Genomic DNA, 57671 nt, shown 5'->3' on the forward strand with positions numbered 1-57671 from the left:
TCTCTATGGGAGAAGTACATTTTTTAATATTTCAACAGGGATTTTAGAAATTATTGGAGGAATATTACTGATTTTCAATAGAACTGTTTTAATCGGAACTCTACTTGTATTATCTATATTGGCTCAAATTTTAATTATAGACATCGCTTTTACAACAGGTGTTCACGGATTTGCACTTCCAATTAGAATTAGCGGAATGATTATGGCTGATTTAGTAATTCTCTATTACTATAAAGAAAAAATAATAATTGCCTGGAAAAATCTAACGAATGGAATATCAACAAAATTCAAATACAAATGGTGGGTCTATTTAATTTTACCTATAGTTGGATTTTTAATGGATTTTGTAATTGCCATTTTTACAATGCCAATTAAAATGCTATTAAACTGGCTTGGGAATTAAAGACTAATGACAACAGCGTATATAATTTATAGCAAATTAGTTGCTTCATCGAAGTTAAAGCATATTGGCAAGGCCGATTAAGTATTGACCCTCAAAAATAAAATAGCGACTCTATATAGGGTCGCTATTTTTATATACTATCTATTCATATGTATTTCGCAGTACTACAAAGATGATGAATTGTTAAAAAAATCGTTTTAACCATAAAGCGTTGTTAATCTTAGGTTAAGTACAATTTTTAAAAGCAACCAATACCTAATTCTTCTATCTAGAAGATATTAACTAACGAGATAGTATAAGACCAGAAATTGGCTTCTGTCTTTATAAAATAATATCAATCTTATGAAAAACGTAATCACAGTCTTATTCTTACTTATCTCTATTATAGCATCTGCTCAAGAAGATACCGATGATCAACCTGTAAACCTCAATCAAATAAATAACAAGAAACATGAGTTCAGAATAGACGTATTAGAAAGTCTACTTGTTCCCGCCATAGATATTAGTTATGAATATGTTTTAAGTAAATACTCAGGGATTGGAGCTAGTGTCAATTTTGATTTTGATGATGATGATTTTGATTTTGACCAAAAATTTGCATTTACTGCCTATTATAGACAGTACTTCTTTAATAAAAAAGACTATGGCGCCAGAGGCTTCTTTGCAGAAGGTTTACTGCAATATGCAAATGGTAACAATAATGATATCAGTTTTATTACCGATGACCAAGGTTTTATAACAGAGACAATACAAAGTAATGGTACTTGGAATAAATTTGGTGTTGGCGCTGCTATAGGTCAGAAATGGGTAAGTAAAAACGGATTTGTTTTAGAATTATCTCTAGGCGGTGGTCGCTATCTAGGTGATGATGATAATGACTCTCCAGAAGGCTTTTTCAGAGGGGGTGTTTCTTTTGGATATCGTTTCTAATCTAGAAAATTATATATAGTATAAAAAGAGGCATTTTCTATAAATGCCTCTTTTTATACTCAAATTAAAAATCTTTTACATTGGTTCGCAACCTGAAGGAGTACACGTCCAACCTCTAGGGCAATCACGATCAGAATAACAACTTGGAGGACATCCTCCTGTAATTGTTTTTTTCTCTGATATATTCAATTCAGAGCCTAATTTTGAAATTGTTTTTAACATAATTTAAATTTTTATGATGACTATAAATTTACTTATTTTTTTCAAAAAAACTGATAATCAGTTACATATATTTACTCAAACAATTAATTTAGCATAGTACTCTCTCTCTTTTTGGTAATAAAATGGTAAACAAATATGTCCACAAATTTTGATTATAATGATAAAAATCCTGAAGACAAACGTAATTTACATTATTAAGATATTTTATCTCAAAAACATAGATGAATAGAAACGGATTTGTTTTAAAACTGTCTGTAGGTGGTGGCCGTTATCTTGGAGAAGATGATGGTGATAGATCATCAGAAGGATTCTTATAAAGGAGGTATTTCTTTTGGATATCGCTTCTAAGTCTCGTCTTTGTTTATCGTACACACAAGAGTTAAAATAATAAACACAAAAAAAGGTGATCATACGTATGATCACCTTTTTTTGTGTTTATTATGGTCTATCCTACACTCTTTGCTCCTGCATCTGCTACTGTATGATCATTCTCTACAGAACTCCCACTTACACCTACTGCACCAATGATAGTACCATCTGCATCTTTTATAGGTACTCCTCCTGGAAATGTGATTAATCCATTATTAGAATGTTCTATATTATATAGAGGCTGTCCTGGTTGAGATAGTTCTCCAATAATTCCTGTATTCATATCAAAATAACGTGCTGTCTTTGCTTTCTTAATAGAAATATCTAACGAGCCTAACCATGCTCCGTCCATACGTGCAAATGCAACTAGGTTTGCACCTGCATCTACAACAGCTATATTCATTTTAGTATCTAATGTAATAGATGCTGCTTTTGCTGCTTCTATAACTTTTTCGGCTTGTTTTAGTGTAATATTCATATTGTGTTTTTATGTTTTATGTTCAGTTATAATTTGAATTGCAAGTATACTGTCGTATTAAAGTAAGATGCTTACGAGAAAAGGTCAAGTTATGTAAAAGTATGACCTAATGTTCCATTAATATGCTCTTACTTCTTAAATGAATCTATTTTTCTAATTAAGAAATAGCAAATGTATGAAGTGCTCTTTTGAGAATATATTCTTTCAATCAAAAGTAAAAATCCTTCGCGTTTTAACCCAAAAAAAAGCGCTCAATATTTCTTATGGTAAACCCGTATTGCATGTACAGGTATTCGTCAGATGGTATCTTAATAAAAAAAGGGCCATTTTGTGTATATCAGCTATAGTACTATGCACTTTATCGATGAAATACACTATTTTTTATCTCGATGAACCGACGAAATACACAAAATAGAGCTGTAAATGTTAAAATTCGATGTATTTCATCGAAAAAAACAATCACTTAGTCGTGCGCCAAAAGAAACTATGTACATTAGTATCACCCAAATCAAACATACCCTATGAAAATCATTACAACACTTGCGTTAGCATTATTTGTTTCTTTCAGCTCATTTGCTCAAATATCTCCTTTAGAAAAACAAGCTTTAGTCGATTTGTATACACAAACAAATGGTTCGTCTTGGACAAATTCTTGGGATATAGAACAATCACCAAAATCTTGGAAAGGAGTTGTTATAATTAACAATAAGGTAATCGCACTAACGCTTAATGACAACAACCTAACCGGTGAACTTCCTGAAAGTATCGGAAACCTAGCAAACCTAAAAGTACTTAACCTACACAAAAATAGTATAGAAGGAACAATTCCTCAGACGGTTACTAATATTAAAGGATTGAAAGTATTAAACATCTCTTTTAATAAATTAGAAGGAACACTTCCTACACATCTTACTGATTTAGCAAGTTTAGAATATTTAGATTTATTCTTTAATAATTTAACTGGTGAATTACCACAAGATATAGGGAACTTAAAAAACCTTAAAAGAATAAGTTTATATAGCAATAACTTTAAAGGACAATTACCAACATCTATAGAGAAGCTACAACACTTACGTGATATCCAAATAAGCAGTAACAACTTTAACGGTGAGTTACCTGTAGGTATTGCTTCTTTAAACTCTCTTAAGAGGTTAAGTATTTTTGATAATAATTTTTCTGGAAATTTTCCTGAAATGATTAATACACTTGATTTACAAGAGCTAGCATATCAAAACAATAAATTCAACGCAACTACTTTAGTAGCTGTAAGTGATAAATAATATATTCACATACTAGTTTAGGCTAGTATTTTTTACCCCAAATCTTTTAGATTTAGTTAAGAGCCTCCATTAGGGGGCTTTTTACATGTAGTGTAATAAGACTATTTTTAAAATAAATACGATTACGTTTTCCTTCTCTTTATATCTCCAAGCTTCCTTTCCCTTCTCTAATCAAAACAGGCTCTCCATTTGTAAGATCTATAACTGTAGATGGCACATTGTCTCCATACCCTCCATCGACTATAACATCGACTAAATCGTTCCATTTTTCATATATGAGTTCTGGATCTGTCATATACTCTATCACCTCATCTTCATCATATATAGATGTAGATACAATAGGGTTTCCTAATTCGGAGATAATTGCATTGGTTATAGAATTATCCGGCACTCTAATGCCTACCTCTTTTTTCTTTTTAAAGACCGTAGGTAAGTTATTATTTCCCGGTAGTATGAATGTATATGGGCCAGGTAATGCTCTTTTAAGTAACTTAAATGTAGCAGTATCAATTTGTTTTACATAATCAGATAGATTACTTAAATCTTTACACACAAAAGAAAAATTTGCTTTAGCTAGTTTTACCCCTTTAATCTTGGCAACTCGCTCTAAAGCCCTATTATTTGTGATATCACATCCTAAAGCATATACTGTATCACTAGGATAGATAATCAAACCACCGTTTCGTATGATAGATACGATACGTTGCACATCCTTAGGATTTGGATTATCATTATATAATTTAATAAGCGTTGCCATATAGTGTTAAGGTCGTTATAATCTATTAGTAACAAAATTACAAAAAGCAGTACGCTTTCGCGAAAGCGTATACAACATCTTTACAAATTCAAGAGTAAAATTAGACTATTAAGAGAAAAAAGCTTGATTTGAAAAAATTATATGCAGTAGCTTCACAAAAGGCATAATAATTGATGCGTTAAAAAAATCGTAATGTCATGATATACGCAATACATCATAACGAGCGTTATACTAAAAAAACAACCCATGAGATATCTACAGCTATTTATACTTATTCTTGGATTTTCTATTACATTTTCTAGCTGTACATCATCTGATGAGGAGATCACAACAGACGACACTACAATAGTCGAAGAGCCTGCCTCAGAAGCACTTGTACTAAACAATGTATCCTACGGCACCAATGCCCAACAAGTATATGATCTCTATTTACCAGCAGGAAGAACAAGTGTTACCACAAAGGTAGTGATGCTCATTCATGGAGGTGGCTGGACCTCTGGAGACAAGAGTGATATGGCAGCTTCGGTGGCATTTTTACAAGCTTTTCATCCAGATCATGCCATTGTAAATATAAATTATGTCCTAGCCGATTTTCCTGATACACCAGCTTTTCCTAATCAATATCTAGATATACAAGCCGTTATAAATCAACTTGTAGAACAACACGAAGAATTACAAATTACTCCAGAGTTTGGAATGATAGGCGTAAGTGCTGGAGCGCATCTTGCCATGATGTATGATTATGTATATGATACTTCTGACCAAGTAAAATTTGTGATAAATATTGTAGGCCCTAGTAATTTTACAGATCCATTTTATGCAGACGACCCTATCTTTAATATTGCACTAAGTTTATTTGTAGATGAAGATCAGTTTCCTGCAAATGCAGATTATGCCGTAGCAAATAGCCCTGCATTACAGATTACAGAAAGCAGCAGTCCTACCCTACTCTTTTATGGAAATCAAGATCCTTTGGTACCACTTACAAACGGTATGCAACTAGATAGTAGTTTAAACACATCTAATATCCCACACTTATTTACCGTTTATCAAGGAGGACATGGCAATGATTGGAGTGAAGCCAGTACTATTGATTTATCACAAAAGTCAAGTGAGTATATCAATACCTATCTTCCTATAGTTATCCAATAATTTTAAGCTTTGCAAAACGTAGCAAAAGCTTTTTGATCCCTCCATTCTGGAAGTTAATTTCGGCTTTTTGATCTTGCCCTTTCCCTTCGATTCGAGCTACAATTCCTTTTCCAAAACGAATATGCTCTACAATCGTTCCAGCAACTAACTCACCTACAACGTTAGACACAGGTGCATCAGGACTTGCAGGTTTTATTTTTCGTAATTTTCGTAATTGGTCTTGAGTAGGCGTTCCTACACTAGGTGGAGCACTACTTACTGGTTTCTTTAAACGAAGCTTGCTTTTATCTACATCACCAAAAATATCGGTATCCATTAATGGTTTATATCGATACGTTTGCATTGGAGTCTGATAGTCCAAGAACTTATCATCTATCTCCTCTATAAATCGGCTAGGTTCTGCATCTACTAGTTTTCCCCATCGATACCTAGACTCTGTATAGGTAAGATATGCTTGTTTCTCTGCTCGGGTCAATGCCACATAAAAAAGACGTCGTTCCTCTTCTAGTTCACTACGTGTATTCATACTCATTGCACTCGGAAAAAGATCTTCTTCCATCCCTACGATGTACACAAATGGAAACTCAAGTCCTTTTGCTAAGTGAATCGTCATTAATGCCACACGATCCTCGTCTCCCTTATCATTATCCATATCGGTAGCCAAAGCTACATCCTCTAGAAACTCGGCAAGTGACCCTGTAGTATCTGCTAGTTGTTTTTGCTCCTCTACAAAATCGCGCATTCCATTAAGAAGCTCTTCTATATTCTCAATACGAGCAATTCCTTCTGGAGTTCCATCCTTCTTAAGTTCCTGTAAAAGTCCTGTTTTCTTTGCAACAGTCTCTGCCAATTCAAAAGCATTCCCATCCTCATTAAGGACTTGAAAACTCTTGATCATTATCACAAAATTAGACAACTTGGTTTGCGTCCCGCGATTGATATTCATAGAACCGCCGAGTTGGTCTATTTTCTCCATCACCTCAAAAATAGAACGCCCGTAATGCTTTGCAGCAACAATCAATTTATCTATCGTTGTACCGCCTATACCACGAGCGGGATAATTCACTACACGTTTAAGCGCCTCTTCATCCTTAGGATTGATAATCAATCGTAAATAGCCTAATACATCTTTAATCTCTTTACGTTGATAGAAAGAAAGACCTCCATAAATACGATACGGGATATCACGTTTACGTAACGCATCCTCCATCGCACGAGATTGTGCATTGGTACGATATAAAATAGCAAAATCCCCATTCAATAACTGATGGTTCATTCGGTTTTCAAAAATATTGGAAGCCACATAACGCCCTTCTTCCCCGTCAGTAGGTGATCTATGTACAACAATCTTTCCTCCATCATCATTAGACGTCCAAACCGTCTTATCAAGACGTGTTTTATTTTTCTCTATTACAGAGTTTGCCGCTTCTACAATATTCTTTGTAGAACGATAATTTTGCTCTAGGCGATACATCGCTACATTCTCATAATCCTTCTGGAAATTTAGAATGTTATTAATATTTGCCCCTCTAAAGGCATAAATACTCTGAGAGTCATCCCCTACCACACAAATATTCTGAAAACGATCAGAAAGTGCTTTTACGATTAAGTATTGACTATGGTTGGTATCTTGGTACTCATCCACTAGAATGTACTGGAAACGATTTTGATATTTTGCAAGTACTTCTGGAAAACGGTTTAGGAGTTCATTGGTACGTAACAACAGATCATCAAAATCCATAGCACCTGCCTTAAAACAACGATCTACATACTCTTTATAGATCTCTCCCATACGAGGACGTTTTGCCATGGCATCTGCCTCAACAAGATCTGGATCATTAAAATAAGCTCTTACCGTGATAAGGCTATTTTTAAAAGAAGATATTCTATTTTGTACCTGCTTGTACTTATAAATGTCCTTGTCTAATTGCATTTCCTTGATAATCCCACTGATTAATCGTTGAGAATCTTGGGTATCATAAATCGTGAAGTTAGAAGGGAATCCGAGTTTATCTGCTTCAAAACGAAGGATTTTTGCAAAAATCGAATGAAAAGTTCCCATCCATAGATTTTTAGCCTCACTACTTCCTACAATTCCAGCGATACGTTTTTTCATCTCACGAGCTGCTTTATTGGTAAACGTAAGAGACAGAATATTAAATGCATCTACCCCTTGGCTCATCAAATAAGCAATACGCATCGTAAGCACACGTGTCTTCCCTGATCCTGCTCCTGCAATCACAATAAGTGCTCCATCTTTATGCAAGGTGGGTGCACGTTGGGCCTCATTTAAGCCCTCAATATATACTTCTAGTTTAGAATCCATAGCTATATGCCAAAGTACGATATGAAGTTTGATTTCAAAACCTATATCACTCGTTTTTATAGAGATTTTTCAACAACTTTCAAAAAGAATATAGAATATAGAAATGTATCGAGGTTTCGATTTTCAAAATAGAGTACTACTCTAAATTAGAGCAATACTCTATTTTTTTAATTTTGATTACAAGTGTATAAAATTGAAGTCTATGCGCTATACTCCATATTCTTTTTTACATCTCTCTTTTCTTTTCTTTTTTGAAGCAAACAAATTATAAAGTATCTTCACGGAGAAGAAATATCCTATGAAGAAACTAATATATATTGTGTGTGTATTCGCTTTCGCGAAAGCGTACGCCCAACAACCCACCTCTCAATCAGGAAACGTCATTCCTGAGTTTGGAAAAACCTATGAAATCACAAATCCAGATTTTAAAACCAATACTGATATGGTCTTTAAGGCTGTTTTTGATGTTTCAAAAGCACCTGAAGATAAAAGTAAACGCAATCCATATATAGAAACCATTGCACGTTTTCTAAACATGCACGAAAACGCAGGTGTTCCTGTAAAAAACCTCAGCGTACGTATGGCCATGCACGGACAAGCATCCTACGGATTACTGACCAATGAAGCCTATAAAGAAAAATTTGGTGTTGATAACCCTAATATAGAATTACTCGAAGCGATAGACAAAGCGGGTGTCGATATTATCTTATGTGGGCAAACAGCAGGTGCTCGTAACATTACCGAAGAACGACGTTTACCACTCACACAAACGGCACTTTCTGCTATGACGATTCTCATACAGTCACAAGGAGAAGGGTATCGTATGATTGCTTTTTAACATGAATTTTTTGAAGTTTTTTATAGTATATATAGCACTGATTCTCTTTAGTATTGATTCATATGGTCAATATACAGATGGTACAGTAGATTCTATACGAGAAACGTCTTATGCAATTCTTAAAAAGAAAATGAGATTTAAGGAGAAGACAATATGGTCACACTCATACTCGTCTATATCTGAAGTAAAAAAATCAAGAAAATTTATACAGGCAATAACCACTTTAAAAGAGGGGAATCGTATCGATATAAAATATTATAAACTAAAACGTAATAAATATATGGTACATATAAGTGATCCTGACGAACCGAAAGGAGTCACTAATTATGAATTTGCAATACATAATAAAGAAATTCTATATGAAAGCAGGGTAGATATTATGGAAACTTGCAGAGGGTATAGTGAAGAAGATTTTAATGAACAATGGATCAAGCAGTATCATTATACTACGGATGAATTACAACAGTTTAGCCTTGTATTATTACATAAAATAAATACCACTATTAAATAAGATTCCTACCTTAGTTGGAATAAAATCAATTACTATGAAGAAACTCCTATTACCATTACTCCTACTTCTTGTAGGAACCACATTTGCTCAAACGAGCTTTGATAAAGACGTCGAAGCTGTAAAAGATAAAGTCATTGAGTGGCGTCGTGATTTTCATGCGAATCCAGAACTTGGAAATCGCGAATTCAAAACCGCCGATAAAATTGCTAAACACTTAAAATCACTTGGCATCGAGGTACAAACTGGCGTAGCCAAAACGGGTGTTGTGGGTATCCTTAAAGGAGATAATCCTGGAAAAGTGATTGCCCTTCGTGCAGATATCGATGCACTTCCAGTGACAGAGCGTAATGATCTTGCATTCAAGTCTGAAGTAAAGACCACTTTCTTAGGTGCAGAAACGGGTGTGATGCATGCATGTGGTCACGATACACACACAGCTATCCTTATGGGTGTTGCCGAAGTACTTGCAAAAAACAAAGACAAAATCAACGGAACTGTAAAGTTCATTTTTCAACCATCAGAAGAGGGACCACCTCCTGGTGAAGAAGGGGGCGCAAAACTAATGGTAAAAGAAGGGGTTCTTGAAAACCCAAAAGTAGATGCTATCTTCGGATTGCATATCAATAGTGGTACGCCTGTCAATACCATACGCTATAAGCCGGGAGGAACCATGGCAGCAACAGAACGTTTTGTAGTAAACGTAAAAGGAAAGCAAACACACGGGAGTCAGCCGTGGTCTGGGGTTGATCCTATTTATATTTCGGCTAAGATTATAGATGGCTTTCAAAGTATTATCTCAAGAGAGAGTAAATTAACCGATGAAGCTGCCGTGATTACGATTGGAAAAATCTCTTCTGGGTTACGTTTTAACATCATTCCTGAAAGTGCAGAGATGATTGGTACGGTACGTACTCTTGATCCTGATATGCGTACTAAAATTATACGTCGTATGGACGAAATGGCACGTGATATTGCCAAAGCGTATGGTGGAGAAGCAACTATCGATTGGCAAAATATGACCGTAGTTACTTATAATGATCTTGATCTTACTGCACAAATGCTTCCTACACTTCAAAAAGTAGGTGGTACCGAAAATATCCAGTTACAGAAAGCGGTCACAGGTGGTGAAGATTTTTCTTTCTTTCAAGAGAAAGTCCCAGGTTTTTATTTCTTCTTAGGAGGAATGACTCCTGGTAATGCAGAAGCATTCCCACATCATACTCCCGACTTCTTCATAGACGAATCCGGCTTCCAATTAGGCGTCAAAGCGCTTAGCCAAATGTCTATTGATTATCTGAATGGGAAGTAAACTAACATAGCTTCCTCTTTCCAAATCTTCTCTTTTTTAATACATTTATAGCTCTTCAAAATAATTTCTTATGGACAAAGCATTACAAACAATGATCAATAATATGCCTGAGAAAACAGGAAAGTCATTAGATCAATGGAAAGTAGTACTCAAAACAATGTCGTTTAGTAAACATTCGGAAGCTGTGAACTTTCTAAAGAAAGAGCATCAAGTAACACATGGTTTTGCAAATACGATAGTGACCCTATCAAAAGAAGAAAATAATACCCCTACAGATCTTGTAGAAGCGCAATACAAGGGGAAAGAAAGTTTACTTCCTATCTATGAACAATTACTTACTGTCGTAAAAGGTTTTGGAGAAGATGTCGTTATCACACCTAAAAAAACAAGCGTAAGCATCATTAGGAAAAAGCAATTTGCGCTCATTAAACCTGCTACTAAAACGCGTATAGATCTTGGTTTAAAATTAAAAGATACGCCTATCACTGAGCGTCTTGAAAACTCAGGGCCTTTTGGTACGATGTGTACACACCGCGTGAAATTATCAAATAGTAGTGAGGTAGATGATGAACTTATATCTTGGTTGCAGGAAGCCTACCAGAAAGCGCAGTAAATCTCAATTAATTAAGTAGCTCTCCATCAACTCCTCTAATTAATTCGTATTTTTCAGACAAATCAAATTTGTTATTCAATTCAAACCTTTTATATGAAATACACTAAAGCACTCCTTTTAAGCGGGATCGTTCTGGTATCCGCTTTCGCGAAAGCGCAATCACTAGAGAAAGAAATTAATGCTGTCGAATCTAAAGTAATCGAATGGCGTAGAGATTTTCATCAAAATCCTGAATTAGGAAATAGAGAATTCCGCACTGCCGAAAAAATTGCTGCACATTTAAGATCATTAGGCATCGAGGTACAAACTGAAGTTGCAAAAACGGGCGTTGTAGGAATTCTTAAAGGAAAACGTGATGGAAAAGTAGTAGCATTACGTGCAGATATAGATGCATTGCCTGTAGAAGAGCGTGTAGATTTACCATTTAAATCTACTGCAAAAGGAACGTACAGAGGTAATGAAGTACCTGTGATGCATGCTTGTGGTCACGATACTCATATTGCTATCCTTATGGGAGTGGCAGAAGTCCTAGCTAAGAACAATGACTTTGCAGGAACCGTAAAATTTATCTTTCAACCAGCAGAAGAGGGAGCGCCTCCAGGTGAAGAAGGTGGTGCAGAACTTATGGTAAAGGAAGGGGTTCTTAAAAATCCAGATGTCGATGCTATTTTTGGATTGCATATCGGAGCTGGTCAAGATATAGGTACTATTTCTTATAAAGCAGGCGGTATTATGGCGGCTTCGCAAAGTTTTGAAATAAACGTAAAAGGAAAACAAAGCCACGGGTCTACGCCTTGGACAAGTGTTGATCCTATTATGGCTTCTGTAAAAATTATAGATGGGTTACAAACTATTATTTCGCGAGAAGCACCACTTACACAAGAAGCAGCAGTACTTTCTATAGGAAAAATCAATGCTGGTGTACGCAGTAATATCATTCCTGAAAGTGCACAAATTATAGGAACGCTTCGTACACTAGATTATGGAATGCAAGCACAAATCAATAAGCGTATGCAAGAAATGGTTCCTGCCATTGCTGCTGCATATCGTGCCGAGGCTACGATTACCATTGCAAAAGGGTATCCTATTACCTATAATCATCTTGATCTTACAGCACAAATGCTTCCTTCTATGGAAAAAGCAGCGGGGAAGGACAATGTAAAACTCATCAAAGCCATTACAGGTGCCGAGGATTTCTCATTCTTTCAAAAAGAAGTGCCTGGTGTTTATTTCTTTTTAGGAGGTAAAACACCTGGTGATAAAACAGCAGCACCTCATCATACGCCAGATTTCCATATAGACGAAAACGGCCTATTATTAGGTGTTAAGACATTCGTTCAAATGACTACTGATTATCTAGGTAACTAGATGTGGTGAAAGGGTGGTTGTTTAAGAAATTGTGTAACTTTTTCTGTGCATAATTTCTTAAACTTTCCGTACCTACTCATATTCAAAAAGTAGTACAGATTATCTAGGTAACTAGCTGTGGTGAAAGGGTGGTTGTTTAAGAAATTGTGTAACTTTTCTGTGCATAATCTCTTAAACTTTCCGTGCCTACTCATATTCAAAAAGTAGTACTGATTATCTAGGTAACTAGATGTGGTGAAAGGGTGGTTGTTTAAGAAGTTGTGCAACTTTTTCTGTGCATAATCTCTTAAACTTTCCGTGCCTACTCATATTCAAAAAGTAGTACAGATTATCTAGGTAACTAGGTGTGGTGAAAGGGTGGTTGTTTAAAAAATTGTGTAACTTTTTCTGTGCATAATTTCTTAAACTTTCCGTGCCTACTCATATTCAAAAAGTAGTACTGAAAGATCCATATAACGAAACAATCATTCAAAAGGCAATAGAAGAAAGGAAAAGAATGAGAGGAATTAGAGAATAACATTCTTGTATAGATATAAGTACATAAAAGGACGACCATCTTCGTAAGAATCCATCTTTCTCAACTATAATTTGACCATTTCCTCAGACCATTGTATTTTTAAGAAAAAATTAATCTTTATATGGATACGATTTTAAATTTTCTAGGAAATATAGCTTGGTGGGGTTGGATACTTATTGTGATTGCTGTGATAGCATTACGAGATATTTTTCAGCGTAAGCATACGATAAGTCATAACTTCCCTATTGTAGGGCATATACGCTATATGTTAGAAAGTATTGGTCCAGAAATGCGTCAGTATTTTGTTGCAAATAATCGAGAAGAACTTCCTTTTAATCGTATTGAGCGTGGTTGGATTTACGCTTCCGCGAAAAAAGAAAACAACTACGAAGGCTTCGGAACCGATAGAGATATCTATGCACATCAGCATATATTTATTAATAATGCGATGATGCCTTATCAAGTTAAAGAAAATCATCCCAATACAAAAGATAAATCTTTTTTACCATGTGCAAAGGTTATTGGTACATATCACAACCGTAAAAAACCATATCGTCCAGCATCTATTATTAATGTAAGTGCGATGAGTTTTGGTTCCCTTAGCGCAAAAGCAATTGAATCTTTAAATAAAGGAGTAAAGATTGCTGGAGCTTATCACAATACTGGAGAAGGAGGACTCTCTCCATATCATAGCCACGGAGGTGATGTGGTCTTCCATTTTGGTACAGGTTATTTTGGAGTTAGAGCCGAAGATGGAGGTTTTTCTATGGAGAAAATGATCAAACTCGTTGAAAAAAACCCTTTCATACGTGCTATAGAAGTAAAACTATCACAAGGTGCAAAACCAGGAAAAGGAGGAGTATTGCCTGGTGCAAAAATTACTCCTGAAATAGCAGAAATACGTGGCGTTGAAGTTGGAAAAGATGTACTCTCCCCTCCTAATCATAAAGCCTTTTCAAACGTACCCGAAATGGTCGATTTTATAGAAGAAATTGCTGCGGCCACAGGATTACCAGTAGGCATTAAAGCTGCTATTGGAAAATTAGAACAATGGGAAGAACTTGCTGATATTATGGTAAAAACTGGAAAAGGCCCTGATTTTATTACTGTAGATGGTGGTGAAGGTGGTACAGGAGCGGCCCCTCCGAGCTTTGCAGATCACGTGTCTTTACCGTGGGTTTATGGGTTTAGTGATTTATATCGTATGTTTCAAGAAAAAGGACTCTCAGAACATATTGTCTTTATAGGAAGTGGCAAACTAGGATTCCCAGCCAAAGCCGCTATGGCATTTTCTATGGGGGTAGATTGTATTAATGTCGCTCGCGAAGCTATGATGAGTATCGGATGTATACAAGCACAAATATGCCATACCAATCGTTGTCCTGCAGGTGTTGCCACTCAAAGTAAATGGTTGCAAAACGGAATCAATATTCCTCTAAAATCAGATCGCCTAGCACAATATTTTAAAACCTTTAGAAAAGAATTTATTGAGATTACACACGCTGCTGGATATGAACATCCGTGCCAGTTTAAAATGAGTGATATAGAAATCAACTTAAATGATAATAAAATCTCTACGGAGCTAGATAAAACCTATTGTTACGAGAAAAGCCCAGTTCCATTTAACGGTATGCAAGAATTATATGATTGCCAGCATTTAGGAGGTAAAAACAAAATGGAAATGGAAAACGCATAAGCGCAATAGATAGTTTCTGTGTACGCTTTCGCGAAAGCAAAAAAACCCACTCAGCACGAGTGGGTTTTTTCTATTTTAATAATACGTATTAATCTCTAATGACATGTAATGAACCACTTACTGGTTGTACCACTGCTGAGTTATCTGAATAAGTACCTGTAAAAGTAATGTCTATATAATCCCCTACTGCACCAAAAGCATTTAGTTGAAATGTAATGTTAATTGGAGCATTATAATCTATATCTGCTTGAGACAACACTTCATACATTTCCATTTCAAAAGAACCTGGAGGTGCTTGGATACCATTACCCCAAGTATATGTCCCTACAGTAGTATCTGAACTACTCATATAGAAAAAGTCATTCCCATTACTAGCATTAACACTAAAGTTATTTCCGTTATCAAAAGTGTTTATCGGTGATGTTAAGAAATGTTGTACTCCTTCTATCTCCCATTCTATATACTCAGACACAGCATTACAAGAAGTAATGGTTCCTAAGGAAGTTGTAGGAGGTGTAAATGCGTAGTTAATAACTCCACTAGATTGTTGGTTTGTAATATCTATTGCCTCAAGTGTAAATACATTACTAGCTGGACAGCTAATTAAGTTAATATCAAAAAACCCTGCTGTAACTGGCTCATAAAATATATTTCCACCATAATCTAAAACTACATACCCATCTGTAATTGGACTATTAGAACAATCATTAAAGTTACCTATTACTTGTTGTGATGTTGACGAACCTGGGTTTACAGAAATAGGTCCGTATGTAGTCGCACCTGCAAATGGTCCAATAACATCTGAAAAAATAGGGTTGCCACATAAATCTACTACCTCTATAGTCATAGTCAGTCCAGAAGGAACCTTCCCACATACTTGTCCGTTTTGATCTGTTACACCAGATCTTGGGTAAGGCGTATTTGGACTCGTTATAGTTACAGTAGTATTTGCTAAAGGATTTCCATTATCATCTAGTACGGTTGTACAAAAATCTACTACAGGAAACGGTGCATCACAATTCCAGAAAGAGAAGTGAGATACCATACCTACATATTCATTTCCTTGCAAAGTTGCCTCTCCATCTTCTATCCAATATCCTAATTCATCATCAAAACTCCATAATGGAATTGTCGCTGGCGCGACACCTTGTAGTGCTGGATCTAAAGGAAAACGTAATTCAGCTGGGCTATTAGGGTCTATATTAAGTTCGTTTCCGCTTGCGTCACGTAGCTCTACAGAAATCATTCCGAATGTTTCAAGATACACCTCATCACCCGCTACATCTTCTGCATATAACATCCCTGGCATTACAGCATCTAAGTCTTCTGATGCTGGATCTAAAAAATCAAGAATTACATCTACTGACCCTGTATACGGATTCCCATTTTCATCTATATAATCACCTGGTAAAGCGACACTGGTTCCATTTCCTAATTGTACAGTTTCTGGAACTCCACTAGTTACGGTAGCAGTTACGTCTGCACTCAAAAGCATAACCTTTACACGGTTTACTCCATCTGTAGGACGTAAAGCCCTACCACTTGTCACATAACCAAATGCAGTAACTCGCAAGTAAGCAAACTGCTCATTCACTGAAACATTTTGTACAGAAAAAATTCCGTTAGTATCTGTAGCTACCATTTGTGTTCCTACATGTACAAGAGCTCCTGAAATACCATTATTATTCTCATCGACTACTTGACCGAAAAAGCTTCTTGTCGCAGCTGCTCCAAAAAACTGATCCAAGTTTCCTGTATCATCAGAATCGTCTACAATTACAGTATCATCAGGAATATCTGGATTATCTTGTGTAAAATCATCATCGCGCTCACAAGAAGTAAATACTAAAGTGAAAGCTATCATTATCGTTGTTAAAATTCTAAGCGTTTTCATAATTAAAAATTTTGTTGTTACATCCCTATATCAACCAGTGTTCTATTTTGTTACCCTTCTATTTGAAAAACTTTTAAAAAAGCAAAATAATCTTGCTGTCAAAGCGTTGTAAAAAAGGAATAAAACGTTTACATTAGTCATCCCAAATTTTATATTCATGGAAATAAATTTAGTCAACTTGGCTTTTAATTTACTCCCAGCACTTATTGTTGCTGGAATATCGTATTCTTTTTTTAGCCAATATACCAAGAGTGAAGAAGGAAGAAGACGTTTCCTTTTACATAAGGCAAACCAAACATCTGCTTTACCTCAAAAATTACAAGCCTACGAGCGTTTAACACTTTTCTTAGAACGTATCTCGCCTGGAAGTCTCCTCATTCGTGTTAAGCCATACAGTGATGATAAAAACGAATACGAATCTCTTTTACTACGTAGTATAGAACAAGAGTTTGAACACAATCTAGCGCAACAAATTTATGTAACAGAAGAATGCTGGAATGTTGTACGTACCGCAAAAAATGCTACAATCTCTATCATCCGTAAGACAAATATGAGTGGTAAAATAGAAAATAGTGATCGTTTACGAGAAACTATTCTTCAAGACTTAATGGATAACCAAGCTCCTAGTGAAGCTGGTATCACCTATATCAAAAGAGAAGTAGGCGAACTTATTTAAAAAAAGAAAAAGAGTATAGAATATAGATCACTACGCCTCTTCAGTTATTTTTATTGACTACGCTTTGATACGTGCTAGGTATGCTAACTCTTTCTCATTCAATAATGGTTTTACACTTTGCATAATCTCCTTGATCCGTTCTTCTTTAAGAAGTTCGTTTAATAAATTACGTGAGTTTTCTCTAAAACGCCAGGTATGGTGAGTACATCCTTCTACTAAATTTTTAAGACTGATACGATCAAAAGATTGAATTTGTAATAAGTATTGAAAGGCATTTTCTCGTAACTGAAAAGGGTATTCTGGCCCAGTATACGACACTAACTCGTCATAACGCGCTCCTGCTTGATTTCCTTTATACTCTTGCGTTGCAAGACTAAGAGTTAACCATAGTGCACGCATATTACCATCTGCAAAGCCAAATTGAGTATCCATTTTATCTAGTAATGTTTTTTGTTTTTTCAAATCATTCTTGGCTCTATAATACAGCCATAGTTTTAAAAATGCTTGCTCTCTAGTGACGTAACTCGGATCATTTAAAAAACTCTCAAATTGATATACTAAAGGCTCAGGAATTTGTTCTACCGAAGTTGCAATGGCTTGTCGTACCAACACGTTTTTACTTGCAAATGCTTGTTTGTAAAACCCAATACTCAATTGTAATTTACTTCCTGCAAGTTGGTATACTGCTTCTTGTCCCAAATAATCATTAGGCAGTTTTAATATATCTCCTATTTCTTTATACTTATCTTTAAAAGCAATAGGTCGCAAGGCTTGCAACTCAAAATACGAACGCATAAAAGAAGATTTCTTAAGTAGTTCTAACGCTTCTGAGGCTTGAAATGCACTTTGGTACAACCACTTTTTTTGATAATTAACTAGGTCTTGTCCATAGGCTGTTTCTACCTCAGCCATAAAATCATCAGTAGTTACATTCTTATATTGATATTTTTCTAAATAGGTTTTTACTGCTTTCGCGAAAGCGGACTCCCCTACTTTCTCACGCAATGCATGTAATGCCCACGCTCCTTTCTGGTAATATGTTAGGCTACTCCCGCCAGCAGCTACCAGTTTCTGCCCTTTTCCTTTATCACTTAATTCCCTAAGCTGTTCTGCAGATTCATATAATTTATAATAAAAATAATCATCTCCAAAAATCTCCCGTTCTGCCAGTAATGCATAATAGGTTGCAAACCCTTCATGCAACCAGTGATGATCACTCATGGTCTCAGTCACTAGATCTCCAAACCATTGGTGTGCAAGTTCATGTGCATTTACATTTACATAATTGCGATCTGTAAATCCTATGCTATCTACTACAAAACTATCAGAAAAAATAGTCGTTCCTGTGTTTTCCATTCCCGCATATAAGAAATCTTTTACGGGTACTTGTTTGTAGTTTTGCCAAGGATATGGCACTCCTATTTCTTTCTCATAGAAGTCAAAAATCTGTTTAGAATACCGATAGGTTGGTTCGGCTTTTAAAGAATCCTTAGGGTAATAATAAAATGCTAATGGAACACCAGAAGTAGCTTTAAAGGTTGTTTTCTTATACTCCCCTATAGATAATGCAACTAAGTAACTAGACATAGGTTGCTCCATATTATAACTCCAAACAGTAGATTGCCCTAATGGCTCCTTTTCTATCATCTTACCATTGGCAATAACTTCATATTGTGATGGAGCAATCACAGAAAGATCAAATTCAATCTTATCATTCATATCATCAATACTCGGCAACCAGTGCGACGTATACTTGCCTTGTCCTTGTGTCCAAATTTGATCTTTATTATTGGCATTTACAAAATACAAGGTCTGCTTTGGTGTTGCTTTATAAGTAAATTGTACGGTATATTTTTTAGTTGCGTTAAAATCTCCTTTAAAGACAATATGATCTTTCTCTGCAATAACCGTAGCAATACCTGAACTATCAACTACAGACATATTTTTAGCATCTAGACGTACTTCTGTAACGTTCTCAGAAGGTTCAAAACTCACCCATATTTGACCATCTATCGATTTTGTATCAAACTGAGGTGTTATAATCGCACGGATACTTTGGATATCTACACGGTTGGTTTGAGGAGATATCTCTTGGGTATACGCTTTCGCGAAAGCGATAACAAAAAAACAGAATAGTGCAATTCTTTTCATAGGCTTAAAAATACAATTATCTCATAGCATATGTAGTACCAAAATGTCTTCTTCCCATATTTTCACAAGAATTTAATACTTAGAAGCGCGTAGTTATAGGACCATAAAATCATGTATATTTAGCTATACCTTACATATGTTGCTTTACTCATTATTTAATATTAGACGTAATTATGGCTATTCTCGAACACCCAATATATGTATTACTTATGCTCCTAGGGATGGTAATTCTCGCAGTATATGCGGCAAAAACCAAACTAGGTAAAAAATTAGGTGTTGCGCTACTCGCCATTCTTTTTACGGCCGTTATTGCCAACTTAAACCTCATCCCATCGGCATCTAACTCAATTCCTTTATATGATGGTATTTTTAAATACCTCGCACCTATCTCGATTTTTTATTTACTCTTAGGGGTTAATCTTACGTCTATTAAAAGAGCCGGAGCGCCTATGATTATTCTGTTTTTAATTGGTTCGCTAGCAACAACTTTAGGAATTTTAATTTCTTGGTATCTCATCGCACCTCAAGATGTCTTAGGAGAAGATGCACATATCATCGCAGGAATGCTCACGGGCACCTATACCGGCGGAAGTATTAATTTTAATGCCGTAGCCTTAGAATATAATTTTCAAGAACGTGGGGTTTTATATGCAGGAACTATCGCTATAGATAATGTCGTGACTACCTTATGGATTATTGTGACGCTTGCTTTTCCAGCTATATTACGTAAATTCTGGAAGGACAAAAAAATAAGTGTTCCTGAAGAAAAAACTGACACTCAAGAGCAGGAAGGTATTAATTTCCATAGTTTAATGTGGTTATTCTTCTTAGGTCTTGCGGCTTATTTTGTCTCTGATCTACTAGCGACCTATGTCCCGCAAATCCCATCTATGATTACAATTTCTACTTTGGGAATCATACTCGCTCAAATTCCTTTTGTATCCAAACTAAAAGGGAGTCAGACGTTAGGGTTATATCTGGTCTATATTTTTCTAGCTGTGATTGGTGCCTATTGTGAGCTCAGTGCTGTCGTAGAGTTAAAAGATATAGGGCTCACCTTACTTGGTTTTACGGCATTTGCCGTCTTACTACATGGAATTTTCACCATTGTTTTAGGTGGACTGGTTTACAAAGATTGGGATATGATCTCTATTGTAAGTCAGGCAAATATTGGTGGAGGTACTACAGCGATTGCTCTCGCCGAAACCTTTAAACGTAAAGAGCTCCTCTTACCAGCTATCCTCGTAGGTACATTAGGGAATGCATTAGGAACGTACTTAGGGTTTATGGTAGTGTATTTGTTATAATGCTTTCTTTATATGCTTTCGCGAAAGCGTACTCAAAAATACTATACAGCTACAAATCATCGTTATAACATCACTAACTTATAATGATCTTATGAAAACCAAACGCTCAGTATATCTTATCCTGTGGATAGGTATCATTACTTCTAGTGCCTTTGCTCAAGAAACAATTACCACTTCTGATATTGGAACTTTTACGACTGTGGAAAAACAATATTCCAATAGTACCGTAGATGGTTATAATTTATACGTCCCTAAATCGTGTACGGCAACATCTGCATCTTTTCCTGTGATTGTCTTCTTACAAGGTGGACTTGGCGTAGGTGGCGATGTAGATGTGATTTATGGTTGGGGATTACCCAAAACACTCAAAGACCCAAGCCATCTCAATAAAGAGCTTAAAAAACTCATCACCGATACGTTTGTGATTGTCATGCCACATACAGATGGTGGACAATTTTATTCGAATGAGAAAGCTATACAAACGATTCTAAAAGAGGTAGCTTCCAATACTAATGTTGATGCTAACCGTATTTATCTTACAGGTCTAAGTTTTGGAGGTCATGGAACATGGGGATTAGGGAGTCGGATTCCAGAAACCTTTGCGGCCATAGCGCCTATTTGTGGTAGAGCAAATGGGATTTCTGATTATACTACATTAGCAAGTTTGCCGATATGGAACTCTCATAATACAGGTGATAGCAGAGTAAATTATTCTATTTCGCAACGTATCATATCTCAATTGGAAGCTACTGGAATTTCATTTCATAACACATCGAGTATCGCAAGTACGAATTATAAAAAATATGATCATATTTTCACGTCTACAAAAAGTGAGAGTCACGATGCCTGGACCGAAATGTATAATGATCCTAACCTATATAAGTGGTTTCTGAAGTATACTAAGGAGTAGGTTATTATTTCTTACGACCTTAAATTTTTAACCAGTACATATTATATAAAATAGCCAAGAACCATCAAAATAAACTTCATGAATCATAAACTAATCGTAGCCTGCTGCTTCATCATTATATGCATTAGTTGTAAGAATGATGTTATAGACAACAAACCAAAGAAAGAATTAAAAGTGATTACAACTATTGATTCTCAAATTGAACAATGGCAACAAGAGTTAAAGGTTCCAAATGTAGCGTTAGGTATTATTGAAGATGGGAAAATCATCAAAACAAAAGTTTACGGAAATACAAAAGAAGGCGCAAAAGCGCCTGATGATATGCTATTTAATGTTGCTTCTGTTACAAAAGTGGTGTTTACAGCACTCGCATTAAAACTTATAGAAAATGGAGATTTAGATATCAACGAACCATTATACCCATACTATGTAGATCCTGATGTGGTTTCTGATGAACGACATAAAAAATTGACCCCGTATACATTGCTAAGCCAGCAATCGGGTTTTAGTAATAACTGGCGTTGGGATCATCCTACCGAAAAACTTATTTTCACTACTGATCCAGGCTCCGTATATAATTATTCTGGAGAAGGCATGGAATATCTCAGGAATTCTATTGAGCAAAAGTTTCAAAAAAGCTTAACAACGCTTTCTGATTCTTTACTCTTCAACCCTCTATCTATGTATAAAACGAGTCATAGTTGGGATGGAAAAAAGGATTTGAATGCATTTAGCTTAGCGTATAATACCCTAGGGGAATTACACAACCTAGACGATCACTCAACGATAGATAATGCCGGAGATGATTTAATAACTACCGCTAGTGACTTGTCTACATTTGGAGTATATATGCTTGATCAAATACATAAGGAGAAATCACCTTATACAGAAATGACCAAGGTCCAGACATCCATAACTCCTAATCTAAACCAAGGTTTAGGATGGAGAATGGTTACTAATTTACCAAATGGAGAGTATGCAATTCAGCACGGAGGTAATGATATAGGTGTTGCTGCTATTATTGTATTACTTCCTAATTCAAAAAGAGGTATTGTGGTGTTAACCAATGGGGATAATGGTGCATTGATCTGCAATAATATTGTAAGAGTCGTTTTTCCAGATGTTGGAAATGAAATCATTCATAAGTCCTATAAAAGTGGTGTCATTCAAGAGGTTATTGACATTACTCAAGAAGAATTACAAAAATATAATGGAAACTATATACAACCTAACGGACGGAAATTAGGAATTACTACGATAGAAAATGGACTGCATTTAAAAATGCCAGGAATCCCAAATTTAAATTTCTACCAAGCAGAAGAGGATACGTTTTTTTCTCCTGATTTTGATTTTGAGCTCTTATTTTTCAGAAATGAAGAAGGAGGAATAAACGAAACCAGTCTTAGTTTTGAAGGAAAAAATATGATCCGATGTAAAAAGGAATAGCTGTTGTTGTAATATCTTAAAATAGAAAAAGCAGAAACAAGATGTTATTTATGCCTTTTTGTTTGCTTGGTATTTGTGGATACTTATATCGGGACTATTAACCTTTATATCGAAAAGAGTCACAAATAGAATCATTACATGCTCAAAAACAGTATTTTAGAAACAATAAACACTTTCTAAAATATGAGCTCTGAAGGATTATCATTAAGTACAGATACATTTGCAAAACCTAAAGTACAACCATTACAATTGCTAAAAGGCATTGCTAATATTATAAAAGATTCTGTTACACCTGGAGCACAATCTAGTCTACCCGCAGATATCATAGATACTATAACAAGTATCAAACTTGAAGATAAGCCCGAACAAATTGGATGGAAATTAGTTAGCCGTTCCATTGCTCAAGCATTGTTCTCTTTAATATTTGAATCTAGTCATCTATTTCCTGAAGGTCATATTGAAACCAAACCTTTAGATGAAAGACTTAATAAGTATTTAGAAAACAAAGAATATTATTTAGAAAATGACTTCTTCAAAAATCCAAAGAGTTTTAAATTAATTGAAGATATAAAACCCACATTAAAAGAATATCTGGAATTACTTCATTTCGATGATATTCAAGCTACTAATATTTTAATACGCTTAAACAGTTATTTTGTATTTGCATTAATAAGTGAATGGAGGATTAACATAGCTTACTATGCTCCTTTGGAATCTATCATTAAAACTCCTTTTAATGAAGCAGAAAAGAAAGAAACAGAATGGAAAGTATACGAGGCATATTTACAAAACGAGATTCATAAACCTATTTTTTCTGAAACATTTAGTTTAAATCAAGTATACATTCCTCTTCGTGCCTATTATAAAGAAAAAACAACTAAAAATGTAAAAGAAAAAAGCGCACTAGATCATCTGGCAGAAAAAGAATCAAATACTATAAAAAGAATAGTTGTCGATTTAGAATCCCACCTTATTGACTGGGTCAATAAAGGAAGTAAAAATGATAGCATACGCATTATACGAGGAGGACCAGGCTATGGAAAATCTTCTTTTCTTAAAGTACTTGCTTCAAAATTATCTTCACTAGGAAATCGAGTTTTATTTATACCTCTACATCGGTTTGATATAGAAGATAAATTAGATGAAAGCATACGTGCATTTTTGCGATACGATAAGTATTTTACACATGACCCTATTAATGATGATGATGAAAAATTAGTTATTCTATTTGATGGATTAGATGAACTTGCTATGCAAGGAAAAGTTCTTGCAGATATTGCGCAAAGCTTTTTAAGAGAGGTAGAAAAAAGCATTACTAACTTTAATAGCAGAGAGTTAAAAATACAAGCCATCATTAGTGGAAGGGATATTATTATACAACAAAATGAATCTGACTTTCGAAACAATGGACAAATCTTACGCCTATTGCCTTATTATCTTCCTAAAAATGAAAAAACAAATTTAACAGATCTTAAAAAGTTATTAGATAAAGATCAACGTGATCTCTGGTGGAAAAAATATGGGCAAGTTACCGGACTGAGGTATAAAAAATTACCAGAAGAACTTCAAAATGAAGAAATAGACGAAATTACTGCGCAGCCTTTACTTAATTTTCTAGTAGCCTTAAGTTATCAACGGGGCAAAATTACATTTACAGAAAATACAAATCTTAATGAAATTTATGATGATCTATTAAAAGCTGTATATGAACGAAGTTATGCGGACGGGAAACGTCTACAGTCAATTAAAAAGATTGAAATTAAACATTTTTGCGTGATTCTAGAAGAAATAGCTCTGTCTGCTTGGCATGGAAAAGGTCGTACAACGACTGTAAAAGATATTACACAACACTTTGAAACTAATGGATTAACTCGTTTACTAAAACAATTTATTTCTGATGCAGAGAAAGGGGTTCTCTCATTATTAGCTGCTTTTTATTTTCGACAAGCTGGACAATCTTCAGAAGGATCACAAACTTTTGAATTTACACATAAAAGTTTTGGGGAATATCTGACTGCTAAAAAACTAACCAATAAACTGTTAATTATCCAAGAGCAGTTAAAAGAAAACGAAAACGACCCATACAAAAACAAAGGATGGAATGAAGAAGATTGCCTAGTAGAATGGATTAAACTCTTTGGTCCGATGATACCAGACTATGATCTCATCAAATTTATACGAAATGAGTTTCAATTGCTCCATAAAACCAATCCTGAAATACTTACATCTTTACAGAGCACAATTGTCATTCTATTTAACCAAATGCTTGACAAAGGAATGCCTTTAGAAAAAATATCACCTAGACTTCCTACATACAATGTAGAAAACAAACAAGCAATAAACGCTGAGAGGGCTTTATTAGTTTTTAATAGTATTATAGCTAATATTACCGATATAGTATCAGATATTAAATGGCCAAATGAAACTTCTTTTGGGAATTTTACAGCTAGAATATCTGAACAAAGAGTTGGAGGAGAAAAACTTATGTTAAATTTCTATAATCATTTAAATATCAAAGACTCAACATTACATGTAAAGGATTTATATAACGTTAATTTCTATAAAACAAACTTGAATGGAGTACAACTAGCTTATGTTAATTTAACTTATGCTAATTTAAGAGAGGGTGATTTAAAAAATACTCATTTACCAAAAGCTATTTTAAGAGATGCTATTTTAAGAGATGCTGATTTAACAAAAGCTAATTTAAGAGATGCTGATTTAACAAGAGCTTCTTTAAGAGGTGCTAATTTAACAGGAGCTGATTTAACAGAAGCTATTTTAAGAGATGCTGATTTAAGAGGTGCTGATTTAAGAGATGCTGATTTAAGAGATGCTGACTTAACAGGTGTTATCTTAACAGGTGCTAACTTAAAAGGAGCTGATCTAACTAATACAAAAATCAGTAAAAAAGTATTAGAAGAACTCAAAAAAAATAAACAAATTTAAAATAGTAAACTTATATCGATCATTGTCTGAATATAGAAATTCATTTAAATTAACGTTAATGAATCCCACATTTCTTTGCACACAAGACCACTACCCTACATCTAAAAAACAACCCTATTAAACGCTCTTAATAAAAAGATGGCGCATTTTTTGATAAAATAGATTAAAAAAAGAAATGAAATACCTTCTACCTATTGTACTTATAATTTCTACGTTTTCATTTCAAAAGTCCTTTTCTCAAACAAGCAATGTCGAAGATCCAATTTTAAAATCTATCGAAAAACATGGGAGTTCTTTTATAAAAGACAAAGATATCAACTCAGTATCTATTGGTATATATAAAGACGGCGAGGTGTATACTGGACATTATGGAGAAATTGACAAAGGAGAAGGCAATACTCCAAACAATGAAACCATATATGAAATCGCATCTGTCACAAAAACGATGACAGGGTATTTGGTCGCTAGAGCAGTATTAGAAGAAAAAATAAAGTTAGATGATGCTGTAATCATCTATTTAGAAGGAGACTTTTCAAACTTACAATATAATGACACTCCTATCACGATAAAGCATTTACTCACACATACAAGTGGTTTGCCTAAGTTTTTACCTCTAGAAATGAATAACGTATTTGAAAAATTTGATGAACATGTCCCTGAAGAATATATTAAACTGGAGAGATCTTATAACAAAAAACAGTTTCTAGCAGATTTAAAAAACATTTCCATAACTGAAGCACCAGGAACTACATACTTATATTCAAATGCTGGAGCAGAGTTGATTGGACATGTTTTAGAAACAATCTACCAAAAGGATATTGATCAATTATTAAAAGAGAGTTTCTTAGCTGAAAATAATATGTTCAATACTGCTATTACATTGGACGAAACACAGAAACAAAAGCTTGTTCAAGGATACTGGATGAACAATGAAACACAATCTCCTAACCAATTAAATACACTTTGGGCAACAGGAAGCGGAGCAAAAATGACTATGACAGATATGATGCAATATGCCGCTTTACAATTAAATACTAAAAACCCAGTCGTCCTTGAATCTCAAAGAGTACTATACGAAAGAGGAAAAACTTTTAAAATTGGATACTTTTGGAGAGTATGGAATGATAAGTATGGTAGATCTTATAATCATCACGGAGGAACTAGCGGAATGCAAAACTGGTTATTCATTTTCCCAAAGTATAACGTAGGTATTTCAATCATGACCAATCAGAGTGGACCAAAAACACCAAATAAACTTAGCAAAACGGTACGAAAAATATTGAAAAACATTATAGAAGAATGAAAATGTATATTTTTAAAAAAGCAATTCTGATTCTAGTATTCCAACTTTTTTATCAATTAAGTATTGCTGATTGTGGACATTGTTTTTCAATTGTAAAAACAAAAATCATCTATACTAATGGGAATATTGAAATAAGTAATCTAAAATTTTTTGGAGAATATATGATTGAAGATAATTATATAAAACCTAAAGAAAATGAGTCAATTAAAAAATACTTCACCAAAGACAGTACAGTACAATTAATAGATTTCATTTATCAGTTAGAAAACTTACCTCCTTTTATTAACAGAAAAGATAGAAAAAATGTTGAGCTTAAAGAAATTAAAGATATTTATCTACTAGAGTGGACTACAATTCATGGCGCTGGTGAACTACCATATCTTTCAGGCGAATCAATAGAAAGAATAATTAATAGTGATACTTTATTCGTCAATACTAAAATTTTTGGTGGATATGACGAGATGTATATTTATACTGGAGCCAAATTAAGTTTAGAAGACTTTAATGTATTAATCAAAGAATCCTATAACTATGCAGATTTAGAGCCCGCAGCAATAAGTCGTTTAAAAATAGATAAGCGAAAAGATATTTATCCCAATGAAGTTGAATTAAATAAAGCTTTTGAAACTTATTTTAAGGAAATAAATAGAAGTATATGCATCTCCTCTGAAATAAAAATTAACAAAGAAATTGATGAATACTTTCAAAATTATATGGTTAGTTTAGAAAAAAAGAAAAGATATTTAGAATTAGTTTTAGAATATTTGAATACCAAAATGACTAACGATCTTGAAGATTTTATTTTAACCCATGTTAAAGGGGATTATTATAAGAATGTCCTCTTAAAAGAAATTCACAAAAAGATTGACAAAAAGAACGATCTTATAAAAAATACTATTGACTTAGCAACAAAATTATACGTTTTTAAAGAAGACCATATTCTGAATGAAGCGTTTTATAACGTTTTAAAAAAGGAAGGTATAATTGTGTTACCCATACAATGGGATTAGTAGAACACCACACAACTACACATTATGGAAGCATTGATACATATTAAATATCATTTACATTGAAAAAGACGACAATACTCGTATTTCTACTCTTTGCACTGAACAGTTGTGACTTTACGCCTGCTGGCGAATATTATAATAATGCTTTAGGCTTAAAGAAAGAAGGAAAATGGGAAGAAGCTATTTTAAGTCTTGACAAAGCTATTGATAAGCAATCCAAATTCAGGCCTGCTCTTTTAAACAGAGGCTTTTATAAATCAAAATTAGGAGATTATAAAGGAGGTATCGCTGATTATAAAAAACTATTAGGATTTGATGGTGACAATACTGTGGCACTATATAATATTGGAAACAATTTTAGTAGTTTAAAAGAACATAATAAAGCCATTGCCTACTATACTGAGGCTCTTAAAACTGAAGGTGCATTAAATTCAAATGAAGGAGGTATCAGTATTGTTCCAAATTTTGACTTTAAGAATTTTGATAGTGATATGGATTACAACGTATACGATTACGAAATCTATTTTGAACGAGGACTTGAATTTTTAGAAATAGAAATGTACGATAGGGCTATTTCTGATATCAACAAATCTTTAAAAGCCAATTATGCTATAAAGGATTGTTATTTCATACTTGGGAAAGCATATATTGGAAAAAAGGATTCCATAAATGCTTGTCAAAATTTTATAGAATCGGCTAAGTTAGGAGATGAAGAAGCACGAGAAAAACTAAAAACACACTGTATATAAAAGAGATATGAATTTAATTTTAACTATTATTAAATGGATTTTGATTATTTTATTCTTTCCATTCTCATTAATCTTTGTTGCCTATTATAAACAAAAGAAAGCTAAGAAAGAATATTGGAAAAAAGATACGCCGCAATAAAACAAGGGTTATAACATAGGAACAAATTAAAAATAAATACGCTCAAACAAAAATTTCCCAAACCAGTGAAATTCATTTAAATTAGCTTTAATGAATCCCACATTCCTTCAGACACCTATCGACTACTTAAAAGGCGTTGGACCCAATAGGGCTGATTTATTACGTGCTGAGTTAGGGATTCATACCTATCAAGACCTAATACATCTTTTTCCTAACCGATATATAGACCGTACTCGGTATTATACCATTTCTGAGTTAGAACGCAATAGTTCTGATGTGCAAATCGTCGGTAAGGTAACCAGTCTTAAAATGGTAGAAGGAAAAGGAAAGCGACTCGTTGCTACTTTTAAAGATGATGGAGGCACCATGGAGCTCGTTTGGTTTAGAGGACAGAAGTGGATCAAAGAACGATTAAAGCTCAATACGGTGTATGTGATTTTTGGGAAGACCAATTATTATAATGGCAATTATTCTATGCCACATCCAGAAATGGAATTACTAGAAGACCACAAAAAAAGTCTACGTAGTGCCATGCAACCTGTATATCCAAGTACTGAAAAATTGAGCAATAAAGGCATCACAAATAAGGTTGTAAATGTACTTATGCAAACGCTCTTTTTGGAAGCCAAAAGTCACTTACATGAAAGCCTCTCAAAACCTATCATTGAAGCTCTGAAATTAATGCCAAAAAGAGAGGCATTATTGAACATTCATTTTCCACAATCTCAGAGTGATTTAGCAAAGGCACAATACCGATTAAAATTTGAAGAATTTTTCTATATTCAGTTACAACTTGCATTTAAAAACAGAACACATAAAACCAAAATAAAAGGGTATTCTTTTGAAAAAGTAGGACCGCTTTTTAATGACTTTTACAAACAGCATTTACCCTTTGATTTAACAGATGCTCAAAAACGAGTCATTAAAGAAATACGTCGTGATTTGGGTACACATGCGCAAATGAGTCGGCTTTTGCAAGGAGATGTAGGTTCTGGGAAGACTATTGTAGCGTTACTATCAATGTTAATAGCACTTGACAATGGTTTTCAAGCGTGTCTTATGGCGCCAACTGAAATTTTGTCAGTCCAACACTATAATGGACTTATTGAATTATGTAAACCGCTAAAAACCAGTATCTCATTATTAACTGGCTCAACTAAAGCTTCAGATAGAAAAATTCTTCATGAAAAATTAGAAAATGGCGAATTAGACATCTTAATCGGTACACATGCGTTGCTCGAAGATAAGGTTAAATTTAAAAATTTAGGACTTGCTGTGATTGATGAACAACATCGTTTTGGTGTAAAACAACGCAGTAAATTATGGCATAAAAATGAGTTCCCTCCTAACGTACTTGTGATGACCGCCACTCCTATTCCTCGCACCCTCGCCATGACCGTTTATGGAGATCTTGATGTATCTATAATTGATGAGTTACCACCTGGTAGAAAATCGATTAAAACTGTACACAGATATGATGCAAATAGACTCAAAGTTTTTGCCTTTATTCGTGATGAAATTAAGAAGGGAAGACAGGTCTATATTGTGTACCCATTAATCCAAGAATCTGAGGCTATGGATTACAAAGATTTGATGGATGGCTACGAGAGTATTTCGAGAGAATTTCAACAGCCCGAATATCAAATTTCTATCGTGCATGGAAAGATGAAAGCTGCCGATAAAGAATATGAAATGCAACGCTTTATCAAAGGCGAAACTCAAATCATGGTTGCCACAACGGTGATTGAAGTTGGCGTAAATGTCCCTAATGCCTCAATGATGATTATTGAGAGTGCCGAGCGATTTGGATTGAGTCAACTACATCAATTAAGAGGTCGTGTAGGTCGTGGTGCCGAGCAGAGTTATTGTATTCTTATGACCAGTTTTAAGCTCTCTAGTGATTCCAAAACTAGATTGGAGACGATGACACGCACCAATGATGGTTTTGAGATTGCAGAGGTTGATTTAAAGCTTAGAGGCCCTGGTGATATTATGGGTACACAACAAAGTGGTGTCCTTAACCTTAAAATAGGTGACATCATACGCGATAATGATATCTTAAAAGTGGCAAGAAGCTATGCATGGGGTGTGGTAAAGGATGACCCCGCTTTCGCGAAAGCGGAAAACCAAATCATACGCTTTATGTATGCGCAAATGGTTAAGTTTAAGAATATCTGGAGCTATATAAGCTAGTTTGTAATTTATTAACACGCCTTAAAGCAACCTTTTTACATTCTTTACATCTTATTATAAATAATCTTCATGAAAACTACCTACATCAATTATCTAATCTTACTAATCACAGCAAGCATCTTTACTGGTTGCTCAAACGATGATGATAATGCCCAAATCGTCTCTCTAGAAATTAAACATTACAAAACAACAGCCGTAGGTCTTGATTTACAATTTACTACACTTGTAAGAGAAGGTGATGATCCTAATTTTAGGATTTTTTATAGTGGTATAGAAGGGTTTAATTATGAACTCGGATTTGATTATGAGCTTATTGTGAGAAAGTCTGAAATAGACAATCCTCCTGCCGATGGAAGCAGCATACGTTATGAACTTATAAATGAAGTAAGCAAAACACCTGGATCTACTACAGAAACTTTTGATGTATGGCTTGCTTTAGGTGCGGGTGGTGTCACGGAAACATTTGTTACAGGCGATACAACTACAGGATTTCAATTATTAAACACAATTCCTATTGATTGCTCTACTATGTGTGATGAGATCATTAGCCAACTTCAGGATAACAATCGTTTGATAGGCACATTCACTAGAAATAGTGATAATACGTACGTTCTTATATGTACCACAATACTATAAGAGAAAAAAGAATGCTTACTCCAACACAATCATATTCCACGGATGATCTGTGACTTCAAGATTTGTTAAGAGTACTCCTTCATTAGAAAACTTAGCAACGCCGCCTTGTGTGACGCCACTGGCGTCTACATAGCTATACCCAATAAGCCACGCTTGTAAAGAATCTACATAGTTCATTGTAGTACGTGTAAGATTGGTCCATCCATTATTCTCAGAAAGTGTTGCAAGCATTGGCGTAATATCTACGAGTGTGGTCGTTTGGGAATTAATATCATAAATAGCTGGTACATCTTCTATCACAGTAGGCTCTGGTTGCATAAAGGTATAATACAATTGACCATTTATAATAGGTTCTGAACCATCTAAAACACGATTAAATGAAGAAGGCGCTGTGTCTAAAAGTGTAAACGTATTTACATCATATCTCACATAAGTATTGTTACTCAAAAATGCATAGATATCATGGGCATCTCCAAAAGCGAGCCCGAAAACATGAACTCCGTCTAGGACTTCTAACCCAATTACTTCTACTTCGTCTGTATTCACAACCACTAGTGTAGCTTGTTGAGTTCCCGTGGTGGTCGTTTGATTTTCATAAAAAACCAATCGTTGATTTTTATAAGCAGGAATACTGTTTTGACCTAAAGCCCCTATTTGTGTCTCAGAAACGACTCCTGTATTAAGACTGATCGTACGGAGTTTAAAATTATCAAAGGCTGGCGAATCATTAAATCCAGAGAACACTTCTTGTTCTGAGTTAACTGTCCAACTACGAAACTCTGTATCCGATTCATCAAAAAAGTTAGTCCCCACAGATACCGTTCCTGTCCTAAAGTTTTTAAGCCACACCATATTACCTGCATACATACCTGCCACATCCCCCACAACCTCAACTCGCTGTATATTAGGACTTACACCATCTAAAGAAGCAATATCGGTGTAACTTCCCATTTGATTAAAAGACAAGAATTCGTATTGCAATAAAGTAGTAGTTCCTGAGAAGTTTAAGAATGTAAAATCAGGAAAATCTGTTGTGGTATCTACCGGCAATATCATAGCATCATCATCTGTATCCGAGCAACCGCATAGCAGTACAGCACTCAAAATAAGCATGTATACACATCCTTTCATTTCTTTTTTTTAGAAAGATACTTAAAAAGCAGCGGAGTCTACTTCTCTAAAACAAAAAAGCCTACGTATGTAGGCTTTAAAGTAATTGCATTTTATTTTAAAAGACTAATTGATGTCTTCTCCTTTTTTAAGTTTATCGATATTTGCTTGTACATTTCCTTTAGAACCAGCGTTTGGAGCGTTTTGTAAGGCTTTTTGTAAGTATTTAATCGCTGTTTTATAATCTGCTTTTGCAGAGTATAGTCTACCTAAGCCATATTGCGTAGGCCATGCATTGTTATTTTTCTTTGCATTAGTTTTAAAGACTTCTTCTGCTTTTTCAAGGTTTCCTCCAGCTATTAATTGTCTTCCATATCCGTGTAATTCTAATGCTGTTGCTTGATCAAATACGCTTTCCATTTCGGCGATAGCTTCATTAGATTTCCCCATTTGATTTAATATCGCCGATTTCAATTGTGCATTGCCAAATGTCTTCTGACTAAAAAACTGTCCTGCTTGTGCTGCATTTACCCATTCTAAAGCTTTTTCTGTATTTCCAATACTAAATGCATATTGTGCTGCACTTTCCCAAGCTGGACGGTTAAATCCTGTTTGATCTCTTAATTTGTTACTGATATCTTCCATCACAATACTAGGAACATCAAACCCTATTTTAAAAGGGATTGCTTTTTTCTCCCATTGTAATGCTACCGTTGCAGATGCATTATCTACTGCTACAAATGCATAAGTGAGTAACTCTGTATGTGCATTATCTGCCATCTTTACATCTACACGTAAAGCATCTTCATTTTCGTCATAAAAATAACTTCCCCAAGAGGTCGAATTATTTGAAAATACCACAGTGGCGGTACCATTTTCTTGTAATCCTACGTGCAACCCATACGTTCCCGCTTTAATTGCTTTCCCTTCTACAGTAGCATCGTGAGAAAATGTAATCACTGTATTCTCATCGGCTCCAGCTCTCCAAGGCGCTGCTTTTGATGTTCCAAAACCTAAATTCTGGAAGCCATAATGTGCCAGTTGAGTTCCCCATATTTTTCTTCCTCTTACACTAGGTCTTGAGTATGTAATAGATACATCAGAAATCCCTACGGTTTGATTTACCGTTGCTTTCTGGCTTGTTGCTGGTGTTTTTATTTGTGCAGTTGCATCTACCTGTACGATTAATAAACATATTGCTAGACTTGCAATAATTTGGTATATTTTTTTCATTTTCGGGTTGTTTTTTTAGAGCCCAAAAGGTATGAAGCACGTTTTATAAAAAATGTTAGCTTCCTGTTAAATCTACTCCTCAAGTAGACTTTTAACATATTGCTCAAAATCTGCTTTAAAATCAAGGTGTTTTTGACCCGTTGCTGCTCCATTAAAACCAGTATGAATACGCCTTACTTCCCCTTTCTTATCTACAAAAACTGAAGTAGGATATGAGATAATATGGTTAAGCATTGGCAATTTATCATTAGCCAATTTCTTATCGGAATCTCCATACTGAGCGAGTAAAATAGGGTATGGAATCTCTAATCGATCTTTTAATCGTTTAATGCTTCCAAAGGCTTTTTCCTTTGTCGGAGCATATTCAAAAGCGAGTGCAACGATTTCAAAATTAGGATTTGGATGTTCTTTTAAATATTCAACATAGTATTTAGATTCTTCTAAGCAATTAGGACACCAAGACCCCATAATTTGCACAAGAACCACTTTGTCTTTATAACGTTCATCATCCAGAGATACCATCGTGCCATCTATATCTGGAAATGAAAACGAGAGTCCATCATATCCCTCTTTTATATAGGTCAAATCTTTAGCATCTGGAAGTTCATACTCATTATTACGTTTAGACACAAAAGGTTCTTTCCAATGATTTCCGCTATAAAAATGTCCTTCTAAAGTACTATCAGTCACGGTTGCCGTAAATAAGAATGCATGGGCTCCATCAAAGGTTGAGAGTTGTAATTGATCCCCTTCTATAACTCCTTCAAGAAATCTATAATCCCCTGTGGTTGTTCGGAAAGTCCCTATTACTTGGTTTCCGTCTTGTTCAAAAATACCTTTGGCAATATATCGATCTTCAGGACCTTCATCACTAAATACGGTTTCCCAACTTCCTGTGATATCGGTAATGGGTGTTTTTACGCTTTCGCGAAAGCGTACTTCGTCTCCATACTTCATCGTAAATGGGACGACGCGATCTAGACTTGGTTTTATAAAGTCGCCTGTAATTTGGGTTCCATCTTTACTGAATACACCTTGAAAATACCCTTCAAAAACGGGTGTTTGGATTCGGATACTATCACCTTTGATCACAATCTCATCAACTGTAATACGCTCTTCAGCATTTTGAATCACAAGGGTTCCATTGTCTTTTACTTCAAAAATAAAAGGAAGCTCCTTAGTGTCTTGAACAATTAAGGCAGCTCTCCAAAAACCCGTTTGAAGTGTTGGACTTGGTTTTTCGCACGAAAGTGCACATATACATACAATAAGGAGGAATATCTTTTTCATAAAACGAGTTGGAACGCTAGGTCAATAAATACTATAATTCCTTACAAGATACATATTATAAGGCATAAAAAATCGCCTAAAGAAGAATCTCTAAGCGATCTTTAAAAGTATAAAAAATAACGCTTAACGCTTTATAAATTTCTTACTGATCGTGCGTTGATCGTCTTGGATATTTATAAAATAGATGCCTTTTGGCATAGCAGTCACTTGTGTTGTCCCTTTAAAAGAACCTTCTGTGATTTGTTGTCCTAGTACATTATAAATCGTGTATGCTACTTCCCTATCATCTGTCATCTGAATCATCATCGCTGCATCGCGTTGTATAAATTGTGCATCAAATACTGGAGTTTCAACACCCAATTCACCATCTATTCTCATGGCAAGATTTGTGCTTGTTGCTTCTCTATTTGAAGAAATTGTAACTGTATAATCTTCTACCTCGCCATAAGAGAATGTTTCACAAGGTGTCGGTACACCATTCCACTTCATAGCAACACGCATTCTCGTATTTCCGGCAAGTGCTGTCGTAGGCACTGTAAGGTTATAGGATAAATTCCCTGCACTAGATGTTGATCCTGTCACTACTTTTTCTGAAGACTCAAAGGTTCCGTTTTGATTAAAATCAATCCAAACACCCCAATTTTCTGTATAAGATTGTCCAGAAAAACCTACGCTCAATACAATACTATTAGATCCATATCCTAGTGTTCCTGTTTGGTTTGTAAAATCTCCATAACCGCCATTTGCATTTGTTGTATTTGAAATACCAGAGATTCCAACAAAATCAATGTACTCAAAATTCACATTGTTTCCGCTAGAATTACAGTAGTTTAGAACCACTGCATCTGTTGTTACAGACACGCTAGCACTTGCATTTGAAACATTGGATGCATCATCTTTTGCCCTTATACTAAAGCTATAGCTTGTTGCTTGTGTTAATCCTGTCACTGCATAATTGGTCACTGTTGTTGTCGCGATTACTGCATTACCATTATAAACATCATACGCTACAACACCTACATTATCGATAGCTGCATTCCAAGATAGGTTTACGGTGGTTTCTGTAATAGATGAAGCTGTAAGGTTTGTAGGAGCTGTAGGAGCTTCTGTATCTGGTGTAGACCCTGAACCTTCGATCGTATGTGCTCCTAGACCATCTACGGTATTTGAAGAAAAACTATCCCACTCTGCCGTTGTATAGGTGGTATTTGGTGATAATACTGTAGCTTTTCTACGAAGTGTTACATCTTTTGCAAAGTTGGCACTTCCGCCATTAAATGTTCCGATAACATCGATTAACACTCCGTTTTTAAATAAACCTACAGGATCGTTTCCATTAAAACTAATTGCCGAGTTTGATGTTGCAGCATCTGCAACTCCTGTAATCGTAGCATTTGCAGAGCTATGTGCTACTACAAATACATCATTAGTGTTTAAAGAGCCACTCAATGCATAACCACTACTCCAAGAACCGGATCCATTCGTTTGTCTTCGTATAGAGTATGAAGATAATCCTACAGATGCGCCTGTAAAGTTTGCGATCTCTACTGCTTTATTAAAAGAAGATCCTTCTACATATTCCGAAAAGAATAGTTCTGAAGCAGTTGTATCTCCAGGGTCTGTAGTGCCTCCTCCAAATCGATCTTCGGCTTGTGATCCTCCCCATATTTGCGTAGCAAAAGCGGGGTTATCTATAAAAGGATTTCTATTTCCTTGGATACCTTCTATAGCCTGATTACGGGTATCTTCAAAAGCACTTACTGGATCTTCTACATTCCACTCTAAGAATAAATCAATCATATTTGCATCACTTGCTACTGCGTTTCCTATCCCCACATTAGAAGGTAAACAACGACTATTGTAACGTACATACATAAATAACATCATACGCGCTACATCTCCTTTCCATTCATCTCCAGGATAAAAATGTCCTTGTGCAGTAACTCCAGCATTTCCAGAACCATCTGCATATTTACGATTGCTTCGTTGCGAATTTAACTGAATGTCACTTGGACGGATATGATGTGCATCAGATCCTGGCCCTTCACTTCCTAAATTAGGATTTCCTAATGATCTAGGATAGGTATGTTCTCTATTCCACTCGCCTGCACTTCCTCCATTTAGATTTTTATCTCTTGTTCTATCTGTTAATGTATTACCATCAGTATCATCATAACCGTAAATAAGTAATACATTATTTGAATTTGTAGGATCTAGATCTGCTACTTGTAATGCGTCCCATACTCCTGGGGTATATGTCAAAAAGGTGGTATGTGTATTTGTAACCTTGGATGCCAATTCGTTTTGCAAGGAGGTACCTTGTAATGTAAGATTTACATCATCATAATAAGCCGGAATCTGACTGAAAGCGATTACATGAACACAAAAAAGTGTCAAAAAAAGTACTGTTTTCTTCATAAAAATTATGTTAGGTTATTATATATGCAAAAATAGAAATTTCATCACAACTTATTTATTATGAAATTGTTACCTCTATAATGCGGTTGCGAATCTATGAGAAAAAATATAATCATCCTATGCGTGCATAGTTTTAATTAATTGCACTAATAACAATATGTAAGTAGTTTCCTGATTACTAATTACATATAAGCCGTTAGATTGTTAATAATTCTTATTAAAAAGAAGATAAACACATTTAATTGCCAAGTCCTAACACATTGTACAGATTTGCAATTGCTGTTATTTGCTTGATTAACAGCGTATTTTCTTTTAGTTCTGCGTTTATTAATTTTTGTTCTCTAGAATTAATAAGAAATAACGAACTCTCACCTAAAAAGAATTTACGTTCTTCTGCACTGACTAATGTTTTATAGTCATCTACAATACGTTTAATAAGTTCATTTTGTTTATCAAGAGACGTTATCTCAGTTTGTACAGCGCTTAATTTATTTTTTAGTGTGAGCGAGGTTGAGATACGATCCAATTCTGTGCTTTGCAATTTCTGCTCAGCAAGTCTAACATCACCTCGTTCCTTCCTCGTAAAAATAGGGTAGCTAAAAGCTAGCCCAGCTTTATACTCCTGCGTATTATATCCAGAAAGATCATTAAATTCTGGACTTATAAAATTATACTCTAGATTGATTTTAGGTAGTAACTTATTTTTCTTCAGAGATCGATCTATTATTAAGTTTGAGATTTTAGCGTCTAGGCTTCTCAATTTAGGATGTGTTTCTAAGAAAGCATCCACCTGCATTGTACCATCTATCTGAAGGGATTGTTTTAAAATTTGCTGTTGTGGTATTATAGGCATGATATCGTCTTGCAACTCAATAGGGACGTCTTGTAGCCACAAAAAATTACTTACAATCAAGGCTGCTTTTTGTCTTTTTAAAGACACTACTTCTAAATTAAGTTCCCTATTCTGAAGTGTGATCTTAGCTTCTACGCTATCAATTGCTGCTTTATCCCCTACTGCCACACTACGTTCAACTGCTTTGAGACGTATTGTTGCATTCTCCAAAAAAGCGGTATAAATACGTTGAGCATTTGCATACTCAAGCCATTCAAAATATGCTTTACTTGCTTCAAATAGCACATTATTCACCAATAAGTCTCTATCTGCTTTTGTTTGTTCTTTAAAGAATTTGGCTTTTCTCAACGTAGCCATCCGATCATTGATCAAAAACCCTTGTGCAAGTGCTATCGAAACACCTACACTATACAACCCTTCTTCTGGTACATTAAGTCTTGGATTTAAAAATTCTCCAGAATTTTGCTCAAATCCTGCTTTAAACTCGACGCCATACCACGTAGGTATTTTAAATGTTGTATTGAGTTCATCATAATAATCGATGCCTTTAAATTGTTTACGAGCATAATCTACTTCTATCTTAGGGTCAAAACCTCCTCTTGCTTTTAAGAGGTTAGCTTCTCCTTGTTTTAAGACTAGCTCTGCTTGTTTTAATAAAGGATGATGCTTTTTTACATATCCTATATATTCTTCAAATGTGAGGATTTGTTCTCCTGTTGTACCGGATTCTTGTGCACTCCCTACCGTTATAAAAGAACAAAGGATCACTAGCAAACTATATATAATTTGTGTTTTCATGTTATTTCTTTTTGGCAATTTCTTTTCCGTCTGGTGTATAGTAATTAGGAGGAAACCCATTAAGCTGCCTCCATAGTTCGTACCAAATGGGTACATCTTCAAGTAATGCAATCGTATATGCTCCTGAGCCTACTCGCATGCTTTTTGGCCAAGCTTCTTGAGTTGCATCTGGAGCAATAAGTACTCTAAATTTCCCATTATCACTTATAAAGGTTTCTATCGCTACAACTTTTCCTGCATAGGTCCCAAAAGAAGCATTAGGCCAACCGCTAAAAAAAATTGCTGGCCAACCATCAAACTGGATACGTACATTTTCTCCCAAATGAATCAGTGGTAAATCTATAGGAGCTACATATGTCTCTACAGCGAGGTCGTAGTTTGCAGGCATAATCCCTACAAGTTTATCTCCTTCTTTAAACGTCTCTCCTATTCCATCTTTTATCGCTTTATTGATATAACCATTTTGTGGTGCCGTAATATAATAGAGAGCATTACGCATCTCATAATTTGTCGCTTGATTTTCTAATTTACTCACCTGCGCTTGGGTGTCAAACTGATTAGATTCTGCTGTATAACGATCACTACGAGACTTGGCAATCTTATCTGCATAGGATGCTGCAATACGACTGATCTCTAATTGAGCGTTAATCACTTCATTTTGACTTGCTAATAATTTATTTTCCTGAGAGATCCGTTTTGCTTGTGTTTCTTGAAGTTTCAATCGTTTTACCTCAACATCAGTCACTGCTTTTAATCCTTCTGATTGTAATATAACAGTACGATCGTATTGTTTTTGTGCTACCTCAAGATTTGTTTGAGCCGCTTGAAGATCGATACTATCACTTTTTACTTTAAAGCCAGATTGTTTTAGTTTATTCTCAGCTTGTGACAATTTTAATGCACGTTCATTAACAAGTGCATTTACTTGATTTCCTAAGGCTTTTATCTTCTCTTGATAGGAAGTTACAGAACGGCTTTTTGCATTACGTTGTTCATTGGTACGCGCTACCAATTGCGGGTCTTGGTATTCCGTTTTTATTTCTGAAATAAATAAAATGGTATCTCCTTTCTTTACAAAATCTCCTTCTCTTACATACCATTGTTCAATACGACCAGGAATAGGTGATTGTATGGTTTGTGGACGTTGATCTGGTGTTAGCGTTGTTACATATCCATTTCCGTTTACATTCTGTGTCCACGGTAAAAAGAGTACTAACACACCTATGATAGCAAATATGATTAAAAAACGATTAAAATAAACGCTATATTTTGGGGTAAACGCTTTCGCGAAAGCGGTATATCCCTCTAGTGATACTTTCTTATTAAGTTTATTATGAGAGATGTTAAGCATTGTTCTTATTTTTTGAGGTTATTTTCCCTTCTGAAATCGAAATAACTTGATTACAATAGTGATTCCAATGTTCATTCCTACTTGACACCACAAGTGCCCAAGGTCTTTCTGGTGCTGTGAGATAGTGTATAATTTGAATGGCTTCTTCTGGCTCAAAATGTTCTAGAGGGTCTTTAAGTAATAATAATCTTGGGTTATGAATAATAGCACTTGCAAGCACAATGCGTTTAGATACTGTAAAAGGGATTTGTTGTCCTTCTGGGTAAATTATCGTATTAAGACCATTAGATTGTTCTTTTATAAAGGGAAGTAATCCAATGTTTTTAAGCACACTATGTAATTGTTCTTTTGAAATGTTCTTATTCCCAAATGTGATATTTTCTAAGATGGTTCCTTCAAAAGGGGATTGAGATGGAAGCACTTGTCCTATCCCCGCTCGATATTTACTAGGCCATATTCCTTTTATAGATATATCATTTATATATAAGGCACCACTTGTAGGTTGTACTAATCCAGATAATAATTTAAGTATCGTTGTTTTTCCAGATCCAGAAGCTCCTTCAAGAAGGGTTCTATCTTTTTTATCTACCTTAAAATCAATGGCATGCAGTACTTCTTTTTCTTCAGGTGTTATATATTTTACATTATCTAATTCTATATGAAGATCTTCTGTATTATCAAATGGATCTTCACCTGATTGTTCTTCCAGTTTTTTATCTACAATCTGTCCTATCTTTTCTAAAGATGTCAATACATCATAAAAAGATTCTAAACCATTAATTAATTTTTCTACTGATCCAATAACCAATAAAATTATAATCTCTGCAGCTACAAACTGACCTATGTTCATTTTTTGATTTAAAACAAGTAATCCACCTATGATTAAAAGTCCAGCTGTCACCAATACTTTAAAACCAATAAGTTGTATAAACTGAATTACTAATACCTTAAAATGACTTTCTCTAGCTTCTAGGTAACTTGTTGTCAAAGAGTCATTACGTTGCATCGCAAGGTTTGTATTCCCAGATACTTTAAAGCTTATAAGTGACCTAGAAACTTCTTGAATCCAATGTGCTACTTTGTACTTGCTCTTTGATTCAGCCAAACTAGTTTCCAGTCCTTTCTTTGCTGTGTATTTAAAAACCACATACATAAGAATAACCAATAAGAATCCATAAATAATAAAGAAAGGATGATACAATGATAATACGATAAGTCCAAATACAATTTGTAAGGCTGCTGCTGGAAAATCTATTAATATTTTTGAAAGCCCTTTCTGTATCGTAAGCACATCAAAAAAGCGATTTGCAAGTTCTGGTGGATAATAATTACGAAGTTCTTCCATTTTAATTTTAGGAAAACGATACGCAAACTCAAAAGAAGCTCTTGTAAATATTTTTTGTTGCATATTTTCTAAAATGCGTATTTGCATTAATTGTAGAATACCTTGAAAAATAACTCCTAGTGTTACGAGAACAACAAGAACAATCCAAGAAGAAGATACCTGAGCTCCTTGAATAAGGTTAATAATAGCTTGAATTCCCAAGGGAAGTGTAAGTGCTACTAGGCCCGCAAAAATGGCATAGTAAAAAATTTGACGAACATCTTTTCTATCGAGTTCTAGAAGACTTATAAATCGCTTCCAAGGTGACATGATTAGTTTCATCTAATGACAATTAAATGTTATGAAATGAGACCACTATAAAGTAGTCCTGTATGTTTTATATGTATTGTGAATAGTGTACCCCAAAAGACATGGGGACATTACTAGATAGGTAGTAAACGATTATACTATATCTGGCGGTGGGATAGGGATTTCTAAAACAATACTATTGCCTATAGATTGAGGTTTTGAGTATAGAGAAGATTGACTTCTGTAATACAGTGTATTGTTAGTATATATTGCAAATAGTTTTATTTTTTTTTCCTTAATGTCTTCTCGTTTTTCTTTCTCGTCAACATCTTCTTCTCTATCGACTAGCTCTAACTCGTAGCTAGTATCTACAAGAAGTGCAAGCGTTGGGCTTACAGATTGCAACATCATCATACCAAATATGATAAGCACAACAAGGTGTTTAGAGTATAATATCACACTATACTTTCTCATTCTTTTATGGTTTTTAAAACAAGATCATTATAAAAACGAGCAATATTATCTTTTCCTTCTTCTACATCGGTAAGAGAAGGTAAGTGTTTAGAAAAATAACGTTGATGATGAACTCCTTCAATTACCGTTGATATTAACATATGCGGAAATTCAAAATTTGGATTTACATCGAGAACAAAATCACTTACACCCTGTACTACACGTTTATACGTTTTATAGTATCCTTTCTCATTCTCTTTATCTATATCCTTTGTATGATAGGCTTTAGAAGATTCGGCTATTATAATTTTATGAAGAAGTACTTCATTAATAAATGAAAAAGCATTGTCTTCGATCACTCTTTGAGTAAGTACCTGTATAGCATTTATAAGCTTTAATTCAGGTGAAGCTATATTGGCTGTAGCAAATGCTAATTTATATTCTACCCAACTCCAATACCAGCTTATCAAATACACAAGTAACGCATGCTTACTTTCAAAATACCTATAAATAGAGCTTTCATTAGACCCTATTTCAATTCCTAGTTTTTTAAAAGTAAATCTTTCAAAACCCAATGCATCAATCATCCCTATACTAGTTCCCACTATTTTCTTCCCTAAAGCAGTAGCTTCTGGATTTCTAATATAAAGTTCGGGACTTATAACGATATGTATTTGTAGGTTTTTCATTATTAAAGCAAAGATATAATAGTAATACTATTAAAATACAAAGTTTAACTATTTTTTATAAAAAAGAAGCCATATTTAAAAACTGTATTTGATTCTGCACCTAAAGCATATATAATAATTGAGAAAAAATACGCAGGTCATAATAACGCTTTCCATACATGTTAAAAATATATCATAGATAGTATTGCGACTTCTTTGTCTGCTTATGATCTTATTCTATCTTTGTCATCTTATAAAATTATATTTTAATCAATGAAAATTTCCTATAACTGGCTTAAGCAATTTCTAAAAATAGATTGGGATGCAGAAAAGACTGGAGAGCTCTTAACAGACTTGGGTCTTGAAGTAGAAGGTATAGAATCATATCAAAGCGTACAGGGAGGGCTTGAAGGTATTGTCGTAGGACATGTACTTACTTGTGAGCAACATAGCAATGCAGACAAACTTAAGGTTACTACTGTAGACATAGGAGGCGAAACTCCTGTACAAATTGTATGTGGAGCTCCTAATGTAGCAAAAGGTCAAAAAGTCCCTGTAGCAACTATAGGCACTACTTTATATACAGAAGAAGGTGAAGCTTGGACGATTAAAAAAGGAAAAATACGCGGAGAAGAATCTCACGGAATGATTTGTGCCGAAGATGAGTTGGGATTAGGAAAAAGTCATGATGGTATTATGATACTAGATGCCAGCTTAGTTCCTGGAACTGTTGCTTCTGAAGTATTTGATATAGAAAATGATCAAGTTTTTGAAATTGGCCTTACACCAAATCGTGCAGATGCTATGAGTCATTTGGGTACAGCTCGTGATTTACGTGCTGGACTTATGCAGCAGGATATAACTCCTGAATTAATTACGCCTTCTAATTCTTCATTTAAAATAGAAAATAGGCTTAATAAAGTAGATGTATCTATTATAGACGGGGAGCGAGCACCTCGATATGCAGGTGTCGTAATAAGTGGCCTTAAAGTAGAAGAATCTCCTTCTTGGATTAAGCATCGTTTAAAAGCAATAGGGTTATCTCCTATAAATAATGTAGTTGATGTTACCAATTATGTCCTACACGAATTAGGGCAACCCCTTCACGCATTTGATTTGACTAAAATCAAAGGAAACAAGATTGAAGTTAAAACCGTTGAAAAAGGAACAAAATTTACCACATTAGATGGAGTTGAGCGTGAATTGCACGAAGAAGACCTTATGATATGTGACGAAGAGAAACCAATGTGTATTGCTGGTGTTTTTGGAGGTGAGCATAGCGGTGTTACAGAAAGTACAACTGCTATTTTCTTAGAAAGCGCTTATTTTAATCCCGTATCTATACGTAAAACAGCAAAACGTCACGGACTTAACACAGATGCATCTTTCCGTTTTGAAAGAGGGATTGATCCTAATATTACAGACTATGCTCTTATGAGAGCTGCTGTATTATTACAAGAAGTTGCTGGCGGAGAAATCACAAGTGAAATTGTAGATATCTACCCTAAAAAAATTGAAGATCAACAAGTATTTATGAGTTTTGAAAATGCTACAAAACTTATAGGAGAAGAACTTCCTAAAGAAAAGATAAAAGCGATCCTTTCATCTTTAGATATTAAGATCAATAATGTAACAGAAACAGGCTTAGGAATGACAATTCCTGCTTATCGCAATGATGTTACTCGTGAAGTAGATGTTATTGAGGAAGTACTTCGAGTATATGGATATAACAATATTAACTTTGGTAATAAATTAAATGCAACTATAGCAAATTCTTCTAAGTTTGAAGATCATAAAGTTCAAAATGTAGTAGCAAATCAGCTAGTAGCACAAGGTTTTTATGAGATCATGGCAAACAGTCTGACAACACCTAGCTATGTTGAGTATACCGATATATTACAAGAAGAAAATAATGTTACTATGCTCAATCCATTAGGTCAAGAGTTAAGTATCTTAAGGAGATCTATGCTCTTTTCTGGGCTTGAAGCTATCTCATATAATATTAATAGAAAACGTTCTGATCTTGCATTTTTTGAGTTTGGAAAAACGTATCACAGTTATGAATCTGGTCATCAAGAAGACAAACATCTTACTCTATTTGTAACTGGGAATCGTCATTCTGAGCATTGGAAAAATGAGAACGCAACTACCGATTTCTTTTACCTTAAGGGTATTGTGCAATCTGTACTAGATAAATTAGGCATTACAAGAGGAAGAACATCTTCTGTAAAGAATGATATCTTTTCTGAAGCTACAGGAATACAACTAGGAAAAACCAAGCTTGTAGACTTTGGACTTGTAAAAAAGAATGTTTTGAAAAAAATTGATATCTCTCAAGATGTCTATTATGCTGATTTTTATTGGGATAATATCCTTGAAGTGGCAAGTCGCAATAAGATAAAATTCCAAGCAATTCCTAAATACCCAGCAGTACGTAGAGACTTTGCTTTATTATTGGACACGACTACTGGTTTTGAAGAAATTCGCACCATCGCAAAGCAAACTGAGAAGCAACTCCTTAAAGACGTTCAACTGTTTGATGTATATGAAGGAAAAAACCTTCCAGATGGAAAGAAAAGTTACGCTGTAAGTTTTACACTTCAAGATGAACATAAAACACTTACTGACAAACAAATTGACAAAGTAATGAATAAACTACAACAACGTTTTGAAAAAGAACTAGGTGCTAGTTTAAGATAAAACACTTATTACAAGAGTTTTAAAACCCTGTTTATTTATAAACAGGGTTTTTTATTTAATCATTTCAAAAGTCTAGCTCTTAGTTTGTATCATATTGACATATACCTTAAAACTGCGTATCTTTAAAAACAAAAAGAACATGTTACTACCCAGAACTAATATTCACGAAAAATTACTTCAGGTACGTAATAAGAACAATAAAGAAGAAGATATACTTCTACAAGTACAACGGGTGTTTGATGAAGACCGCTTTCGCGAAAGCGGAATCTTACATACTCTAAAAGGAAAAACCGAAATAGACGATCCCATTTTTAATCTTGACATTCTAGACAAGAATCGAATTTTCAATAGTAAAGAAATACAAAAAATTTGCATCGATTATAGATTACGTTTTTTAGATTCTAAATATTTTAAAGGGAAATATCCTCAAGGTGCGCTTGATGAAATTAAATATCTAGAGAATAAACATCAAATTACTCTTGATGGCTTTAAGGTTATTGCACCTTCAAAAATGTTTATTCTTGAAAAAGCAGATGATCCTTTACTTTTTGCTCCCATTGGAAATGATTATTTTTACCTAGTCCATAAATGGGGAAATGATTTACATCCATTACGTAAATTATTAATGTGGCCTTATAAGTCTTTTGAAAACTTAATTGTGACGATATTCATAATAAGTATGATTATAACGTTCTTAGTACCAGATGGCTTATTTACTAAAGAACAAACTTTTTCTCAAGACATCATGGTTTTCTTTTTTATGTTTAAATCTATTGCTGCCATTGTATTGTTTTATGGGTTTGCATTAGGTAAAAACTTTAATCCTGCTATATGGAATAGCAAATACGACAAAACACGTTAAATGAATATAATTCCTGAATCACAATACAAAAAAATATTTACTGGGTCAAAAATCACAGCGCAACACCTTAAACTAGTTTTGGAAGAAGCAGGTATTTCTAGTATTGAAAGAGATGATGCCGAAAGTGCCTTGAGAGCAGGATATGTAGCTGCCTTTGACAATGACACAAAATTATTTGTAAATAAAAAGGATATTCTTAAAGCAAAACATATTGTCTCTACAACATTAGAAAACATGGATAAAGACAAATTATCTGATGATGAATTTGCAAAAATTGCAGAACAGAAAAATGATATTATCTCTATATCTTCATCAAAAAATACACAAAAAAAAGAGACCTATCGTAGGTCTCCTTTCAATGTAGTATTAAACATTCTTATTGTTATATATTCTATATGGAGGTTGTCTCCATTATTAAGAGGAGAAACGCTCTCTACATTACGTATTGTTGTAAGTTCTAGTTTAATTCTATTTTGTTCTTGGGCTATAATTCGTCACTTTAGACAAAAGAACGTATAGATTAATTATACATACTAGTTCTTAGCTCTTTAATTTTTGAATCGCTCATATACTCATCAAAGGTCATATAGCGATCTATAACCCCTTTTGGAGTTAATTCTATAACTCTGTTCCCCACAGTTTGTGCAAACTCATGATCATGTGTTGTTAACATCACCGTTCCTTTAAAGTTCTTTAAAGCATTATTAAAAGCAGTAATAGATTCTAGGTCTAAGTGATTTGTCGGTTCATCTACCATAAGAATATTAGCTCGTTTCATCATCATCTTACTGATCATACAACGTACTTTTTCTCCTCCAGATAGCACATTAGATTTTTTCAATGCTTCTTCTCCACTAAATATCATTTTTCCAAGAAAACCTCTTAGGTGAACTTCTTCTCGTTCTTCTTCTGTTTGTGCATACTGACGTAACCAGTCTACAAGATTTAACTCTGCCGATTGAAAGTATTCTGCATTATCAAGCGGAAGGTATGATTGCGTTGTCGTAATTCCCCAAGAGAATTCTCCATTATCTGCTTTTCCTTTTCCATTTATAATTTCATAAAACGCAGATGTTGCTCTACTATCTCTCGAGAAAAGGACTGCCTTATCCCCTTTTGCAAGGTTAATATCAATTCCTTTAAATAACACTTCACCATCTAAAGAGGCTGAAAGTCCTTGTGAATTAAATATCTGATCTCCAGCTTCTCTATCTCTATCAAAAATAATTCCCGGATAACGTCTACTTGAAGGTCTAATCTCTTCAATATTTAATTTATCAATCATTTTTTTACGAGAAGTTGCTTGTTTTGATTTTGCAACGTTTGCACTAAAACGAGCGATAAATTCTTGTAATTCTTTTTTCTTTTCTTCTGCCTTTTTATTTTGTTGTGCTCTTTGTCTCGCTGCTAGTTGAGAAGATTCATACCAAAATGTATAGTTACCGCTATAATGTGTAATTTTACTATGATCAATATCTGAAATATGCGTACATACTGCATCTAAAAAGTGTCTATCGTGAGATACGACAATAACACAGTTTTCATAATTTGCTAAGAAATGCTCTAACCAATTTATTGTTTCGTAATCTAAATCATTGGTAGGCTCATCCATAATAAGCACATCAGGATTCCCAAATAATGCTTGAGCTATAAGGACACGTACACGTTGCTTACCATCAAGGTCTGCCATTAACGTATAATGTAATTCTTCCTTAATTCCTAAATTAGAAAGCATTGCTGCTGCATCACTATCTGCATTCCAACCATTCATTTCATCAAATTGCAATTGCAATTCTCCTATACGATCTGCATTTTCATCAGAATAGTCTGCATATAAGGCATCAATCTCTTTCTTTATAGTATAGAGTGGTTGATTCCCCATAACTACCGTCTCTAGTACATTATACTCATCATATGCATAATGATTTTGCTCTAGAACCGACATACGCTTTCCAGCCTCAAGATGTACGTGACCTGAAGTTGCATCTTGTTTCCCAGAAAGAATTTTAAGAAAGGTAGATTTTCCTGCGCCATTTGCACCAATAATCCCATAGCAATTACCAGATACAAAGGAAGTATTTACCTCATCAAATAAAATTCGTTTCCCAAATTGTACTGATAAATTAGAAACTGAAAGCATGTTTTTGTGTATTTATATTTTAAGCTTGCAAAAATACCGATTCTTGTAGAGATAGTGAAGCGTATCAACACATACTATTCGTATTATTTAACTCAATATCACAAAATAACTCATTAGTACTCTCAAAAAGAGATAAAATGGTATGCGTTTTAACTTCTAATTAACAACACTTTTTCTTTGTAAAAGTTACATTTGATGGTTAACTCACAAAATATAAACGTCATCACCTACGCTCAACGACATACTTCTATTAAAGGAATGATCCCAATCCTTATAGCGCTGCTCGTGTTAAGTGCCTGTAATTCTAATAAAGACAAGCAATCTACAAGTACGTATATTGGTGGAGAAATCATCAATCCTAAACGAGGACATGTAATACTTGCCAAAAATAATCAGACCATAGACTCTATTGTATTAAACGCCCATAATCGCTTTTTTTATGAGTTTAAAGATGTTGATCCAGGTATTTATCAATTTATTCACGGAGAACGTCAGCTCATTCATATAGAACCGGGAGATAGTATCATGGTGAGAGTAAATACTACAGAATTTGACGAATCTATAAGTTTTTCTGGGAAAGGATCTGAACGCAGCAGTTTCTTAATAGATATGCATTTACAATGGGAAAAAGAATATAAAAAGGTTAGACAGCATTACCAAAAAAGTCCAGAAGACTTTCAACACTTTTTAGATTCTTTGCACAGAATAAGAGAAAAAAAATTAAATAAATTCAATATAAAATATGAAGCCTCTTCAGAGTTTCAAGAAATAGCTTCAGCTGCAATCAATTTTGATAATTACCAACGTAAAGAAAGCTATCCATTCTCTCATTATCGTGAGAATGATAAAATTGCATTTATAAACGAATTATCTGGAGACTTTTATAGCTTTCGCGAAAGCATAAACTTTAACAATATGAATTTATTTGACCTATATTCATATCAGCGATATTTAAGTGCTTTCTTAAATCATCAAGCATACAAAGAGTATTGTCAAAACCATTCTTATAATACCGTTTCATACTTACATAATTATAATGAGATAAAAGTAATCAATAAGTATATTACAAATCCTAAACTTAAAGACATGAAACTTTTTAGGACTGGACAACGTTTTATTGAAAATAGCAATGATAAAAAACGTGTTGATGAAATCTTTAAACTTGTGACCGCTTCTATGACTTCTCCTGATATAAAAAAGAATATATCTAATTTATACGAAGCTCACAAGAAAATGGAAGCTGGCAATATCATACCAGACCTTATGCTTGTAAATTCAGAACAACGTATGGTTACTCTTTCTAGTAGGGTACAAAAACCGACTGTACTTTATTTCTGGTCTTATAACAGTCATATGCATATGGAAGAATCTCATAAAAAGGCTAAAGATTTACAATCTAAATATCCTGAGTTTAATTTTATAGGAGTAAATGTAAATGATGAAAACAATAAATGGATAAAACATATACGCCAACACGAGTTTGATCCATCCATGGAATATAGATTTAACAATGCTAGAGATGCTAGAAAATCTCTAGTTATAAATGATATAAGTAAGACCATTGTCCTTGATAAAAAAGGAAGAATCTTAAATAGTCATGCTAATATTCATCGTACAAATTTTGAAAGCGAACTCCTCGCTTATCTTAATCAATAAATATTAAATACATAAAAAAAGCCACTTCAAAAGAAGTGGCTTTTTTTATGTATTTAATATAAAGGAATTAATTTCCTTTCTTATAATCTGCTAAGAATTTTGCAAGTCCAATATCTGTTAATGGATGCTTTAATAACCCTTCTATAGATGATAAAGGTCCTGTCATTACATCTGCTCCTATTTTTGCGCAATCTATTACGTGCATTGTATGACGTACAGATGCTGCAAGAATTTCTGTTTCAAAACCGTAATTGTCATATATATGACGAATCTCTGCAATAAGGTTAAGACCATCTGTAGAGATGTCATCTAGACGTCCTATAAAAGGAGATACATATGTTGCTCCTGCTTTTGCAGCTAGTAGCGCTTGCCCTGCAGAAAATACAAGTGTTACATTTGTACGGATACCTTTATCACTAAAATATTTACATGCTTTTATTCCATCTTTAATCATAGGTAACTTTACTACGATTTGCTCATGTAATTGTGCTAGCTCTTCACCTTCTTTAATCATAGCTTCATACTCTGTAGCTATCACTTCGGCGCTTACATCTCCATCTACTATTGTACAGATATCAACATAATGTTTTAAGATATTATCACGACCAGTGATTCCTTCTTTTGCCATAAGAGAAGGGTTTGTTGTTACACCATCTAATACACCAAGGTCTTGTGCTTCTTTAATTTGAGCAAGGTTTGCAGTATCAATAAAAAATTTCATAGGATAGAGTTATTGTTTATTTTTTGCAAAAATAGGCAAAGAAACCCTCTTAATAAACAACTGTAGTTTTAAATTATCTCACACTTATACACAATCTATTGACTAATTATAATACTAGATACAGATCTAAAATGTAACCCTATAGCTTGTAGTGATTAAGGAGTAATTTTTCATACCAAGTGTCTGGTAACATTCTTTTAAGAGCAATACTGAATTTTTGCATAAAAAACCCTACTCTATAATGAACTTTAGGGTTTTTGGTTTGCATAATACGATGTACAACTTTTGCCATAATTTCTGTATCCATACCTGCATCTACATGTTCGTCCATTAATTTTAATGTGTTCCCATAGTTTTCTTTGTATGGTGAGTTATCAAGGATGGGGGCATGATATCTTCCTGCTGCGATATTTGTCGCAAAATCACCAGGAGCTACGGTAGTCATTTTTACATTAAACTCTTTAAGTTCCATACGGTATGCTTCTGTAGTAATTCCCAAAGCACCTTTTGTTGCACTATAAATACCTCTATATGGTAGTCCCATGTATCCTGCAATAGAGGTAACATTAATAATCATACCACTACGTTGTGCCCGCATCGTAGGAAGTACTGCTTTTATAACTTCTAAAACTCCAAAATAATTTGTTTCAAAAACACGTCTAGTCTCATGATCAGGTGTCTCTTCTAGAGGTCCTGTAATACCCATTCCTGCATTATTTATAACATAATCAATGCGACTTTCCTCTGTAAGAACTGTCTCAACTGCCTGAGTAATAGATGCAGCTTCTGTTACATCAAGAGGTATCATTTTTACCTTGCCGTCTAACGCTGCTTTAGGTGTTCGGCTTGTTCCATAAACGAGATATCCTTTATCTGAGAGATAATGAGCTATAGAAGCTCCAATTCCTGAGGAAGCTCCTGTTATTAAAACGACTTTAGACATAGTGGGTACATTAAAGCGCAAATATCAAACTACACACGCCAATATGCAAATTATAATAGTAAGGATTATAGGACAAATAACAATTGTCATTTAAGCATTAGAAAATTCATAAACATTAATTTACATAAATAGAGAGCCATAGCCTAAGTAAACTAAGGGAGTAAATTATACATTTAACAAAAAGATTATCTAATAGCGCGCGCTTTATCAAGAAATGCAAAATACCCACTCGTATCTCTCAACATGCTATATGCAGAGATACTTTCTCGTACTTTTCCATTTCCATCTAACGCTAATAATGTAGGAAACGCTCCTTCTTTATTGTATTTTTTTTGAAGTTCTTTATTTCTTTTAAAATGATCTGGATCTAGAACATCTTCTCTAAAAGGTACATCTACCTCTAACAATACAAAGTCGTCAGATTGTTTTATAAATTCTGGGTTTAGCCAGAAGTCTTTTTTAAGTAATTTACAAGGACCACACCAATCACTTCCTGTAAAATACATAAGAATAGGTTTATTGGTTTTCTTAGCTGTTTTTTTTGCTTTATCAAAATCTGTAAACCAAGTCGCTTCTTGTGCTTGACAAACAGTAGCAAAAACTAAAAAAAGAATACATATTAAACGCTTCATCATATCGTAATAACAATTACAAATTTAAAAATTAATAAGACATATACAAAAATGGGTACATAACAGATGTACTCATTACTGAGAGTTATACAATAGAAATAACAACAATCTTGCCAAAATATTGTCAACTACCGTACAGAGAGCATCTATATCTCTATAACAGCGTCTTTTAACGTTTTACGAACTTTCTTAAATCCAGCAAACATATCATCATCAGCACGAACCCCTATAGGCATTACTAATACAGATGAAAGTCCTTTTTCTGGCAACCCCAATAAAGCATCGTATCCTTCAGGATTAAATCCTTCCATAGGGCAAGCATCTATCTTTTCTATAGCACATATGGTAAGTAAGTTTCCCATAGCAAGATATGCTTGTTTTGTAGCCCAATTTATAATATCATCTGGAGTTTCGGTTTCAAAATGACCATACAGATACTCTCTAAAAGGTTGTAGAATTTTATCAGGTGTATTTCTAATATCCTGAACATTCTTAAAATAAGCTTCGATATATGCTTTATCTATATTCTTTTCTATACAAAATACAAGCACATGAGATGCATCTGCTACTTGTTGTTGTTCCATAGACAATGCAACTAGATGATCTTGTATTCCTTGATTATGGATAATTAAAAGTCGAACAGGTTGTAACCCAAAGCTCGAAGCAGTAAGGTTAAAAGCTTCTTTTAAAACAGCAATTTTATGAGTTGGCAATATACTATTTGCATCAAATTTCTTTGTAGCATACCTCCATTGAAGGGCTTCGATTATTTGTGACATAGAAACATAATTTAGAATATATCAAAGATACTAACCTATACTTCTTAGACCACCTGTTATCTATAGTAAAATCTAATAGTAGTATGTAGGCATTGTATGAACCTAAAAAAGCCTTCCAATGTATGGAAGGCTTTTTTATTATATAAAGATACGTGAGTTTATTTCTTAAACTTAGCGTATTTGTTTTTGAATTTGTCTATACGTCCAGCAGTATCTACTAGTTTTGCTTTTCCTGTATAGAATGGATGAGAAGTTCTAGAGATCTCTAATTTGATAAGAGGATACTCAGTTCCTTCAACTTCAAGTGTTTCTTTAGTTTCAGCTGCAGATTTTGTTAAAAAAACTTCGTCGTTAGACATATCTTTAAATGCAACTAATCTATAATTCTCTGGGTGTATACCTTGTTTCATCTCGTAACTCTTTATTAATGCTCGATTTTTCGAGGTGCAAATTTACATATAAATTCAATATTTGCAACTATAAAAATAGAAAAAATAAACAAAATAAACACTCTTTTGTATTTTTATCATAACAACGTAACGTTTTGGTATCTTTGTATACTAATGTGACTATAACCAATACTAAAAAGACAATGAGTAAAACAATGAAATCATCATCGTTAAATTATGGACTTATAGCTGGAGTCTCGTTAACACTATTATATGTAATATTATATGTGATAGATGCTAGTTTATTGAATAGTTTTTCAATAGGACTTTTAATTTTATTAGGTTTAATAATACTTGGATTTATTTCGACAGCAAAAGCAAAAAAGATAAATGAAGGTTATTTAACATTCAAAGAAGCATTTACTGCATACTTTATTCCTGTTGCTATTGGATTGTTAATCCCAACACTATTCCTTTACATTCTCTTTAATTTTATAGATCCAGAAACAGCAGAATTCTTGAAAGAAGAAAGTTTAGTTCAAGCTGAAGCACTAATGAAGAGGTTTGGCGCTCCTGAAGCTGAAATTGAAAAAGCTCTTGAAGATGCAGCAAATGAAGATCAAAACTCTTTAGGAAGCACACTTACCCGTTATGCATTTGTGACAATATTTATGTCTGTTATAGGATTAATAGCAGCTTTAACTATGAAAAAGAAAAAAGAAGACTAAATGCAACTATCTGTTGTTATCCCATTGCTCAATGAGCAAGAATCACTTAAAGAATTGCATCATTGGCTTTCAGAAGTACTGAAAGCCAATAGCTTTTCCTACGAAATCCTATTTATAGATGATGGTAGCACAGACGACTCTTGGAATGAGATTAGTACGCTTTCGCGAAAGCATACCGAAGTAAAAGCCATTCGTTTTAGTAGAAACTACGGAAAATCTCAAGCACTCCATGCTGGATTTGAAGCTGCGCAAGGAGATGTTATTATTACCATGGATGCCGATTTACAAGATAATCCTGAAGAAATTCCTGAGTTATATACTATGATTACAGAACAAGGATTTGATCTAGTTTCTGGATGGAAAAAGAAACGTTACGACTCTGTTATTGCAAAAAACTTACCCAGTAAACTCTTTAATGCTGCTGCTCGTAAAACCAGTGGTTTAAAACTACACGATTTTAATTGCGGTTTAAAGGCATATAAGAAAGAAGTGATCAAAACCATAGATGTATATGGAGAAATGCATCGTTACATCCCTGTACTAGCTAAGAATGTAGGTTTTTCTAACATAGGTGAAAAAGTAGTACAACATCAAGCTCGTAAATACGGAACTACAAAGTTTGGTATGGAACGCTTTATAAATGGGTTTCTGGATTTACTTACGATCTGGTTTTTATCAAGCTTTGCAAAAAGACCTATGCATCTTTTTGGAGCATTAGGTGTTATTATGTTTTTTATTGGATTTGGTTTTTCATTATACTTAGGGATAGATAAACTGTTTTTACATCCAGACGGACGTTTGATTACAGATAGACCACAGTTTTATATAGCATTAGTTTCTATGCTTATAGGAATACAACTATTTATTGCTGGGTTTATAGGTGAACTTATACAACGATCATCTAAGGATAAGGAACGCTATCAAATTAAAGAGACTATAACAGGAAAAGACTAATATTAGCGACGTACTAACGTAAAATGTCCATAATATTCTGCTCCTTCATATTCTATACGATACCAATAAGCATTTGTAGGCATTAATCTACCTGCATAAGTACCATCCCAACCTCTACTCCTGTTATTCATTTGGTAAAGTTGTTTTCCAAACCTATCAAATATCTTAATTTCCATCCCTTGATAGTTCTCTGCTTCATTAACATGCCATAAATCATGAGTACCATCATTATTAGGGGTAAAATAACGTGGAGCACCTCGTATTAAAATAATCTCATTATGCTCATTACATCCATCCAAATCTTTTACAATAAGATTGTAATATTTTGGAATTAGGTTTGTAAAATTGCCATTCGTTTGAAAAGTCAATCCTCCATCTATAGAATATAATAAATCTAATGATGTATCACTAGGCGTTACTTTAATAGAATTATATTGTTGAAAATCAGAAACTTCAATACTAATATCAAATATTTCTGTTTCAGTAACAACAAATTGTATAACCCCACTACAGCCAGCTAGGCTTTCAACTGCTAAATTATAAGTACCTGGCTCATTTACAGTTATACTAGGTGTTGTATCTCCTGTAGACCAATGATAAGACAAATACTCATCAACAGTAACCAATGCCACTCCTCCATCAGAAGTGCAAAAATTTACTTCTTTATTTTCTTCTTCTACACCACGTAAAATTTCAAAATCTACTTCCCCTACTGCAAGACATTCCCCTTCATCTGACACTATATAGTAGACACTTAAAAATCCAACTTCAGTTAAAGAATGTGGCACTGTAATTAAATTTAACTGATTGACTTGCCCAACAACATCATCTAGAGATAAATAAAAAGCTACAGTAGCGTCATTAGAAAAATCCTGAATAATCTCACTTTCTAAAATTTGCAACGCTTGCCATACATCTTGTTTACTCAATAATATGTCACATAATTCATATGTAAAATTAGTTCCCGAAGGGTTAACAGATACATCAAGAGTTATTTCTATAATATTATTACAAGACAACTCAGTACCAATTATTAAATATAAAGTCTCTCCATTAAAAGAATTTAAATAAGTAGTAGGACTCAAAATAGGATTTTGTTCTAATTGAGCATCTGTTAATGACGTATAAAACCTATACTGCAAGTTATCTATTTGTAACTCTGCATTTGTAAAATCAATTAAATTAAATACACTTATTCCATCATCTACACCATCTATATCACATTGAG

48 protein-coding genes (2 of these 48 cut by a window edge) are annotated in these 57671 nt (G+C 34.3%); 26 read left to right on the plus strand and 22 right to left on the minus strand.

What is annotated here, in order from left to right:
- Both ABJD27_RS06450 and ABJD27_RS06455 read left to right on the plus strand, forming a co-directional pair.
- On the plus strand, positions 1-403 hold the 3' portion of the coding sequence (locus ABJD27_RS06450; RefSeq protein WP_348168379.1) for a DoxX family membrane protein. Its footprint begins 173 nt before the window's first position; only the last 403 of its 576 coding nucleotides appear in the window; its start codon lies beyond the left edge, outside the window; its stop codon occupies positions 401-403.
- Positions 404-745: 342 nt separating this feature from the next.
- Positions 746-1333, plus strand: a complete 588-nt coding sequence (locus ABJD27_RS06455) for a hypothetical protein (RefSeq protein ID WP_348168382.1) — start codon at positions 746-748, stop codon at positions 1331-1333.
- Between the two features lie 75 nt (positions 1334-1408).
- Here ABJD27_RS06455 and ABJD27_RS06460 read toward each other — a convergent pair whose 3' ends face one another.
- A complete protein-coding gene (locus ABJD27_RS06460) occupies positions 1409-1555 on the minus strand; it encodes a hypothetical protein (protein ID WP_348168385.1) in 147 nt (48 codons plus the stop codon).
- 445 nt (positions 1556-2000) lie between these two features.
- Positions 2001-2402, minus strand: coding sequence for a heme-binding protein (locus tag ABJD27_RS06465; RefSeq protein ID WP_348168388.1), 402 nt, complete (start codon positions 2400-2402; stop codon positions 2001-2003).
- Between the two features lie 521 nt (positions 2403-2923).
- Between ABJD27_RS06465 and ABJD27_RS06470 the strand changes: the two genes are divergently transcribed.
- Positions 2924-3682 (plus strand): Two component regulator three Y domain protein, encoded by a 759-nt coding sequence (locus tag ABJD27_RS06470; RefSeq protein WP_348168391.1) that lies wholly within the window; start codon positions 2924-2926, stop codon positions 3680-3682.
- A gap of 139 nt (positions 3683-3821) precedes the next feature.
- On the opposite strand, the gene ABJD27_RS06475 is transcribed toward ABJD27_RS06470, so the two are convergent.
- Entirely contained in the window at positions 3822-4439 is a 618-nt protein-coding gene (locus ABJD27_RS06475; RefSeq protein ID WP_348168394.1) for an L-threonylcarbamoyladenylate synthase, read from the minus strand.
- A 246-nt stretch (positions 4440-4685) separates the two neighbouring features.
- Between ABJD27_RS06475 and ABJD27_RS06480 the strand changes: the two genes are divergently transcribed.
- Positions 4686-5591: an alpha/beta hydrolase gene (locus tag ABJD27_RS06480; RefSeq protein ID WP_348168397.1), complete on the plus strand. Its 906-nt coding sequence runs from the start codon at positions 4686-4688 to the stop codon at positions 5589-5591.
- Here ABJD27_RS06480 and ABJD27_RS06485 read toward each other — a convergent pair.
- On the minus strand, positions 5581-7917 hold the full coding sequence (locus ABJD27_RS06485) for a UvrD-helicase domain-containing protein (protein WP_348168400.1): 2337 nt from the start codon (positions 7915-7917) through the stop codon (positions 5581-5583). The two genes, ABJD27_RS06480 and ABJD27_RS06485, sit on opposite strands and share 11 nt — an antisense overlap.
- A gap of 298 nt (positions 7918-8215) precedes the next feature.
- On the opposite strand from ABJD27_RS06485, the gene ABJD27_RS06490 reads away from it, so the two are divergent.
- The 6 genes from ABJD27_RS06490 (at position 8216) to ABJD27_RS06515 (ending at position 14769) form a co-directional block, all read left to right on the plus strand.
- Positions 8216-8755 (plus strand): DsrE family protein, encoded by a 540-nt coding sequence (locus tag ABJD27_RS06490; RefSeq protein ID WP_348168403.1) that lies wholly within the window; start codon positions 8216-8218, stop codon positions 8753-8755.
- A gap of 10 nt (positions 8756-8765) precedes the next feature.
- Entirely contained in the window at positions 8766-9266 is a 501-nt protein-coding gene (locus tag ABJD27_RS06495; RefSeq protein WP_348168406.1) for a hypothetical protein, read from the plus strand.
- Positions 9267-9300: 34 nt separating this feature from the next.
- Complete coding sequence (locus ABJD27_RS06500) at positions 9301-10575, plus strand: amidohydrolase (RefSeq protein ID WP_348168409.1); 1275 nt, start codon at positions 9301-9303, stop codon at positions 10573-10575.
- 70 nt (positions 10576-10645) lie between these two features.
- Positions 10646-11188, plus strand: coding sequence for a DUF4287 domain-containing protein (locus tag ABJD27_RS06505; protein ID WP_348168412.1), 543 nt, complete (start codon positions 10646-10648; stop codon positions 11186-11188).
- A 93-nt stretch (positions 11189-11281) separates the two neighbouring features.
- Entirely contained in the window at positions 11282-12556 is a 1275-nt protein-coding gene (locus ABJD27_RS06510) for an amidohydrolase (protein WP_348168415.1), read from the plus strand.
- Positions 12557-13194: 638 nt separating this feature from the next.
- Positions 13195-14769 carry an FMN-binding glutamate synthase family protein gene (locus ABJD27_RS06515; RefSeq protein WP_348168948.1) on the plus strand — a complete coding sequence of 525 codons (1575 nt, stop codon included), beginning with the start codon at positions 13195-13197 and terminating at the stop codon, positions 14767-14769.
- Between the two features lie 88 nt (positions 14770-14857).
- On the opposite strand, the gene ABJD27_RS06520 is transcribed toward ABJD27_RS06515, so the two are convergent.
- Positions 14858-16663 carry a hypothetical protein gene (locus ABJD27_RS06520; RefSeq protein ID WP_348168945.1) on the minus strand — a complete coding sequence of 602 codons (1806 nt, stop codon included), beginning with the start codon at positions 16661-16663 and terminating at the stop codon, positions 14858-14860.
- Between the two features lie 157 nt (positions 16664-16820).
- On the opposite strand from ABJD27_RS06520, the gene ABJD27_RS06525 reads away from it, so the two are divergent.
- Complete coding sequence (locus tag ABJD27_RS06525; RefSeq protein ID WP_348168943.1) at positions 16821-17339, plus strand: hypothetical protein; 519 nt, start codon at positions 16821-16823, stop codon at positions 17337-17339.
- 57 nt (positions 17340-17396) lie between these two features.
- Here the strand turns inward: ABJD27_RS06525 and ABJD27_RS06530 are convergent, their stop codons facing one another.
- Positions 17397-19490 carry a M1 family metallopeptidase gene (locus tag ABJD27_RS06530; RefSeq protein ID WP_348202015.1) on the minus strand — a complete coding sequence of 698 codons (2094 nt, stop codon included), beginning with the start codon at positions 19488-19490 and terminating at the stop codon, positions 17397-17399.
- 173 nt (positions 19491-19663) lie between these two features.
- Between ABJD27_RS06530 and ABJD27_RS06535 the strand changes: the two genes are divergently transcribed.
- From ABJD27_RS06535 to ABJD27_RS06575, 9 genes are all read left to right on the plus strand, one after another.
- The gene (locus ABJD27_RS06535; RefSeq protein WP_348167460.1) at positions 19664-20797 is read left to right on the plus strand and encodes a DUF819 family protein; all 1134 of its coding nucleotides are present in this window, start codon (positions 19664-19666) and stop codon (positions 20795-20797) included.
- A 91-nt stretch (positions 20798-20888) separates the two neighbouring features.
- Entirely contained in the window at positions 20889-21707 is an 819-nt protein-coding gene (locus ABJD27_RS06540; RefSeq protein ID WP_348167463.1) for a hypothetical protein, read from the plus strand.
- A gap of 78 nt (positions 21708-21785) precedes the next feature.
- On the plus strand, positions 21786-23153 hold the full coding sequence (locus ABJD27_RS06545; protein ID WP_348167466.1) for a serine hydrolase: 1368 nt from the start codon (positions 21786-21788) through the stop codon (positions 23151-23153).
- Between the two features lie 249 nt (positions 23154-23402).
- Positions 23403-26102 (plus strand): pentapeptide repeat-containing protein, encoded by a 2700-nt coding sequence (locus ABJD27_RS06550; RefSeq protein WP_348167469.1) that lies wholly within the window; start codon positions 23403-23405, stop codon positions 26100-26102.
- 175 nt (positions 26103-26277) lie between these two features.
- The gene (locus tag ABJD27_RS06555; RefSeq protein WP_348167472.1) at positions 26278-27405 is read left to right on the plus strand and encodes a serine hydrolase domain-containing protein; all 1128 of its coding nucleotides are present in this window, start codon (positions 26278-26280) and stop codon (positions 27403-27405) included.
- Entirely contained in the window at positions 27402-28415 is a 1014-nt protein-coding gene (locus ABJD27_RS06560) for a hypothetical protein (RefSeq protein WP_348167475.1), read from the plus strand. Before ABJD27_RS06555 ends, ABJD27_RS06560 begins: the two co-directional genes overlap by 4 nt.
- 59 nt (positions 28416-28474) lie before the next feature.
- Positions 28475-29164, plus strand: a complete 690-nt coding sequence (locus tag ABJD27_RS06565; protein ID WP_348167478.1) for a hypothetical protein — start codon at positions 28475-28477, stop codon at positions 29162-29164.
- A gap of 229 nt (positions 29165-29393) precedes the next feature.
- A complete protein-coding gene (recG, locus tag ABJD27_RS06570) occupies positions 29394-31496 on the plus strand; it encodes an ATP-dependent DNA helicase RecG (protein WP_348167481.1) in 2103 nt (700 codons plus the stop codon).
- A gap of 69 nt (positions 31497-31565) precedes the next feature.
- Entirely contained in the window at positions 31566-32132 is a 567-nt protein-coding gene (locus ABJD27_RS06575; RefSeq protein WP_348167484.1) for a DUF4377 domain-containing protein, read from the plus strand.
- Between the two features lie 15 nt (positions 32133-32147).
- On the opposite strand, the gene ABJD27_RS06580 is transcribed toward ABJD27_RS06575, so the two are convergent.
- The 9 genes from ABJD27_RS06580 to ABJD27_RS06620 form a co-directional block, all read right to left on the minus strand.
- On the minus strand, positions 32148-33263 hold the full coding sequence (locus ABJD27_RS06580) for a hypothetical protein (RefSeq protein ID WP_348167487.1): 1116 nt from the start codon (positions 33261-33263) through the stop codon (positions 32148-32150).
- Positions 33264-33368: 105 nt separating this feature from the next.
- On the minus strand, positions 33369-34475 hold the full coding sequence (locus ABJD27_RS06585; protein ID WP_348167490.1) for a DUF2911 domain-containing protein: 1107 nt from the start codon (positions 34473-34475) through the stop codon (positions 33369-33371).
- Between the two features lie 72 nt (positions 34476-34547).
- Complete coding sequence (locus tag ABJD27_RS06590) at positions 34548-35765, minus strand: TlpA disulfide reductase family protein (protein WP_348167493.1); 1218 nt, start codon at positions 35763-35765, stop codon at positions 34548-34550.
- A gap of 123 nt (positions 35766-35888) precedes the next feature.
- A complete protein-coding gene (locus tag ABJD27_RS06595; RefSeq protein WP_348167496.1) occupies positions 35889-38183 on the minus strand; it encodes an endonuclease in 2295 nt (764 codons plus the stop codon).
- Positions 38184-38421: 238 nt separating this feature from the next.
- Positions 38422-39834 carry a TolC family protein gene (locus ABJD27_RS06600; protein WP_348167499.1) on the minus strand — a complete coding sequence of 471 codons (1413 nt, stop codon included), beginning with the start codon at positions 39832-39834 and terminating at the stop codon, positions 38422-38424.
- A 1-nt stretch (position 39835) separates the two neighbouring features.
- Complete coding sequence (locus ABJD27_RS06605) at positions 39836-41185, minus strand: biotin/lipoyl-binding protein (protein ID WP_348167502.1); 1350 nt, start codon at positions 41183-41185, stop codon at positions 39836-39838.
- Positions 41178-42851: an ATP-binding cassette domain-containing protein gene (locus ABJD27_RS06610; RefSeq protein ID WP_348202016.1), complete on the minus strand. Its 1674-nt coding sequence runs from the start codon at positions 42849-42851 to the stop codon at positions 41178-41180. The genes ABJD27_RS06605 and ABJD27_RS06610 overlap by 8 nt, the downstream gene beginning before the upstream one ends.
- A 120-nt stretch (positions 42852-42971) precedes the next feature.
- On the minus strand, positions 42972-43292 hold the full coding sequence (locus tag ABJD27_RS06615) for a hypothetical protein (protein ID WP_348167508.1): 321 nt from the start codon (positions 43290-43292) through the stop codon (positions 42972-42974).
- Positions 43289-43960, minus strand: coding sequence for a TetR/AcrR family transcriptional regulator (locus ABJD27_RS06620; RefSeq protein WP_348167511.1), 672 nt, complete (start codon positions 43958-43960; stop codon positions 43289-43291). The genes ABJD27_RS06615 and ABJD27_RS06620 overlap by 4 nt, the downstream gene beginning before the upstream one ends.
- Before the next feature lie 252 nt (positions 43961-44212).
- Between ABJD27_RS06620 and pheT the strand changes: the two genes are divergently transcribed.
- The 3 genes from pheT to ABJD27_RS06635 all read left to right on the plus strand — a co-directional run bounded on the left by pheT (position 44213) and on the right by ABJD27_RS06635 (position 48020).
- Positions 44213-46639, plus strand: a complete 2427-nt coding sequence (gene pheT, locus ABJD27_RS06625; protein ID WP_348167514.1) for a phenylalanine--tRNA ligase subunit beta — start codon at positions 44213-44215, stop codon at positions 46637-46639.
- A gap of 139 nt (positions 46640-46778) precedes the next feature.
- The gene (locus ABJD27_RS06630; RefSeq protein WP_348167517.1) at positions 46779-47501 is read left to right on the plus strand and encodes a hypothetical protein; all 723 of its coding nucleotides are present in this window, start codon (positions 46779-46781) and stop codon (positions 47499-47501) included.
- Entirely contained in the window at positions 47502-48020 is a 519-nt protein-coding gene (locus ABJD27_RS06635; protein ID WP_348167520.1) for a hypothetical protein, read from the plus strand. It abuts the gene before it with no gap.
- 1 nt (position 48021) lies between these two features.
- Here the strand turns inward: ABJD27_RS06635 and ABJD27_RS06640 are convergent, their stop codons facing one another.
- On the minus strand, positions 48022-49641 hold the full coding sequence (locus tag ABJD27_RS06640) for an ABC-F family ATP-binding cassette domain-containing protein (protein WP_348167523.1): 1620 nt from the start codon (positions 49639-49641) through the stop codon (positions 48022-48024).
- Positions 49642-49836: 195 nt separating this feature from the next.
- Between ABJD27_RS06640 and ABJD27_RS06645 the strand changes: the two genes are divergently transcribed.
- On the plus strand, positions 49837-51297 hold the full coding sequence (locus tag ABJD27_RS06645) for a thioredoxin-like domain-containing protein (protein WP_348167526.1): 1461 nt from the start codon (positions 49837-49839) through the stop codon (positions 51295-51297).
- Positions 51298-51364: 67 nt separating this feature from the next.
- Here the strand turns inward: ABJD27_RS06645 and fsa are convergent, their stop codons facing one another.
- The 5 genes from fsa to ABJD27_RS06670 all read right to left on the minus strand — a co-directional run bounded on the left by fsa (position 51365) and on the right by ABJD27_RS06670 (position 54782).
- Positions 51365-52018 carry a fructose-6-phosphate aldolase gene (gene fsa / locus ABJD27_RS06650; RefSeq protein WP_348167528.1) on the minus strand — a complete coding sequence of 218 codons (654 nt, stop codon included), beginning with the start codon at positions 52016-52018 and terminating at the stop codon, positions 51365-51367.
- Between the two features lie 139 nt (positions 52019-52157).
- On the minus strand, positions 52158-52961 hold the full coding sequence (locus ABJD27_RS06655; RefSeq protein WP_348167531.1) for an SDR family oxidoreductase: 804 nt from the start codon (positions 52959-52961) through the stop codon (positions 52158-52160).
- Between the two features lie 185 nt (positions 52962-53146).
- Entirely contained in the window at positions 53147-53596 is a 450-nt protein-coding gene (locus ABJD27_RS06660; protein ID WP_348167534.1) for a thioredoxin family protein, read from the minus strand.
- A 143-nt stretch (positions 53597-53739) separates the two neighbouring features.
- Positions 53740-54372, minus strand: coding sequence for an NAD(P)H-dependent oxidoreductase (locus tag ABJD27_RS06665; protein ID WP_348167537.1), 633 nt, complete (start codon positions 54370-54372; stop codon positions 53740-53742).
- 158 nt (positions 54373-54530) lie between these two features.
- A complete protein-coding gene (locus tag ABJD27_RS06670) occupies positions 54531-54782 on the minus strand; it encodes a type B 50S ribosomal protein L31 (protein WP_348167540.1) in 252 nt (83 codons plus the stop codon).
- A gap of 194 nt (positions 54783-54976) precedes the next feature.
- Between ABJD27_RS06670 and ABJD27_RS06675 the strand changes: the two genes are divergently transcribed.
- Both ABJD27_RS06675 and ABJD27_RS06680 read left to right on the plus strand, forming a co-directional pair.
- Positions 54977-55489, plus strand: coding sequence for a DUF4199 domain-containing protein (locus tag ABJD27_RS06675; RefSeq protein WP_348167543.1), 513 nt, complete (start codon positions 54977-54979; stop codon positions 55487-55489).
- Positions 55490-56443: a glycosyltransferase family 2 protein gene (locus ABJD27_RS06680; protein ID WP_348167546.1), complete on the plus strand. Its 954-nt coding sequence runs from the start codon at positions 55490-55492 to the stop codon at positions 56441-56443. It abuts the gene before it with no gap.
- Positions 56444-56445: 2 nt separating this feature from the next.
- Here ABJD27_RS06680 and ABJD27_RS06685 read toward each other — a convergent pair whose 3' ends face one another.
- Positions 56446-57671: the 3' end of a T9SS type B sorting domain-containing protein gene (locus ABJD27_RS06685; RefSeq protein WP_348167549.1), read on the minus strand. It continues 1426 nt past the right edge of the window; the window shows 1226 of its 2652 coding nt (coding positions 1427-2652); its start codon lies beyond the right edge, outside the window; the stop codon is at positions 56446-56448.

Origin of the sequence: Dokdonia sp., from assembly GCF_039945015.1 — a bacterium.
Lineage (GTDB): Bacteria > Bacteroidota > Bacteroidia > Flavobacteriales > Flavobacteriaceae > Dokdonia.

What these genes read in the sequence shown, in the direction of transcription:
- ABJD27_RS06455 (WP_348168382.1), top strand. Translation starts at nt 746, where the DNA reads ATGAAAAACGTAATCACAGTCTTATTCTTACTTATCTCTATTATAGCA.
- ABJD27_RS06460 (WP_348168385.1), bottom strand. Translation starts at nt 1,555, where the DNA reads ATGTTAAAAACAATTTCAAAATTAGGCTCTGAATTGAATATATCAGAG.
- ABJD27_RS06465 (WP_348168388.1), bottom strand. Translation starts at nt 2,402, where the DNA reads ATGAATATTACACTAAAACAAGCCGAAAAAGTTATAGAAGCAGCAAAA.
- ABJD27_RS06470 (WP_348168391.1), top strand. Translation starts at nt 2,924, where the DNA reads ATGAAAATCATTACAACACTTGCGTTAGCATTATTTGTTTCTTTCAGC.
- ABJD27_RS06475 (WP_348168394.1), bottom strand. Translation starts at nt 4,439, where the DNA reads ATGGCAACGCTTATTAAATTATATAATGATAATCCAAATCCTAAGGAT.
- ABJD27_RS06480 (WP_348168397.1), top strand. Translation starts at nt 4,686, where the DNA reads ATGAGATATCTACAGCTATTTATACTTATTCTTGGATTTTCTATTACA.
- ABJD27_RS06485 (WP_348168400.1), bottom strand. Translation starts at nt 7,917, where the DNA reads ATGGATTCTAAACTAGAAGTATATATTGAGGGCTTAAATGAGGCCCAA.
- ABJD27_RS06490 (WP_348168403.1), top strand. Translation starts at nt 8,216, where the DNA reads ATGAAGAAACTAATATATATTGTGTGTGTATTCGCTTTCGCGAAAGCG.
- ABJD27_RS06500 (WP_348168409.1), top strand. Translation starts at nt 9,301, where the DNA reads ATGAAGAAACTCCTATTACCATTACTCCTACTTCTTGTAGGAACCACA.
- ABJD27_RS06505 (WP_348168412.1), top strand. Translation starts at nt 10,646, where the DNA reads ATGGACAAAGCATTACAAACAATGATCAATAATATGCCTGAGAAAACA.
- ABJD27_RS06510 (WP_348168415.1), top strand. Translation starts at nt 11,282, where the DNA reads ATGAAATACACTAAAGCACTCCTTTTAAGCGGGATCGTTCTGGTATCC.
- ABJD27_RS06515 (WP_348168948.1), top strand. Translation starts at nt 13,195, where the DNA reads ATGGATACGATTTTAAATTTTCTAGGAAATATAGCTTGGTGGGGTTGG.
- ABJD27_RS06520 (WP_348168945.1), bottom strand. Translation starts at nt 16,663, where the DNA reads ATGAAAACGCTTAGAATTTTAACAACGATAATGATAGCTTTCACTTTA.
- ABJD27_RS06525 (WP_348168943.1), top strand. Translation starts at nt 16,821, where the DNA reads ATGGAAATAAATTTAGTCAACTTGGCTTTTAATTTACTCCCAGCACTT.
- ABJD27_RS06530 (WP_348202015.1), bottom strand. Translation starts at nt 19,490, where the DNA reads ATGAAAAGAATTGCACTATTCTGTTTTTTTGTTATCGCTTTCGCGAAA.
- ABJD27_RS06535 (WP_348167460.1), top strand. Translation starts at nt 19,664, where the DNA reads ATGGCTATTCTCGAACACCCAATATATGTATTACTTATGCTCCTAGGG.
- ABJD27_RS06540 (WP_348167463.1), top strand. Translation starts at nt 20,889, where the DNA reads ATGAAAACCAAACGCTCAGTATATCTTATCCTGTGGATAGGTATCATT.
- ABJD27_RS06545 (WP_348167466.1), top strand. Translation starts at nt 21,786, where the DNA reads ATGAATCATAAACTAATCGTAGCCTGCTGCTTCATCATTATATGCATT.
- ABJD27_RS06555 (WP_348167472.1), top strand. Translation starts at nt 26,278, where the DNA reads ATGAAATACCTTCTACCTATTGTACTTATAATTTCTACGTTTTCATTT.
- ABJD27_RS06560 (WP_348167475.1), top strand. Translation starts at nt 27,402, where the DNA reads ATGAAAATGTATATTTTTAAAAAAGCAATTCTGATTCTAGTATTCCAA.
- recG (WP_348167481.1), top strand. Translation starts at nt 29,394, where the DNA reads ATGAATCCCACATTCCTTCAGACACCTATCGACTACTTAAAAGGCGTT.
- ABJD27_RS06575 (WP_348167484.1), top strand. Translation starts at nt 31,566, where the DNA reads ATGAAAACTACCTACATCAATTATCTAATCTTACTAATCACAGCAAGC.
- ABJD27_RS06580 (WP_348167487.1), bottom strand. Translation starts at nt 33,263, where the DNA reads ATGAAAGGATGTGTATACATGCTTATTTTGAGTGCTGTACTGCTATGC.
- ABJD27_RS06585 (WP_348167490.1), bottom strand. Translation starts at nt 34,475, where the DNA reads ATGAAAAAAATATACCAAATTATTGCAAGTCTAGCAATATGTTTATTA.
- ABJD27_RS06590 (WP_348167493.1), bottom strand. Translation starts at nt 35,765, where the DNA reads ATGAAAAAGATATTCCTCCTTATTGTATGTATATGTGCACTTTCGTGC.
- ABJD27_RS06595 (WP_348167496.1), bottom strand. Translation starts at nt 38,183, where the DNA reads ATGAAGAAAACAGTACTTTTTTTGACACTTTTTTGTGTTCATGTAATC.
- ABJD27_RS06600 (WP_348167499.1), bottom strand. Translation starts at nt 39,834, where the DNA reads ATGAAAACACAAATTATATATAGTTTGCTAGTGATCCTTTGTTCTTTT.
- ABJD27_RS06605 (WP_348167502.1), bottom strand. Translation starts at nt 41,185, where the DNA reads ATGCTTAACATCTCTCATAATAAACTTAATAAGAAAGTATCACTAGAG.
- ABJD27_RS06610 (WP_348202016.1), bottom strand. Translation starts at nt 42,851, where the DNA reads ATGAAACTAATCATGTCACCTTGGAAGCGATTTATAAGTCTTCTAGAA.
- ABJD27_RS06615 (WP_348167508.1), bottom strand. Translation starts at nt 43,292, where the DNA reads ATGAGAAAGTATAGTGTGATATTATACTCTAAACACCTTGTTGTGCTT.
- ABJD27_RS06620 (WP_348167511.1), bottom strand. Translation starts at nt 43,960, where the DNA reads ATGAAAAACCTACAAATACATATCGTTATAAGTCCCGAACTTTATATT.
- pheT (WP_348167514.1), top strand. Translation starts at nt 44,213, where the DNA reads ATGAAAATTTCCTATAACTGGCTTAAGCAATTTCTAAAAATAGATTGG.
- ABJD27_RS06630 (WP_348167517.1), top strand. Translation starts at nt 46,779, where the DNA reads ATGTTACTACCCAGAACTAATATTCACGAAAAATTACTTCAGGTACGT.
- ABJD27_RS06635 (WP_348167520.1), top strand. Translation starts at nt 47,502, where the DNA reads ATGAATATAATTCCTGAATCACAATACAAAAAAATATTTACTGGGTCA.
- ABJD27_RS06640 (WP_348167523.1), bottom strand. Translation starts at nt 49,641, where the DNA reads ATGCTTTCAGTTTCTAATTTATCAGTACAATTTGGGAAACGAATTTTA.
- ABJD27_RS06645 (WP_348167526.1), top strand. Translation starts at nt 49,837, where the DNA reads ATGGTTAACTCACAAAATATAAACGTCATCACCTACGCTCAACGACAT.
- fsa (WP_348167528.1), bottom strand. Translation starts at nt 52,018, where the DNA reads ATGAAATTTTTTATTGATACTGCAAACCTTGCTCAAATTAAAGAAGCA.
- ABJD27_RS06655 (WP_348167531.1), bottom strand. Translation starts at nt 52,961, where the DNA reads ATGTCTAAAGTCGTTTTAATAACAGGAGCTTCCTCAGGAATTGGAGCT.
- ABJD27_RS06660 (WP_348167534.1), bottom strand. Translation starts at nt 53,596, where the DNA reads ATGATGAAGCGTTTAATATGTATTCTTTTTTTAGTTTTTGCTACTGTT.
- ABJD27_RS06665 (WP_348167537.1), bottom strand. Translation starts at nt 54,372, where the DNA reads ATGTCACAAATAATCGAAGCCCTTCAATGGAGGTATGCTACAAAGAAA.
- ABJD27_RS06670 (WP_348167540.1), bottom strand. Translation starts at nt 54,782, where the DNA reads ATGAAACAAGGTATACACCCAGAGAATTATAGATTAGTTGCATTTAAA.
- ABJD27_RS06675 (WP_348167543.1), top strand. Translation starts at nt 54,977, where the DNA reads ATGAAATCATCATCGTTAAATTATGGACTTATAGCTGGAGTCTCGTTA.
- ABJD27_RS06680 (WP_348167546.1), top strand. Translation starts at nt 55,490, where the DNA reads ATGCAACTATCTGTTGTTATCCCATTGCTCAATGAGCAAGAATCACTT.